The organism is Streptomyces sp. NPDC014676 (assembly GCF_043084105.1).
In the GTDB taxonomy this organism is placed as follows: domain Bacteria; phylum Actinomycetota; class Actinomycetes; order Streptomycetales; family Streptomycetaceae; genus Streptomyces.
In genome coordinates, this window is the sequence record NZ_JBIBZI010000006.1 from 171,315 (window position 1) to 226,867 (window position 55,553).

Genomic DNA, 55,553 nt, shown 5'->3' on the forward strand with positions numbered 1-55,553 from the left:
TCCCCCGGCGCCGCCCCGCGCCGGCTCGACGTGACGCTGAGCGGGCCGCGCTCCGGGCGGCGCCCCTACCAGGTGCCCGCCGCCCGCCACCTCGACGGCCTCTCGGTCGACGAGACCGGCCGGGCGAGCGCCGTCGTCGTACGCGGCAGCCTGTACTGGCTCACCCACCGCGACGGTCCCGCGCGCACCCTCACCGACACCCCGGGCGTACGGGTCCGGCTGCCGGAGATGCTCGGCGCGGGCGACCAGGTGGCGTACGTGACGGACGCCGAGGGCGAGGACGCCGTCGAGATCGCCTCCCTGCCCCGGGCCACCGGCCAGCGCGCCCCCCGGCGGCTGGCCGCCGGGAAGCTGGGCCGGGTGCTGGAGATGGTCGCCGACCCCGACGGGCAGCGGCTGGCCGTCGCCGCGCACGACGGACGGCTGCTGCTGGTCGACACCGGCGAGGAGAGCCAGGGCGAGGCCACCGAGCTGATCCACTCCGGCAACGGGCCGGTGCGCGACCTCGCCTTCTCCCCCGACGGGGCCTGGCTGGCCTGGTCCCACCCGGTGATCGGGCGGTCGCTGCGGCAGATCAAACTCGCCCGGATCAAGGACCGGCTGGTGCTCGACGTCACCAACGGCCGCTTCGAGGACGAGAACCCGGTCTTCACCCTCGACGGCCGCTATCTCGCCTTCCTGTCCTGGCGCGGTTTCGACCCGGTGTACGACGTGCACACCGGCGACCTGTCGTTCCCGCTGGGCTGCCGCCCGTATCTGGTGCCGCTGTCGTCGGCGACCCCCTCCCCGTTCGCGCTGAACCCCGAGGGCCGTCCGGCCGCCGGCGGGCTGGACCCGGTCGAGCGCGAGGAGGCCGAGGAGGGCGGCGAGGCCGGCACGGTGACCGTCGAGGCGGAGGGCCTGGAGAGCAGGGTCACCCCCTTCCCGGTCTCCGCCTCCAAGTACTCGGGGCTGTGCCCGGTCGCGGGCTGCGGTCTGGTCTGGCTGCGCTGGCCGATCTCCGGCGCGCTCGGCGAGACCTTCGCCAACCCCGGCGACACCAGCGGCCGGCCCACCCTCGAACGCTTCGACATCGGCAAGGCGAAGAGGACCGAACTCGTCGGCGACCTGGACTTCTTCGCGGTCAGCGGCGACGGCACCCGGCTGGTCGTGGCCGACGAGGGCGAACTGCGCGCGGTGCCCGCCACCGAGCCCGGCGACAGCGACTCCACGGTGTGGATCGACTCCCGCCGCATCCTGCACGAGGCCGACCCGGCCGCCGAGTGGCGCCAGGCGTACGCGGAGGCCGGACGGCTGATCCGCGCCTACTTCTGGGAACCCGGCATGGGCGGCATCGACTGGGACGCGATCCTGGAGCAGTACCGTCCGCTGGTCGAACGGGTCGCCTCCCCCGACGAGTTCGCGGACCTGCTGCGCGAGGTCCTCGGCGAACTCGGCACCTCCCACGCCTACGTCACCGCCGCCCGCCGCAACGAGGGTCCCCCGCACTACCAGCGCCGCCAGGGCCTGCTCGGCGCCAACCTCGTCCCCCGCGAGGAGGGCTGGACCGTCAAGCGGATCCTGCCCGGCGACTCCTCCGACTCCCGCGCCCGCTCCCCGCTGGCCGGCACCGGCATCCGCGAGGGCGCGGTCCTCACCCACGTCGACGGCCGCCCGGTGGACCCGGTCACGGGCCCCTACCCGCTGCTCGCGGGCGCGGGCGGTACGACCGTGGAGCTGACGTTTCTCCCGGCGGAGGGCGCGGGCCCGCCCCGCCGGGTCGCCGTCGTCCCGCTGATCGACGAGACGCCGCTGCGCTACCAGGACTGGGTCGCCAAACGCCGCGCCGTGGTGCGGGAGTTGAGCGGTGGCCGCTGCGGTTATCTGCACATCCCCGACATGGGGGGCTCCGGCTGGGCGCAGTTCAACCGCGACGTGCGCAGGGAGATGTCCCGCCCCGCGCTGATCGTGGACGTGCGCGGCAACGCCGGCGGCCACATCAGCGAACTCGTCGTGGAGAAGCTGACCCGCACCATCATCGGCTGGGATCTCACCCGCGACGCCCAGCCCGTGTCGTACGCCTCCAACGCCCCGCGCGGTCCGCTCGTGGCGCTCGCGGACGAGGCGACCAGCTCCGACGGTGACATGATCACCGCCGCGTTCAAACTGCTCGGTCTGGGGCCGGTGGTGGGCCAGCGCACCTGGGGCGGGGTGGTCGGCATGACCGGCCGGCACCGGCTCGGCGACGGCACGGTGATCACGGTGCCGATGAACGCGGCCTGGTTCGACGCGTACGGCTGGTCCGTGGAGAACAAGGGTGTCGAACCCGACCTGGAAACGCTGCGCACCCCGCTGGACTGGGCCGAGGGCCGGTACGCGGTGCTCGACGACGCGGTGCGGCTCGCCCTGGAACTGCTGGAGGCCAACCCCCCGGCGACGCCCCCGGCCTACCGCGACCTGCCCGACCGCTCCCGGCCGAAGCTGCCGCCCCGGTCGTGAGGAAGGGGTGCCCCTTTCGCCTTGGGGCACCCCTTCCGCTTCAACGCACGACGCGTTCAGACGTCTTCAGACTTCCTCGGACGTCTTCGCCGCTCGACGTCAGACGTCGTAGTCCTGGTCGAAGCGCTCCTCGGACTCCCGGGGCTCCCGCTGGCGCTGCGGGTCGTCCATGTCCTCGTTCCGCCGGCGGCCGCGGCCCTGGATCTGCTCCTTGCCCTGCTGGGCGCGCTGCTTGGCCTGCTGCTGGAACTGCTCGGACTTCTCCTGGAACTGATCCTTCATACCCATGTGGGTTCACTCCCGTTGTGGGGTGGGGGGAACTTGCCCGATCAGATTCACACGCCCCGTCACCCTGCGCATGTCGATCAGTCACGGAGCGTGTTCCGGTGCTGCTCATCGGCGTTGCCGCCCGCTCCGACCAACCCCGTGCGCACGCCCGCGAGCCGGTTCCCGAACCGCCGCATCTCCCGCTGTCCCACGGTCCCGATCACCGCGGGCAGATACCCGCGCACGCCCTGCATCCCGCGCAGCCACCACTGCCCGTACACATGGCTCGCCCGCCGCTCGATGCCGGCCACCAGCCGGTCCACCGCGGGCCCCAGCGGATAGGTCTTGTTCGACGGCCACGGCAGCCGCTGCCGCAACTCCCGCATCACGTCGTCCTGATCGGCCCCGCGCACCATGTCGGTGTCGGTCCACGACAGGTACCCGACGCCCACCTTCACGCCCCGGTGGGCGACTTCGGCGCGCAGACTGTGCGCGTACGCCTCCACACCGGACTTGGAGGCGCAGTACGCCGTCATCATCGGCGCGGGGGTGATCGCGGCGAGGGAGGCGATCTGGAGCAGATAGCCCCGGCTCTCGGCGAGCAGCGGCAGGAACGCCCGCGCGGTGACCGCCGATCCGATCAGGTTCACCTCGATCACCCGCCGCCAGGACTCCGGATCGGACTCGGCGAACGGACCGCCCGTCGCCACACCGGCGTTGGCGACCACGATGTCGACCCGGCCGAACCGCTCCCGGACCTCCTCGGCGACCCGGGCCATCGCCTCGTGGTCGGTGACGTCCGCGTACCAGTGGTCGCTGTCGCCGTGCAGCCGCGCGGAGACGTCCTTGAGCGCGTCCGGCTCCAGCCCGACCAGCGCCACCTTCACCCCGCGCGCGGAGAGCTTGCGGGCCAGCGACTCCCCGACCCCGCGCGCCGCTCCGGTGACGACGGCGACCCTTCCTTCGAGACCGGCCCTGCTCATGCGCTCTCCTCGACGGCGGGTACGGCGGGTATGTGGGCGGCGGCCAGGGCACGGATCTTCCCGGTGACCAGGTCGGGCGCCTCGACGGGGGTCATGTGGCCGATGCCGGGCAGCTCGGTGACGCCGAGGCAGTCCGGCAGCGCGGCGGCCAGCGACCGGGCGTGCACCGGCGGGGTGAGCCGGTCCGCGCCACCGGTGACGATCTCGACCGGTACGCGCAACTCGGCGAGTCCGTGGTCGAGATCGAGCCCGTCGAGCACGCGCGACCAGGCGTGGCGCACCGTGCGCGGGCAGGCGTGCACGATACGGGCGCACGCCTCGACCATGTCCGGGGCGGAGGCGGGGCCCATCGTCGCGTACCTGAGGATCCGGCGGGCGAGCGGGGTGACCGGTCCGAGCGGGGCCCGGGAGCCGAGGATGTGCCCGGTCAGCCAGGTCCGTACCCGGCCCGCCCGTATGGGCACCACCGTCGACTCGGCGACCAGCCGCGAACTGCCGGTGCTGCACAGCAGGACGGCGGCCACGTGCGCGCGGAACGCGGGTCTCGCGGCGGCGGCCATCACCGTCATCCCTCCCATGGAGTGCCCGGCGACCACGGCCTGTTCGCCGGGCGCGAGGGTGGCGGTGAGGACGGCTTCGAGGTCGTCGGCGAGCGCGTCGGTGCCGCACGCCGGGCTCGCGGGCGTACGTCCGTGGCCGCGCTGGTCGTAGGCGATGACCCGGTGGTCGGCGGCCAGTTCGCGGATCTGCGCCGCCCAGAACGCTGTCGAGCAGGTCCAGCCGTGGGCGAGGACGACCGCCGGCGCCTCCTCGGGGCCGTGCACCTCGACGTGCAGCCGGGCGCCGTCGGCGGAGCGGACGGCCGGTTCACGGGCGGCGGCGGGCGGGGCGTACGGCCCGGAGGTGACGTGGGTGAGGGGGTTCACGCGGTCACCTCGGTGTTCTCCTGGGCGACCGTGCTGTTGGGGTGCGCCCGCAGGACGGCGTACTCGGCGAGGTCGACCCGCCGGGTCTCGCGCCGGAACTCGCTCGTCGTACCGGGCCAGATGGTGGTGTTGCGCCCGCTCTCGTCGAGGTACCAGCTCGTGCAGCCGCCGGTGTTCCACACCGTGCGCTTCATCCGCTCCTGCACCCGGTGGTTCCAGGCCCGTACGGCGCTGGGGCGGGCGTCGAGGGCGACCCGCCCTCCGAGGACGTCCAACTGCCGCAGGTAGTCGGCGAGGTAGTTGAGCTGGGACTCGATCATCAGGATCATGGAGGAGTTCCCGAGGCCGGTGTTGGGCCCGATGATCGTCATCCAGTTGGGGAACCCGGCGGCGGTCGCGCCGCGCAGGGACTGCATCCCGCCGGTCCAGCTCTCGGCGAGGGTCTTCCCCTCGGCGCCGACGACCCGTTCCGCGATGGGCATGTCGGTGACGTGGAACCCGGTCCCGAACACGATCGCGTCGACCTCGGCCTCGCTCCCGTCGGCACCGACGACGGTGGACCCACGGATCTCGCTCAAACCGCTCGCGACGACATCGACATTGGGCTGGGCGAGCGCCGGATAGTACGTGCTCGACAGCAGGATCCGCTTGCAGCCGATGCGGTAGTCGGGGGTGAGCTTGGCGCGCAGGGCCGGGTCCTTGATGGCGCGGCCCATGTTCCGCTTGGCCAGCCGCTCGACGAAGCCGAGTTCGCCGGGGTGCTTGGTGAACGCCTGGACCTGCAACTCCCTGATGCCCCAGAGCAGTCCGCGGCGCAGCTTGGTGGTGACGGGCAGCGCCCGGTGCAGGGCGCGCTCGGCACCGCTGATGGGCCGGTCGACGCGGGGCAGGACCCAGGCGGGGGTGCGCTGGAAGAGGGTGAGCTGTGACACCAGGGGCTGGATCGACGGCACGATCTGGATCGCGGACGCCCCGGTGCCGACCATGGCGACCCGTTTGCCGCGCAGGTCGTAGTCGTGGTCCCACTGAGCGGAGTGGAACACCTTGCCGGGGAAGGTGTCGAGACCGGGGATGTCCGGCAGCTTGGGCTCGGACAGCGGCCCGGTGGCGGACACCACCACGTCCGCGCTGAGGTTCCCGCTGCTCGTCTCGATCTCCCACCGCATCCGCTCGCCGTCCCACACCATCCGCTTCACCTCCGAGTCGAGGCGGATGTGGGGCCGCAGCCCGAAGACGTCGGTGACGTGCTCCAGGTAGGCGCGGATGTGCCGCTGCCCGGAGAAGGAGCGGGGCCAGTCGGGATTGGGCGCGAAGGAGAACGAGTACAGGTGCGACGGCACGTCGCAGGCGCAGCCGGGGTAGCTGTTGTCGCGCCAGGTGCCGCCGACACCGCTCGCCCGTTCCAGGACGACGAAGTCGGTGATCCCCTCGCGCCGCAGCCGCACGGCGGCCCCGAGCCCGCCGAATCCCGACCCGACCACCGCCACCCGTACGTGCTCGTGCTCGTGCTCTTGCTCATGTCCGTGCTCGTGCTCGGCCATCCCGAAGCCTCCACGCATCGCTCAGAACTCCGCCAGTGAACACTGGCGCAATGGGGAGCGTAGAGCAGCTCCGTACTGATGGGTAGGGGGCGCACGAGGAAAGTTACCGCCGGTACGCCCTAGGCTTCAGGCGTGGCAGACGAGAGCGAAGGACCCGGTGAGCGACGCGAGTACCGCATGGACGAGCTGGCCCGGCTGGCCGGCATCACGGTGCGCACGCTGCGCTTCTACCGCGAGCGCAAGCTGATCCCGCCACCGCGCCGCGAGGGCCGTATCGCCTGGTACGACGACCACCACCTGGCCCGCCTGCGCACGATCACGGCGCTCCTGGAACGCGGCCACACCCTGAACGGCATAGCGGAACTCGCCGAGGCCTTCGACCACGGCCGCGACGTCGGCGAACTCCTCGGCATGGACACCCCCACCGACGAGGTCCCCGTCCGCCTCACCCCCGAGGAACTCGCCGACCACTTCGCCGGCGAGGTCACCCCGGAGAACCTGGCCGCCGCGCTGGACCTCGGCTACCTCGGCGTCGACGGCGAGGAGATCGTCCACATCAGCCGGCGCCTGCTGGACGTGTCGTCGGCCCTGGTCCGCGAGGGCATCCCGCTCGCGGAGGTGCTCCGCGCCGGCGCGGAGGTCCGCACCCACGCCGACACCCTGGCCGACCTCTTCGCCGGCCTGATCCTCCGCCACGCCCCGGAGGAGTCCCTCCACCGCCTGCGCCCACTGGCCCGCAGCGTGGTGGACGCGGAACTGTCCCTGGCGCTGGACCGCAGGCTGCGCAAGCGGGACTGACCGCCGGCGGTCGGGGAGCCACGCCCGCACCGCTCGTCGACGCGCCCTGCCGAGGGCGCGGACGGGTCCGGCCCGCGGACGGGTCCGGCCCGCGGACGGGTCCGGCCCGCGGCCGGTCAGCCCTCGGCGAGCTCCGCCTGCCAGAGGGGGCTGGCGCAGTAGTGGTTGTCGTACCGCTCGGAACTGGCCTTGATGTCCTCGACGGTGGCCTCCCCCCGGTACACGCGCTCCAGCAGACGGTAGTAGTCGAAGCGGTCCATACCGGGGGTGAAGGCGACCAGGACGTCGGCCTCCTCACCCCGGGCCGGGGCGAAGGCGTGCGGCAGTCGCGGCGGCACCGTCACGAAGTCGCCCTGCTCCAGGGTGACGATCCGGTCGCCGAGCAGCACCCGCAGGCTGCCGCCAAGCACGAAGAACATCTCGGTCGCCCTGGTGTGGAAGTGGGCGGGGGCGCCCGGGGAGCCCTTGTGCAGGGTGGCCCGGTTGGCCGTCAGCGCCCCCTGGGTCCGATCGGAGTCGGCGAGCAGGGTGATGAGGCTGGTGGCCCCGTCCTGCAACGTCTCGGCGGAATCGGCACGGACGAGAACGGGGTGGGTGGACGCGTTCACGGGGTTCTCCTCGGGCGTGGTCGGGTCGGTACGGCGACGAGGAGCGGACCCGCACGGGTTGCCCCGGGCCGTCTCCGGCCCCGGCCCCGTGCCGGTCCCCGTTCCTCGTGACCACCACGCTACGTACGTGAAAGACCCGGCGTAGGGTGCATTCCCGTGGCTGATTCATGGGTCAATCCGGCCGAACGCATCGGCAGCGACCTCCACTTGGACCTGGACCCGGCCAAGGGCGGAAGCCGCCGCGCCGTACTCGGCCGCGCGCTGCGCGAGGCGATAGCGGAGGGGCGGCTGGCACCGGGCACCCGGCTCCCTCCTTACCGGTCGCTCGCCGCCGACCTCGGCCTTGCCCGCAACACCGTCGCCGAGACCTACGCCGAACTCGTCGCCGAGGGCTGGCTGATCGCCCGCCAGGGGTCGGGGACCCGGGTGGCGCCCAGGGCGAGGCCGGCCGCTTCCCCGCGCGTGCCCAAGCCGGTGCCGGCCCGCCCGGAGCCGCCCGCCCACAACCTGCGGCAAGGCCTGCCGGACGCCTCCTCCTTCCCCCGTACCGCCTGGCTGGCCGCCGCGCGACGGGCACTGAACGCGGCGCCCAGCGAGGCGTTCGGGCCCGGTGATCCCCGCGGACGGCCCGAGCTGCGGCGTGCCCTCGCCGCTTACCTCTCCCGCGTGCGGGGCGTACGCACCGGCCCGGAGACGATCGTCGTGTGCTCCGGTGTCGCGCACGCCCTGAGGCTGCTCTTCGGCGGGAAGGTACTGCGCGGCCCCCTGGCCGTGGAGTCCTACGGGCTGCCGTTCCACCGGTCGGTCCTGGAGGCCGCGCGGGTGCGGACCGTGCCCCTGGCACTGGACGGGCAGGGGGCGCGCACCACGGAGCTGTTCGCGCTGAAGGGCGTACGGGCGGCGCTGCTCACCCCCGCCCACCAGTTCCCCACCGGAGGGCCGCTCCACCCCGAGCGGCGGGCCGCCGCGGTGGACTGGGCGCGCGGGAGCGGGGGCGTGCTGCTGGAGGACGACTACGACGGGGAGTTCCGCTACGACCGGGAACCGGTGGGTGCCGTCCAGGGACTCGATCCGCAGCGCGTCGTGTACCTCGGCTCGCTCAGCAAGAGCCTCTCCCCCGCGCTGCGGCTGGGGTGGATGGTGCTGCCGGACCACCTGGTGGAGCCCGTGCTGCGCGCCAAGGGCGAACGCGAGGCGTGGGCCGGTGTCACGGACCAGCTGACCTTCGCCGATCTCATCGAGTCGGGCCACTACGACCGGCACGTCCGCCGGACCCGGCAACGCCACCGGGACCGCAGGGACCGTCTGGTCGCCCTTCTCGCCCGCCGGGCACCACACGTCGTGCCCACCGGCATCGCCGCCGGACTGCACGCGGTGCTGCGCCTTCCGCCCGGCAGCGAACGGTCGGTGACCAAGGCCGCGGCCTGGCAGCGCGTCGCCGTGGACGGGCTCGCCGACTTCCGGCACCCGGCCGCCACCATGCCCGCGCACGACGGCCTGGTCGTCGGCTACGCCGCACCCCCCGACCACGCTTTCGGAGCGGCGCTCGACGCCCTCTGCCGCATCCTGCCCCCACCGCCCGACGAGGACTGACGGCCGCGTGGACGGGAAGGACGGGCGGACCCGTGATCCGCCTCCCCGGAGCGGACGCGGCCGTCTCCGGGGGCGGCCGGTCGCGTACCGGAACTCACCGGCGGGCTCCCCGCTGGCCGGTGCCCGGCACCTTGGCCGTGCTCAGGGCGATGCGGTTCCAGGTGTTGATGGTGAGGATCAGGGCGAGCAGGCGGGCCAGTTCGTCATCGGCGAACCGGGCGGCCGCGCGACGGTAGACCGCGTCGGGCACCCCGCCGTCGGAGACGAGGGTGACCGCTTCGGCGAGTTCGAGCGCGGCCTGCTCGCGCTCCGTGAAGAAGTTCCTCGCCTCCCGCCACACCGAGATCATGTGCAGCCGCTCCTCGCTCTCCCCCGCCTTGCGGGCGTCGGAGGTGTGCATGTGCAGGCAGTAAGCGCAGCCGTTGAGCTGCGAGGAGCGGATCTGGACCAGTTCGACGAGCGCCGGGTCCAGGCCCTCGCGGGCCGCCGCGTCGAAGGAGATGAGCGCCTTGAACGCCTTGGGCGCCGCCTTGGCGAAGTCGACGCGGACGCTGTCGGTGGTGGTGCTCTCGTTCGTCATGACCACGACGCTACGGTCGTGAAGGACCCCCGGCAGAGTTCATTCCGGTGCCCGGTTCACGGGTCAATTCGCAGGCCGTTCCGGCCCTGCCCCCGCCGCACGCACCGGCGCCCCCGGCACGCCGGCATCAGCCCGCCCCGGCGGGAACCCCCTCGAAGACCACCGTCACCGGCGCGTGGTCCGACCAGCGCTCGGCGTGCGTGGCGGCGCGCTCCACGTACGCCTCGACCGCACGGCCCGCGAGCCCGGGCGTCGCCACGGCGAGGTCGATCCGCCACCCCGTGTCGTTGTCGAAGGCCCGCCCCCGGTACGACCACCACGAATACGGCCCGTCCACGTCCGGATGCAGCGCCCGCACCACGTCGACGTACCCGCCGTCCGCCGGATCGAGCACCCGGGACAGCCACTCCCGCTCCTCCGGCAGGAACCCGGAACTCCTGGTGTTCCCGCGCCAGTTCTTCAGGTCGGTCTTCTCGTGGGCGATGTTCCAGTCCCCGCAGACCACGACCTCCCGCCCGCCTGCGGCGGCCCGCTCCCGCAGCCCCTTGAGGTAGACCAGGAACTGGTCCATGAACCGGGCCTTCTCCTCCTGCCGCTCGGTCCCGACCTCCCCGGACGGCAGATAGAGCGAGGCGACGGTCACACCGGGCAGATCGACCTCCACGTACCGCCCGCTGTCATCGAACTCGTCCGACCCGAACCCCACCTGAACGCGCTCGGGCTCACGCCGGGAGTACAGGGACACCCCCGCACGCCCCTTGGCGGCGGCGGGCGCGTGCACGACGTGCCATCCCTCGGGCTCCCGCACCTGCTCCGGCAACTGCTTCGCCTCCGCCCGCACCTCCTGCAGGCACAGCACATCGGCGGAGGTCCCGGCCAGCCACTCCACGAAGCCCTTCTTCGCGGCGGCCCGCAGTCCATTGACGTTGACGGAGGTCACAGTGAGCATCAGGGCACGATACGACACTCCAGGTCCGGGCATGTTTTACGGTATTCGGCATGGAAATCCGCCCGGTCCCCTACGACCACCCCGACGCCGTGAAACTGGACGCCGAGGTCCAGGCCGAGTACCACGTCCGCTACGGCGACGGCGGCGACGCCACCCCCATGGACCCGGCGGACTTCAGGCCCCCGAACGGCACCTACCTGATCGCGTACGACGAGTCCGGCGCCCCCGTGGCCTCCGGCGGCTGGCGCGCCCAGGACGCCAACGGCGAGGGCAACCGGGACGGTGACGCCGAGCTGAAGCGCATGTACGTGATCGAGCAGATGCGCGGCCGGGGCCTGGCCCGCCGCGTCCTGGCCGCCCTGGAGGAGGACGCCCGCGCGGCCGGCCGCGTCCGCATGGTCCTGGAGACCGGCACGAAGCAGCCGGAGGCCATCGCCCTGTACACCTCCAGCGGCTACGAGCCCTGCGAGAAGTTCGGCTACTACCGCTTCCACGAGGAGAGCCGCTGCTACGCCAAGGCGCTCTGAGACCGGCGCCGGGTCATTGCCAAAGGAAATACGGATCTTCTGCGGTGACCAGCTCGGCACGGGCTTCGTCCGCCATCTTCTGCGTGAGCTCTGGCAGGCCGTCGCGGTCGGCCAGGGCGTCCAGCCGCCAATCCATCTGCCAAGGCGGTCCCATGAACTCGTCGGTCACTGACCGGGCTCCATGTCCCGCACGCGGTAGCGAATCCTCGACGCCTCTTCGAAAAGGGCCATGGACTCGGCAATGTCGGTGGACTCTGTCGCGCGGTGATGAAGATCGGCCATATGGGCATCGAGGTCCGGGTCACGGGCAATCGCGTACTCACCCCACCAGCGGGCCATGAACGCGGGCAGAGGGCCGATGTCGAAGGTGTCGGCGATCTCCCGCTTCCAGTGCTCGTCGAAGTCCGGAAGAAGCTGGGGAGCGTGCTGAGCAATGGCAGCACGCAGCCCCTTCGGGTTCCGCTCGGGCATGGGCGGGACGGCCGGCGTGGATCCTGCTGCGTGTGCGGTCATGACCGGGTGTACTCCTTCGTGCTCCTTCGGTGCACCGTGCCTACGACGACAGCCCGCCCCGACGACCCGGGTGAGGCGTTCAATACCGGCCCACCGCACAGCCCGGGGACTCATGAGCACGCCCCCGGGGCGCAGTCACCGGTCCCGCTGCTGACGGCGTCCTCAGTCCCTCCGCGTGACCGGGCCAGGTACACGGTCCCCCGAGAAGCGTTCAGCCGACCCCTTGGACGGGACCATCCCACTCCACGGATACGCAGAAGGCCTGCCGACTTGGATCACCGTCGGCCGTCCCCCTCCGCCCGCTTAAGCCGTCCTTAAACGCTCATTAAGCGATCAGCCGCAGACCTTATGGCGTCAAATAACCCCAGCTCAGAGCAAGTTGAAACACAAACCGGGCAGTTGGTTGCGCCGTCAACCGTCCGTAGCATCGGGGCTCCCCCACGACCCACCCCCACCCTCTCCCCCACGCAACTTCCCCACAGACAAGGTGTGTTCAGCCATGGCCGCTCACCGCGCACGCCGGTGGTCGCTCGGCGGGTTCGTCCTGCTGGTCTCCACGGCGGTCGCCGCCGCCTTCACCTTCCTCACCACAGGACCGTCCGCCGACCGGGCCGACGCCGCCACCACCGCGCTGACCTGGTCCGACGAGTTCAACGGCCCGGCCGGCAGCGCCCCGGACCCCGGCAAGTGGACCCTGGAGACCGGTGGCGGCGGCAACGGAAACCACGAGCTGCAGTACTACCGGAACAGCAGGGACAACGCCGCCCTCGACGGCAACGGCAACCTCGTCATCACCGCCCGCAAGAACACCGACACCGGGCTCCAGTGCTGGTACGGCGCCTGCCAGTACACCTCCGCCCGCCTCAACACCGCCACGACCTTCACCCAGGCCTACGGCCACTTCGAGGCACGGATCAAGGTGCCCCGCGGTCAGGGCATGTGGCCCGCGTTCTGGATGCTCGGCGACGACCTGGGCACGGCCGGATGGCCCAACAGCGGTGAGATCGACATCATGGAGAACGTCGGTTACGAACCCGGCGTCGTCCACGGCACCGTCCACGGCCCCGGCTACTCCGGTGGCGGCGGCATCGGCGCCGCGTACACGCTCCCGGGCGGCGCGTCCTTCGCCGACGGCTTCCACGTCTTCGCGGTCGACTGGAGCCCCGAGAAGATCACCTGGTCCGTCGACGGCACCACCTACCAGACCCGCACCCCCGCCGACCTCGGCGGCAAGAAGTGGGTCTACGGCCACCCGTTCTTCCTCATCCTCAACCTCGCCGTCGGCGGCGACTGGCCCGGCAGCCCGAACGCCGGCACCGCGTTCCCGCAGACGATGACCATCGACTACGTACGCGTCTCCGCCTCCGGCGGCTCCTCCGGGAACGGCGGCACCACCAGGACCGGCGCCGTCAAGGGCATCGGCGACATGTGCGTCGACGTCGCCGGCGCCTCGGCCGCGGACGGGACCCCGATCCAGCTGCACGACTGCACCGGCGTCGACGCGCAGAAGTGGACCCTGGGCGCCGACGGCACCGTACGCGCCCTCGGCAAGTGCCTCGACGTACGCGGCGGCTCCACCGCGGACGGGGCGCCCGTGCAGCTCTACACCTGCAACGGCACCAAGGCCCAGCAGTGGACCTACACCTCCGCCCGCGACCTGACCAACGTCGGCGCGGACAAGTGCCTGGACGTCAAGGGCGGTTCCTCCGCCGACGGCACGCCCCTGCAGATCTGGACGTGCACCGGCGCCGCCAACCAGAAGTGGACGGTCGGCTGATCCCACGGTCCGCCCGGACCACGCCCCCGGCCCGATCCCGGGCCGGGGGCGTTCGGCAGGACCCCGTGGAGGTTCACCCCGGTCCGGGGCCACCGGACCCCGGCGGCAGCCGCTCGTACACCGCCACCCGGCGTCCGCGGACCTGCTCGTCGGCCACCAGGGTGAAGTGCTCCCGCAGAACGGAGACCTTTGTCCTGTCGCGTGCCGAACGCGTCGGCCTCGCGATCCGTGCCGCGTCCGTGATGAGGACGACGCGTTGGTGGGCGAGGATCGACGACCGTATCCGCGCGGGGCTCGCCTCCACGCCCTTCAGGGTTCCGGAGCGCTGCGGGCTCTCCGCCAGGCTATGTCGTGCAGGCCGGTGAACGCGTCCGGGGAGACCATCCGGGTGTCCCGGCGGGCCGCGGGGAGGAACAGGACGGCGTCCCCGGTCTCCTTCAGCCGTTCGACCCGTGCCGCCGCCGACAGGACGTCGTCCATGCGGCTGTCCGGGGACCGTTTGGCCAGTGATTGCGGCAGCAGGGCGATCGAGGAGACGACGACCAGAGCGGGAAGGACCCACCGTGACGTGCTCGCCGACCGCCGGGACACCGCCCGTACGGCGGCGCCGAGGATCACCCCGGTCATGAGCGCCAGGCCGGCCAGGCTGAACAGGACGTACCGGTCCACGAACAGCGGCTGGAACAAGGAGAGTCCGGCCAGGCCGAGTTGCGGGACCGCCAGCAGCGGCAGTCCGACGGCCGCCGCCGACAACCGCCCCGTCCGGGGCCGGTCGAGGAGGGTGCCGAGGCCGGCGATGGCCAGCAGGACCATCGGGCCGATCAGCATGTGCCAGGTCAGCGGCGGTATCCAGGAGACCTGGGCGGACTGGCCGCGGCTGAAGAGGATCAGCGGTGACACGCCCGCCGTCGCGACCGCGGAGGTCACGGCCCAGCGCGCCCGGACGCCGGAGGCGACGCGCGCCCACATCAGGGTCGCCAGGTGTGCCGGGAGGATCAGCAGCGAGAGCCAGTTCAGCAGGCCGCAGACGAGGACGGCGCAACTGTAGGCGGCCCAGAGCCTCTTGCGGTCGCGTCCCTGGAGCAGGGTCACGAGTAACAGCGTGGAGAGTCCGGCCCCGGCCGCCACCAGCGCGTACGGCCGGCCCTCCTGGAGGTAGAACTGCACGGACGGGAGCAGCCCCAACGCCAGCCCGCCCCCCAGTCCCACCGTGTTCCCGGCCAGTCGCCGGCCGATCTCCCCCACGCACGCGGCCCCCACCGCGACGGCCAGGACGGAGGGCATCCGCAGCACCGCGGTCGAGGGGCCGAAGAGTTCGAAGAGTCCGTGCATGAACAGGTAGTAGAGCCCGTGCACCACGTCGACGTGCTCCAGCATGCGCAGGATCTCGCCGGTGGGGCGGAGGGCGACCTGCCAGGTGGCGGCCTCGTCGCGCCAGACTCTGTGCTGCCGGGACAGTCCCCACAGACCGAGCGAGACGGTCCACAGGAACGGGACCAGCCATATATGAAGAGAGCGCGGCAAAGCCGTCGCGGATTTTATGATCGTCGCCCCCCGGACAATCGCTTTCACGCCGTGGAACGCGGTACGTGATACTCGACGAGAATCCAGGTCACGGGCGTGCCGACATCGCAGATCGCGAATTTACCCGGCCGCCTCCCTCCGCGGGCTTCCTGTGAGGCGCGTCACTTCCACCTCATCACCGGCCGGCCGGGGGCCGGGCGCTTTCGCGCCGATAACCGGCCGAAGGCCGGGAGAGCCTTGCCCGGCAGGCCCGGAAGGGCACCTACGGCGCCTGGATCACCGTGCGCACCGCGCCCCGGCCGCCCCCCTCTGGAGACATCCCGGCACCACCGGCTCAAGGGGCCTGGCGTACGCACCGGCAGACCCGCGGGCAGTGGCGGACCGAGGCCGCCCGTGGCGGGCGTGCCCGGTACTTCCTGGACACCGCACGGGCTACCCGCCGGATCACCTTTTCCGGCCCAGGGCATCCGCGAGCCACGGATCACCGTCGAGGCGTGAGCGCACAACGCGAAGAAGCCCCCGCCGATTTCTCGGCGGGGGCTTCCAACTGTGCGGTGGGATGTTCACGAGTCCGCGTGACGTGCGGCGACAAGAGGCTCCGAAGAGCGTTTCCCGTACGCGTAGTGATCGTTTCCCGTGGACAGGGATCGGTCCCCGCTCTCAGGAGTGGCGGTGATACGCCTTGTTGGCGATGCGCCAGCTTCCGTCGGCGTGGGTCAGCAGGAAGACGTCGGTGAACGTGTCCGCGCCGTGCGAGAGCGTCATGGTGGCGGTCGCGACGGTGCCGTGGACGTCGACGGCGTCGATGCGGCGGGTGCGGGTCGGTTCGTCCGGGGCGGGCCGGCCCTGGAAGAGGGTGCAGTACTCGTCCAGCCGCCAGGAGACGAATGCGCCGTCTCGGATCCCTTCGATGTGGGCGGTGGGAAGGAAAGCGTCGCGGAAGTGGGCGGGGTCGCCGGTGGCGTGTCCGCGGATGTAGGCACGGAGCGGTTCGAGTACGGCGTCCTCCGCGGCGGGGACCGTGGCGGCAACGGCGATGTCGGCGTCGGCCCCGGGGGCGGCAGAGGTGCCGGTCAGGCCGGCCGCGCTACGCAGAGGGGTGTCCGACGCGGCGGCCAGCAGTGCCATGTCCTTGGCCAGCGCGTCGATCGTGAATTCGGCCGTGGCAGCGGTTGGCTCATCGAGGAGGAAGTGTCGTTTGCGGGCCACGAGTGCGCCGAGCTGGCCGAGTTCGAGGATGTCCAGCGTCTGGGTACGGGGCAGGCCGAGGGCGTCGGCCTGCCGCAGTGAGTCGCGCAGGGCGAGGACGGCGCCGGTGAGGCTGTTGTTGGCGATCAGCTTGAGGGCGGCGGCGGTGGAGGCGTCGTCCGCGCGCCGGACGGTGCCCAGCGTTTCCAGAACCGGTCGGGCTCGGTCGAGTGCGTCCTGGTCGGCGGCGGCGAGGATCCGCAGGGCGCCGGCGGCGGCGGCCGGCACCGAGCCGAGCAGGGGCGCGTGGACGTAGGACGGGCCGAGTCGCCGGGCCAGCGTCGTTGCTTCGGCGGGGGCGATGGTGCTGGTGTTGAGCACGATCGTGTCCGTTCGCAGTGAGTCACGGACGTCGTCGAGGACCTGCCGGCAGGCCGGGCCGTCGAACAGCGCCAGGAGGACGAGGTCTGCCTGGGCCACTGCCTCGTTCGGGTCGCCGGTCGTCTTGACCGTGCCTGATGTGCGCCCTGAGCGGGTCCAGCCGACGACGTCCCAGTCCTGGGCAGCCAGGCGTGTCGCGATGGCGCCGCCCATGCGCCCCAGACCGAGGACGGCGATCGTGTGCGGTGTGGTCATGCGCGCCACAGTGGTGCACCTCGATGGGTGCGACAAGCGCAGATTTCGCATGCCCGCCCTGCGGGGCCCGCATACCGGCTGGGCATACTGCCGCCATGGATCTGACCGTGTGGCGGGCCTTCGTGACGGTGTGCCGGGTCGGATCGCTGTCGGCGGCGGCAGCCGAGCTCCATCACACGCAGTCGGCGGTCTCCCGGCAGATCGCCGGGCTGGAACGGCGGCTCGGCGTGCCTCTGGTGGAGCGCCATGCGCGTGGTGTGCGTCCGACGGCGGCCGGCGAGGTGTTCCGGCGCCATGCCCTGGCCACGCTCCATGAGGCAGACCGCGCCGTTCGCGCGGTACGAGATGTTCGCGATGGGGTGTGTGATCGTCCCCTGGCGATCGGCGCGACGCCGTCTCTCGCCGCGGGGATCGTCCCTGAAGCCGTCCGGGGCCTGCTCAAGCAGGCCGGATCCATCCGGTGGAGCCTGCTCCCCGGCCTGAGCGCACAGCTGCACGGCCGAGTGATCGCGGGCGATCTCGACATCGCCGTCGTCACCGACGCTCCACCGGGGCTGACCGTCGACCCGCGGGTCGGACACCGGTTCCTCGGGCTGGACGAGATGGTCGTCGTCCTGCCCGTCGGCCATCCGCGGGCCGGGCACGGGCCGGTGCCCCTTCAGAGTCTGGCCGACCAGACCTGGGTCGAGGACAACGACGGCTCGGCGGCGCTCCTTCGCCGGCACGCCGCCCGCGCCGGAATCAGCGCCAGTATCGACCTCACCGCGGCCGATCTGCCCGGCAAGCTGGCCCTGGTCGCCACCGGTCATGCCATCGCGTTGATCCCCGGAGTGCTGACGAGCGCGCTGCGGGCCGATGTCACCACGGTCGGCCTTGTGGATCCCCCGACCCGCGGTATCTACACGATCACACCGCGGCACGATGCCCACCCCTGCGCAGCGTCACTCCATGACCGGCTCGCCGCTGTCTTCGCCTCGGACCGTCCAGCTCACACCGCCCACCAGCCGGACGGGACGGGCATCCACCACCTGCACGCGCCCGCTGGCCAACCTCCCACGGAATAGAATCCCGCGCCGCCCCGGTATCAGCGCCCGGACCTCCCGACCAGCCCGGAAGCGCGGGCATCACCAGCCCGGAAAGCATCAACTGATGTCATTTCAAGGCGACTTGGCCCTGAAGTATCGAGGTTGCGTGGAGATCGCGGCTGTTGGGGGTTCCGGTCCGATGCGATCAGGGCCCTTGCGGCTCAAGTGGCACCGGTGGTCGAAGCGTCAGGGCGCCCAGGACTGAAACCCCCAGCCGACCGTTCCAACCCTTCCCTCGCTTGTGACATCAAGGGCCGTGAGATGGAAGGGAGTCGTCCTTTGCGATCACTGACGGGCAGCTCGCCGTGCGGGCCGACAGCCGCGGGCTGCCGCGCGATCCAGGACTGTGGCTGCGGACGGAGACGATCGACGCGTTCGTGCTGTCCGGCTGCCCGGGCCTGGAGGGATCGACCGTGCAGACCTGCCGGACCTGGCTGCGCCGCACCCGGGAAGCACTTGTGTGGATCGACCTCGGCCGGCCCCGGCACCCCGGGGATGGCCGTGATGCGCGCGACACGGAAAAGCGGGGCAATGACACGGCCGCGCCGCATGCCCGCCGCCACCCACACCCCGAACAGGCTCGAACAGACCCCGAAAACGACGAAGATCCCGCGCGATCATCATGATCGCCGGGATCTCGTCAACCGACCTTGAGCGAACTCAAGAACGGCTGTGCAGTGGACCTGAGGGGATTTGAACCCCTGGCCCCCTCGATGCGAACGAGGTGCGCTACCGGACTGCGCCACAGGCCCTTGCAACGAGTGAAACTTTAGCATCCCGATCGGGGTGCTCGGAAATCCGTTGGCCCGGCGCTACTCGTTGGCGGCCTTCGGGCGGTCGCCGTCCTCGTACTGGTCGAAGAGGGGGGTGCGGCCGCGTTCGCGGGAGCGGCGGGCCGAGGCGGCCCGGCGGGCGTCGCTGCGGTCGCCGGCGGGGGCGGCCGGGTCCGGGTCCGCCTCGTCGGACGGGTCCTGCGCCTCGTCCGCCGGTACGGCGCTGGAGCGGGCCGAGCTCCAGGTGTCCGGGGCGCCCAGATCCACGTCGCCCGTGGCGCGGGGGGCGACCGGGGCGGTCACGTACGTCGGGAGCGGTACCGGGACCGGGTCCCAGCTGTCGCCGCCCTGGCCAGGCCGTCGCTGCCGCTCGCGCTGCTGGTCGACCCACTCGGCGTGGTCGGTCTGCTCGACGAGCGCGCGCCGGTCCGCGGCGAGCGCGGTCATGCCCGGGTCGACGTCGACTCCCGCTTCCGGTCCCTCCGGTTCGTCGGGGTCGGTGTCCTCGGCGGACGGGCGGCGGCGCGGCTGGCGCTCCCGCTCGCGCAGCCGCTGCGCGGCGGCCTCGGCCTGACGGCGGTCCATCTGGTAGGCGAAGCGGCGGCGCTCCTGGGAACGGAGGTAGGCGATGTACGCGCTCAGCAGTACGGCCGGCACGCCGGGTGCCCAGAGGAAGGCCAGTCCGCCGACCGCCGCGACGATCGCGCCGAGCGTGAAGGCGGCGAAGAGCATCGTGGTGGTGCGCCGGCGGCGGGCGAGCGCCTTGGAGCGCTGGGCGCGCGCGGCGGCGGCCTGCGCCGCCCGGGCCCGCTGGGCGTCCGGTCCGCGGCGGGCGGCCGGGACGCGTCCCCGCGCGGCGGCCGGTCCGGGTGTGCGCCCGTCCGCGTGCTCGCGCGGAGGCCGGGCAGGTGCCGGTTCCGGCCGCTCCCCGGAGAGCGGCGGTACGGGCGCCTGGGTCTGCGGACGGGTCTGGGACACGGCGAAGGCCCGGACGTCCACCGTGTCGGTGACCGCGTCCGGGTCGTGGACGTCGTACTCCCCCTCGTCGGCGGAGCGCGCCCGCAGGTCCTTGGCGTACCGGCGCTCCATGCCCGCCCGTCCGGACAGCAATCGGATGGCGGTGCTGAAGCGTTCCGTCGGACGGGCCTCGTTCAGCTCGTCCTGCCTACGGAGCCACATCGGCACCAAGTAGGCGGCCCAGGCCCCGACGATGACTGCGTAGATCAGGCCGCTGCTGCTCACATCTCACACGGTAGAGGGGTTTGCACGGGGCCATCCGCCAATTGGGCCGGTGTGTCGCACGATCTGGCTGATATTTCGAACTTTTCTTGTGACCGGTGCGATCAGGGACCCCCTCAAAGCGGGAATTCCACGCCTGAAGGCGGTCACCTTCCGCTCAAATTCGAACGTTTATTCAATTTCCGGGGCCGTGCGGGATTCCCGGATTACGCCGCTCGTGGCCGGACCGCCCCCCGGAGCGTGCCCGGCGCCACCGGGCGAGCAAACCGTCGGGGACCTCCTCCGCCGTGAGCGCGAAGACGAGGTGGTCGCGCCAGGCGCCGTCGATGTGCAGATAGCGCGGGCGCAGGCCCTCCTCGCGGAATCCGAGTTTCTCCACGACCCTGCGGCTCGGCCCGTTCTCGGGGCGAATGCAGACCTCGACGCGGTGCAGTCCGACGGAGCGGAAACAGTGGTCCACGACCATCGCCACGGCCGTCGGCATCACTCCGCGGCCGGCCACCGCCTCGTCCACCCAGTAGCCGACGTGGCCCGAGCACATCGAGCCCCAGGTGATCCCGGCGACCGTCAACTGGCCGACGAGACGGCCCTGGTACTCGATGACGAACGGCAGCATCCGGCCCGCGTTGGCCTCGGAACGCAGATGGCGGACCATCTGACGGTAGGTCGGCCGGTGGGTGACCGGGCCGCTGGGCGTGGGCGGCGGGATCGTCGCCTCCCAGGGCCGCAGCCAGTCGCGGTTGCGGCGGTTGACCTCGCGCCAGGCCTTCTGGTCGCGCAGCCTTATCGGCCGGAGGACGATGTCGCCGTCCACCAGCTCGACCGGCCAGTGTGGGCTGTTCAGCTCGCACCCCCGCCCGTGACGTCCGGTCTCGGGTGGTCCCCGCCGCGCAGCTGGTCCACGGCGTGCTTCAGCAGCGGCTCCAGGACGGCAAGACCGTCCTTCACCCCGCCGCTGGATCCCGGCAGGTTGACGATCAGCGTCCGGCCGCCCGCGACTCCCGCGAGGCCCCGGGAGAGGGCGGCCGTGGGCACCTTGTCGCGGCCGTACGCGCGGATGGCCTCCGCGATGCCGGGGATCTCGTGGTCGATGACCCGGCGGGTCGCCTCGGGGGTGCGGTCGGTGGGTGAGACGCCGGTGCCGCCGGTGGTCACGATCACGTCGTACCCGGCGTCGGCGCCCGCGCGCAGGGCGGCCTCCACGGGGTCGCCGTCGGGGACGACCTGAGGGCCGTCGACCGCGAACCCGAAGCGCCGCAGCCCCTCCGCGATCAGCGGGCCGCCCTTGTCCTCGTAGACGCCGGCGGCGGCCCGGTTGGAGGCGGTGACCACCAGCGCGCTGTACGGAGCGGGCAGCGCGCCGCCGGTCGAGGCGTCGAGAGTCATGCCCGGCTCCAGTCGCCCGACTTTCCGCCCGTCTTCTCCTCGACCCGCACGTCCGTGATGACCGCCTCCTTGTCGACCGCCTTGACCATGTCGATCACGGTGAGCGCGGCGACGGAGACCGCGGTGAGCGCCTCCATCTCGACGCCCGTACGGTCCGTCGTCCTCACGGTCGCCGCGATCTCCACGGCGTCGTCCGCGACCGACAGGTCCAGTTTCACACCGGAGACCGACAACGGGTGACAGAGCGGGATCAGATCGGGGGTGCGCTTGGCGCCCATGATGCCCGCGATGCGCGCGGTGGCCAGCGCGTCGCCCTTGGGGACGCCCTCGCCGCGCAGCAGCTCGATCACGCGCGGGGAGACGAGAACGCGGCCGGTGGCCCGCGCGGTGCGCGCGGTGACGTCCTTGCCGGACACGTCGACCATGCGGGCGGCGCCCGCCTCGTCGATATGGGTCAGGCGGGACTGGTCGGAGGGTCCGGGGGTCTCCCCCCGGGAAGGCACGGTCATGATCGTGTGGCGCTCCCGGTCCTGGCCCGTGGCGGTGCGGCGCACGGGCCTGCTGTGCGCGACACGGTACCGCCAACCGGTCGTGCTCAGCCGAGCAGGACCACCTCGACCTCGGTGCCGGGCGCGACGGACTCGGCGTCCTCGGGGACGACGATCAGCGCGTTCGCCCGCGCGAGGGCCGCCACGAGGTGGGAGCCGGCGCCGCCGACCGGGGTCACCGTGCCGTCCGCGTACCGGCCGCGCAGGAACTGGCGGCGGCCCTGCGGCGAGGTCAGCGCCCGGTCCGCGGTGAGCTTCGCGCGGACCCTCGGCCGGTGGACGTCCGTCAGGCCCATCAGGGTGCGGATGGCGGGACGGACGAACAGCTCGAAGGAGACGTAACTGGAGACCGGGTTGCCGGGCAGGGCGAGGAGCGGGGTGTGGTCGGGGCCGACGGAACCGAAGCCCTGGGGCTTGCCCGGCTGCATGGCGAGCCTGCGGAACTCGACGCCGCTGCCGGGCTCGTCCTCGTCCCCGGCGTACGACAGCGCCTCCTTGACGACGTCGTACGCCCCGACGCTCACCCCGCCGGTGGTGACCATCAGGTCGGCACGCACCAGCTGGTCCTCGATGGTGTCCCGCAGGGTCGTGGCGTCGTCGGCGACGGCGCCCACGCGGTAGGCGATCGCGCCGGCGTCCCGCGCGGCGGCGGTGAGGGCGAAGCTGTTGGAGTCGTAGATCTGACCGGGGCGCAGTTCCTCGTCGGGCTGGACGAGTTCGCTGCCGGTGGAGAGGACCACCACGCGCGGGCGCGGGCGCACGCGGACCGTGCCGCGGCCGATCGCGGCCAGCAGGGAGATCTGCGGCGGGCCGAGGACGGTGCCGGCCGCCAGGGCGCGGTCGCCGGCCCTGACGTCGCTGCCCTTCGCGCGCACGTGCGCGCGTGCCTCGGCCGGGCGGTACACGTTCACCTGCCCGGTGGCGCCCTCGGGGGCGAGGCTGCGGGCGCGCATCCCGGTGACCGGGCCCTCGCCGAGTCCGCCGTCGGTCCACTCGACGGGGACGACGGTCTCGGCGCCGGGCGGGAGCGGGGCGCCGGTCATGATGCGGGCGGCCTGGCCGGGGCCGACGTGGAGGAGACCGGCCGCGCCGGCGGCGACGTCCCCGACGACCTCGAGGGCCGCCGGGTACCGCTCGCTGGCGCCCGCGACGTCCGCGACCCGCACCGCGTACCCGTCCATGGAGCTGTTGTCGAACGGGGGCAGGGAGACCGGCACCGTGACGTCCTCGACCAGGACGCAGCCCTGGGCGTCGAGGAGGTGCAGCTCGATGGGTTCGAGGGGCCGGACGGTCGCGAGGATGTCGTCCAGGTGCTCGTCCACCGACCAGAGGTGGTCAGGACCTGCGGTGCGGGGCGCGGCGGTGCTCAACGTTGCTGCATCTCCTCGGTGACGTATCGCTGGAGCCAGGTCCGGAAGTCCGGGCCCAGGTCCTCACGTTCGCACGCGAGCCGGACGATGGCACGCAGGTAGTCGCCGCGGTCGCCGGTGTCATAGCGGCGACCCTTGAAGACGACGCCGTGCACCGGACCGCCGGCCTTCTCGTCCGTGGCGAGCTGCTGGAGGGCGTCGGTGAGCTGGATCTCGCCGCCGCGGCCGGGCTCGGTCGTGCGCAGTATGCCGAACACGGCCGGGTCGAGGACGTAGCGGCCGATGATGGCGTAGCGGGACGGCGCGTCCTCGGCGGCGGGCTTCTCGACCAGGCCGGTGACCTTGACGACGTCGGAGTCCGCGGTGGCCTCGACGGCGGCGGAGCCGTAGAGGTGGATCTGCTCGGGGGCCACCTCCATGAGCGCGACGACGCTGCCGCCGTGCTGCTGCTGGACGTCGATCATGCGCTGGAGCAGGGGGTCGCGCGGGTCGATCAGGTCGTCGCCGAGGAGGACGGCGAAGGGCTCGTCGCCGACGTGCGGGGCGGCGCACAGCACGGCGTGGCCGAGGCCCTTGGGGTCGCCCTGGCGGACGTAGTGCATGGTGGCCAGGTCGCTGGACTCCTGGACCTTGGCGAGGCGGTCGGCGTCGCCCTTCTTCTGGAGGGCGGACTCCAGCTCGTAGTTGCGGTCGAAGTGGTCCTCCAGGGGGCGCTTGTTGCGGCCCGTCACCATGAGGACGTCGTCGAGGCCGGCGGAGACGGCCTCTTCGACCACGTACTGGATCGCCGGCTTGTCGACGACCGGCAGCATCTCCTTGGGAGTGGCCTTGGTGGCCGGCAGGAACCGGGTGCCGAGGCCGGCTGCGGGGATGACAGCCTTGCTGATCCGAGGGTGTGACTGAGACATGTCCGCCACCATATCGGGCCCCTTTGCAGTGAATCTGAGGCTCCGGTTAATTACTGCTTATATGAGCATATTGGAACGGTACGGGTACGGATTTGAGACACGCAGAAGGCTCAAGCGATCTTGACAAGCGGGCATGGCGCCGGGAAATCCTCACGGTGAGGAACGGGTTGACGGCGGATGACGTGCGGGAATCCGCGGCCGTGCTGGCCGGGCAGGCGCTCGGACTGCCCGAACTGGCGCACGCGCGCACGGTGGCGGCGTACGTCTCCGTGGGGAGCGAACCCGGCACGCTCGCGCTGCTCGACGCGCTGCGCGCGCGGGGCGCACGCGTACTGCTGCCCGCGCTGCTGCCCGACAACGACCTGGACTGGGGGGCGTACGAGGGCGAGGACTCGCTCACGCGGGTGCGGCACGGCGCGAAGATGGCGCTTTTCGAGCCTTCGGGGCCGCTTCTCGGGCCGGACGCCGTCACGGAGGCGGACGTCGTCCTGCTGCCGGGCCTCGCCGTCGACGCGCGCGGGATGCGCCTGGGACGCGGCGGCGGCTCCTACGACCGTGTCCTCGCCCGGCTGGACCGCGCGGGCGCGCATCCGGCGCTGGTGGTGCTGTTGTACGACACGGAGGTCGTCGCGCGCGTCCCCGCCGAGCCGCACGACCGGCCGGTGCACGCGGTGGTGACACCGTCCGGGGTACGCCGGTTCGGCTGAACACCGTCCGGGGTACGCCGGTTCGGCTGACCCCCCGCACACGCGGAAGCGGCCGCACGCGTGCGCGTGGCGGCCGCTTCCGACGGCGGGGACCAGGGGGTCAGGGCTTCAGCAGCAGGGTGTCGCTGGTGCTGTCCGCGACCGCCTTCTCCGAGTACGACCACTCCAGCAGCTCGCCCTCGGCCCACTTGTCCGTCTGGTCGACGTAGTGGGCGCTGTAGGCGTGCCCGGAGGCGCCGGTGAGGTTGATCCACCGGGACTTGTCGAGGTCGCCGAGGTTGACCACCATCCGCATGGACGGCACCCACACGACGTCGTAGCCGCCGGCGGCGTTCCAGCCGGTCGCGTTGACGGTGGCCTCGCCGCCGCCGAGCTTCCACGGGCCGCGGTTGAGCATGTACTGCAGGAAGTCCGGGCCCTCGGTGCCGAGGGTCTGGTTGTCCAGGAACAGGCGGTGCAGCCGGCCCCAGCTCCAGGAGTCGATGTCCTTGCCGAGCTTGGCGGTCAGCTCCCAGCGGGCGTCGATCAGGGCGCGCTTGAACAGCTCGTCACGGTTGTCCGCGTCAGGACGGGTGCCCGACTTGGGGGTCTTCCACCAGGAGCTGTCCTCCTGGTCCATCAGCTTGCGGACCACCTCGAACCAGCGGTCGCCGCCGTCGGGCTGCGCCTGGTCGGCGTCGCGCTGACCGCACTCGCGGACCTTGTCCGCCTCGTCGGCGGGCCCGGTGGTGTTGACCGGGTCGACCCATACGCACTGGCCCTTGACCCGCAGCTCCTTGGGCAGCTTGTGGCCGAAGGCGAGCTTGAGGATGTTGCGCCACACGGAGTTGAAGTAGGCGGCGGCGGCCGAGTCGGCGTCCTGGGTGTAGTCCCAGCCCTCCAGCAGCTTCTGCGCCTCGCGGACGTCCGCGTCCTCGGTGTCGATCTTGAGCAGGTGCGGCACCAGCAGCTTGGCGATGGTGCTGGAGTTGTCGAGCTGCATCTGCCGCATGTCGTCGGTGGAGATCTTGCCGCCGTCCTTGATCTTCGACTTGATCAGTTCGGTGATCCGCTGGCTGCGGGCGCCGTACCCCCAGTCGGTGGTCAGCGTGTACGGGTAGTCCTCGTCGACGACGGCCTGGTTGGCGGTGACGATGTAGCCGCGGTCCGGGTCGTACTCGTAGGGCAGCGCGTCCTGCTCGATCCAGCCGGTCCACTCGTAGGCGGGGTCCCAGCCGGGGGCGGGAATGGAGCCGTCGTGCTTCTCCGCGCGGGTGGGGATCTTCCCGGGGAGGGTGTAGCCGATGTGGTCCTCGGTGTCCGCGTAGATCAGGTTCTGCGAGGGCACCTCGAACAGGGTGGCGGCCTCACGGAAGTCGTCCCAGTCCTTCGCGCGGTTCATCGCGAAGATCGAGTCCATGGTGCGGCCGGCGTCCAGGGCGGTCCAGCGCAGCGCGACGCCGTAGCCGTCGCCCCGGTCGGGGGCTGCGCTGTCGACGGTGGCCTTCCTGCCGGTCTTCACCAGGTCGTCGGAACGGTCGGAGAGCAGGGGGCCGTTGTTGGTCTCGCGGACGACGATCTTCTGCGCCTTGCCGCCGGCGACCTTGATGGTCTCCTCGCGGGTCTTGAACGGCACCACCTTGCCGTCGTACTGGTAGCCGTCGCCGGTGATCTTCTCCAGGTAGAGGTCGGTGACGTCGACGCCGGAGTTGGTCAGGCCCCAGGCGATGTCCTGGTTGTGGCCGATTATCACGCCCGGCATGCCCGCGAAGGTGTAGCCGGAGACGTCGTACCGGCACTCGGCGGAGACGCTGCGGCAGTGCAGGCCCATCTGGTACCAGACGGACGGCAGCGAGGCCGACAGGTGCGGGTCGTTGGCGAGCAGCGGCTTGCCGGTGATGGTGTGTTCACCGGAGACCACCCAGGAGTTGGAGCCGATGCCGTCGCCGTTGACGCCGACGGCGGTGGGCAGGTCCTGCAGGACCTCCTGGAGGCCGGTGAGCTGGCTCTCCAGGGAGGAACCACTGGTGCCGGTGCCTGTACCGGTCCCCGTGCCCGTGCCTGTACCGGTGCCGGTCCCCGTGCCGGTGCCGGCCCCCGTGCTCTCACCCTGCTCGTAGGCCCCGGTGAGCTGGTTGTACTGGCCCTCCTGGACCACCGGCTTGTTCCGGCTGTACGGGTACGCCGGGTACAGGTCGGCGATCTGCTTCGGGCCGAGGCGGCTGGTCATCAGCGCGCGGTCGATCTCGTCCTGCATGTTGCCGCGCAGGTCCCAGGCCATCGCCTTCAGCCAGGCCACGGAGTCGACCGGGGTCCACTTCCCGGGCCTGTAGTCGTTCTCGAAGCCCAGCGCCGCGTACTCGAGGGAGATCTCCTTGCCCTCCTTGCCCTCCAGATAGGCGTTGACGCCCTCGGCGTACGCCTGGAGGTACTTCTTGGTGGCGGGGGAGAGCTTCTTCTCGTACTCCTCCTCGGCGATCCGGTCCCAGCCCAGGGTGCGCAGGAACTCGTCGTTGTCGATCTGGCTCTCGCCGAACATCTCCGACAGGCGCCCGGCGGTCATGTGCCGGCGCACGTCCATCTCGTAGAACCGGTCCTGCGCCTGGACGTAGCCCTGCGCCATGAACAGGTCCTCGTCGGAGGAGGCATAGATCTGCGGGATGCCGTAGCCGTCCCGCTTGACGTCGACGGTCCCCGTCAGGCCCTTGAGCGTGATCGAACCCTTGGTCTGCGGGAAGGAGGCGCGCACGGTGCTGACCGACCAGTACCCGCCGTAGGCGACAGCGCCGATCAGGACCAGCACCAGGACGAACACGATCAGTCGTCCTCTGCGTCCCTTCTTCCTGCCGGACTTGCCGGGCTGCTGCCCCGTGGAGGCGCCGGCCTGCTGACCCGTGGAGGCGGTGGTGTCGGTGGGCATCGCTGTCCTTGCTGTCCTAACGCGAGCGGCAGGTCGGGCTGTGCTTTTAACTGAGCGCTGGAGCAACGATAGGCGCAGGGCCCCGCGCCCCTTGACGCGGAGTCGGGAACCAGCCCGGACGGACGTTCGATCTTGCCGTCTCACGCGTCAAGAAAGCGTCAAGAGTTAGGTAAGGTAACGAAGTAGTTTGCCGCGGAAGCGGCGGCTCGTAGGCGATGTACGTGAGCTCACGCGCGGATGCGCCTGGGTCGGGGAAGGGAACGGCCGCTGACTGTCCACCACCTCAACCAGCTCCTGCTCGTCTGCTCGATCGTCCTGCTCGTCGCCGTCGCAGCGGTCCGGATCTCCTCGCGCAGCGGGCTCCCCAGTCTGCTCGTCTACCTGGGCATCGGCATCGCCCTGGGCCAGGACGGCTTCGGCGACATCCACTTCGACAACGCCGAGCTGACCCAGGTCATCGGATACGCGGCCCTGGTCGTGATCCTGGCCGAGGGCGGCCTGGGCACGAAGTGGACGGAGGTCAGACCGATCCTGCCCGCCGCCGCCGCGCTCGCCCTGACCGGCGTCGCGGTGAGCGTCGGCGTCACGGCGTCGGCCGCGCACTTCCTGGTCGGGCTGGAGTGGAGGCAGGCGCTGATCATCGGCGCGGTGGTGTCGTCGACCGACGCGGCGGCCGTCTTCTCGGTGCTGCGGAAAATACCGCTCCCCGCGCGGGTGACGGGCACACTGGAGGCGGAGTCCGGCTTCAACGATGCGCCCGTCGTCATCCTGGTCGTCGCCTTCTCCTCGGCCGGACCGGTCGAGCACTGGTACGTCCTGGTCGGCGAGATAGTGCTGGAGCTGGCCATCGGCGCCGCCATCGGGTTCGCGGTGGGCTGGCTGGGCGCCTGGGGACTGCGGCACGTGGCGCTGCCCGCCTCCGGCCTCTACCCGATCGCCGTCATGGCCATCGCGGTCGCCGCCTACGCGTTCGGCGCCATCGCCCACGGCAGCGGCTTCCTCGCCGTCTACCTCGCCTCGATGCTGCTGGGCAACGCCAAGCTGCCGCACTGGCCCGCCACCCGCGGCTTCGCCGAGGGGCTCGGCTGGATAGCCCAGATCGGCATGTTCGTCCTGCTCGGCCTGCTCGTCACCCCGCACGAGCTGGGCGACGACATCGTGCCCGCACTGCTCATCGGACTGGCGCTCACCATGGTGGCCCGCCCGCTGAGCGTCGTCCTCTGCCTGCTGCCGTTCCGGGTGCCCTGGCAGGAGCAGACGCTGATGTCCTGGGCGGGACTGCGCGGCGCCGTGCCCATCATCCTGGCGACGATCCCGATGGTGCAGGGCGTCGCCGGGAGCGAGCGGATCTTCAACATCGTCTTCGTCCTGGTCGTCGTCTACACCCTCGTCCAGGGGCCGACCCTGCCCTGGCTGGCCCGCACACTGCGCCTGGGCGCGGACTCCGCCGCCGACCTCGGCATCGAGTCGGCGCCCCTGGAGCGGCTGCGCGGACACCTGCTGTCGGTCGCCATCCCGGCCGGGTCGAGGATGCACGGCGTGGAGGTCGCCGAGCTGCGGCTGCCGAGCGGGTCCGCCGTCACCCTCGTCGTGCGCGGGGGGAGGTCGTTCGTGCCGCTGCCGTCGACGGTGCTGCGCCGCGGGGACGAGCTGCTCGTCGTCGCCACGGACCCGGTACGGGACGCCGCCGAACGGCGCCTGCGCGCGGTCGGCCGGGGCGGCAAGCTGGCCGGCTGGCTGGGCACCGACGGACCGCAGGCGGGACGCTGACGGACCGCGGACGGTACGCCACCGGACCACGGACGGGACACCGACGGGATACCGACGGACCGCAGGCGGGAGACCGACGGACCACGGACGGGACACCGACGGCGTGCCCGGCCTCACAGCGGACGACAGGTGATCCCTGTACGATGCAGGCGACCCCCAGATCGAACCAACTCTGCCTGACGCAGAGCTGGCGCGACCGTATGGCGGCCGGAACGCCCTGAGCTGTGGCACCGGTATCTACCGCAGTCAGCGCAAGAGGACAGCTCTCGGCGCCCCCGCACGACCCGCGCGGGCCGCTACCAGGTGGCGGAAAGGCACGGGCCGTGGCATCCACGGTCACCACGTCGAAGGACTCGGCGGCCACCTCCCGACCGGGATACGGCCGGCTGCTGCGCACGCGCGGCGCGTGGACGTTCCTGCTCCCCGGCTTCGCGGCCCGCCAGCCGTTCGCGATGCTCACCCTCTCCATCGTGCTGCTGGTGCAGCACACCACCGGCTCGTACGGCGCGGCCGGCGCCGTCGCGGCCGTCACCGGCGTCTCCATGGCGCTGTTCGCCCCCTACAGCGGCCGTCTCGCCGACCGCCACGGGCAGCGCGCCGTCCTCGTGCCCGGCGTCCTCGTCCACACGGTGGCGGGACTGGCCCTCACCGCGCTGGCGCTGACCGACGCGCCCTTGTGGGCGCTGTTCGCCGCCGCCGTGCCCACGGGTGCCTCGGTGCCGCAGATCGGGCCCATGGTGCGGGCACGCTGGGGCGTGCGGCTCAAGGGCTCCCCGCTGCTGACCACCGCGGCGGCCTTCGAGTCCGTCACCGACGAGTTCACCTTCGTCGTCGGACCGCTGCTGGCCACAGCCCTGTGCACGGCCGTCGACCCGGCCGCGGGCCTGCTCACCGAGGCCGCGCTGACGCTGGTCGGCGGTCTGCTGTTCGCCGCGCAGAAGGGCACGCAGCCCGAGACGGGCCGCGACGGGCACGCGCGCGTGGAGCACGTCTCCGCGCTGCGCGTCCCCGGTGTGCGCGTGCTGATCGTGACGTTCCTGGGCATCGGTTCCGTCTTCGGCGGCATGCAGGTCTCGCTGGCCGCGTTCACCGAGTCGATCGGCGAGCCCGGACTGAACGGCGTCCTCTACGGCGTCTTCGCCGCGGGCAACATGCTCTCCGGCATCGCCTGCGGCGCGATCGCCTGGAAGACCGCCCCGCAGCGGCGCCTGGTGATCGGCTACACGGCGCTCGCGCTGACCGCGTCCGCCCTGTGGACCGCCCACTCGGCCCTGCTGCTGGCCGGGCTCGGCCTGCTGGTCGGCATGTGCATCGCACCGGCCCTGATCACCGGCTACACGCTGGTGGAGAACCTGGTCCCGGCGGGCGCCCGCACCGAGGCCTTCACCTGGCTGACCGGCGCCGTCGCGCTCGGCCAGGCGGCGGCCGTCACGGTCGCGGGACAGCTGGAGGACCGCCTGTGGGGCGGCGCCGGCTTCCTGGTCCCGATGGCCGGTACGGTGCTGGCCCTCGCGACGCTGCTGGCGCTGCGGTCGCGGCTGGCCACGCCCCCGCGCGGGCGCACCGTCGCACGTGGCGTCGGTCACCGCGAGTCCGTCGCAGTGGACTGATCCCGCGGAATACGTCAAGATGGACCGTCGTTAGCACTCATCGAGTGAGAGTGCCAGGAGGAAGACAGTGCCGACCTACCAGTACCAGTGCACCGAGTGCGGCGAGGGCCTCGAGGCGGTGCAGAAGTTCACTGACGACGCCCTGACCGAGTGCCCCGAGTGCCAGGGACGCCTGAAGAAGGTGTTCTCCGCGGTCGGCATCGTCTTCAAGGGCTCCGGCTTCTACCGCAACGACAGCCGCGGCTCCTCGTCGAGCAGCTCGCCGGCGTCGTCGAAGCCGTCGAGCACCTCGTCGACGACGTCGTCGTCCTCCTCCTCCTCGGACTCGGGTTCGAGCTCGTCGGCCGGATCCTCCGGTTCGGGCAGCACCGCCGGCACCACCGCCGCGTAGGGCCGTTTCCTTACGGGACCCTGTCGTCGTCCGACGACGGGGTCCTCGGCGTTTCCGGGTGCGGTTAGGGTGCGGGGCATGGCGAACATGGCGAAGGCCGGGATCGGTGTGATCGGCGGCTCCGGTTTCTACTCCTTCCTCGACGACGTGACCGAGGTCCAGGTGGACACCCCGTACGGGGCGCCCAGCGACTCCCTCTTCCTCGGCGAGGTGGCCGGCCGGCGGGTCGCCTTCCTGCCCCGGCACGGACGCGGCCACCATCTGCCGCCGCACCGCATCAACTACCGGGCCAACCTGTGGGCGCTGAGGTCGGTCGGCGTGCGCCAGGTCCTCGGGCCGTGCGCGGTCGGCGGCCTGCGCCCCGAGTACGGGCCGGGCACGCTGCTGGTGCCGGACCAGCTCGTGGACCGTACGAAGTCCCGGGCGGGCACCTACTTCGACGGGCTGCCGCTGTCCGACGGCACGGTGCCGAACGTGGTCCATGTGTCGCTGGCCGACCCCTACTGCCCCACCGGGCGGGCCGCCGCGCTGAAGGCGGCACGGGGCCGGGACTGGGAGCCGGTGGACGGCGGCACGCTGGTCGTGGTCGAGGGGCCGCGCTTCTCCACCCGCGCCGAGTCGCTGTGGCACCGGGCGCAGGGCTGGTCGGTGGTGGGCATGACCGGCCACCCCGAGGCGGCGCTCGCCCGTGAGATGGAGCTCTGCTACACCTCCCTGACCCTGGTCACCGACCTGGACGCCGGCGCCGAGACTGGTGAGGGCGTCTCCCACGACGAGGTGCTGCGGGTGTTCGCCGCCAACGTGGACCGGCTTCGGAACGTGCTCTTCGACGCGGTGGCCGCGCTGCCGGCGACGGAGGAGCGGGACTGTCCGTGCACGTCGGCGCTGGGCGGGATGGACCCGGGGTTCGCGCTGCCGTAGCCGGTGGCGGGGCGGAACGTCCCGTTCGGGTGGGGAAGTTCTCCACAGGGTCGTGGCACGTCCACAGGGCCCGGCGGGACGCGGCGCGAGGCCTCATCGTGGGAGTCGCAAGCCGGTCCCTCGTCGCAGGTGGTGGTATCCGTGTCCCGTCCTCCCTCCTCGCTCCGCTCCCCCTCTCCCCTCCGCCCGCCCGGCCCCGAGGTCCCTCCCCCGTGCGAGGTGCCGCACTTCGCCCCGGTGCGGGTGCGCGGCGGCCTGCCGCTCCCGGGCGGGCTCGTACGGCACCGGAGGCGGGCCATGGCGCTCGGTCTCGCGGTCACGGCGGCGGCGCTGGTGGCGGCGGGGCCGCGGGACGCGGACCGGTCCCGCGGCCGTCCCGACGGGTCCCCGGCGGCCCGTGCCGCCTCGGTGTCACCCGGAGACCGTGCCGTACGGGCGCGGGACGCGGGCGCGGCGGTCACGGCGGCGGTGCGGATCGCCGACGCGGCCACGGTACGGCTGCTGCGGCCGGGCGACCGGGTGGACGTGATCGCCGCCGAGGAGACGGTGTCCGGGGGCGAGGCCCGCGTGGTAGCGCGCGGGGCGCGGGTGACCGAGGTGCCGGAACCGGCGGACGGAGCGGGCGGACCGGGCGACGGCGGGGCGCTGGTCGTGCTGTCGGTGCCGCGTTCCACGGCGGCCGGCCTGGCCGGCGCGAGCGCCACGGCACGGCTGGCGGTGACGGTGTGCTGACCGGTGCTCCCCCGGTCCCCGTCCGCTCGTGGGGCCCTCGCGCCGGGCGGCCCGACTGGACAGGCCGGCACCGGAGTGACGTAGGTTGCGGAGCGCTTTCCTCCGCACCCTGCGCACGAGAAACGAGGCCCCGAAGTGAGCGACCAGGACAGGACCGGCATTCTGCAGGGCTTCAAGGCCTTCCTGATGCGGGGCAACGTCGTCGATCTGGCCGTGGCGGTGGTCATCGGCGCCGCCTTCACGAACATCGTCAACTCGGTCGTGAAGGGCGTCATCAACCCGTTGGTGGGCGCGTTCGGCACGAAGAACCTGGACAGCTACAGCTCGTGCCTGAAGGGCCCCTGCGAGGGCGCCGGGGACGCCGCGACCGGTGTCAGGATCCTGTGGGGCTCGGTCCTCGGGGCGACGCTGCAGTTCGTGATCACCGCGGCGGTCGTCTACTTCCTGATGGTGCTGCCCATGGCGAAGTACCTGGCCCGGGTGGAGGCCCGCCGGAAGGCGAAGGAGGGCACGCGCGAGGTCGTCGAGATCACCGAGCTGGAGGTGCTCAAGGAGATCCGCGACACCCTCGTCGCGCAGCGCGGCACGGGGCACGGCGAGCGGTAGGGGCGGCCCGCCCGCGGGCGGGTCAGATGTGGTGGGGCGGCTTCTCGTCGAGGAAGCGCTTCAGATCGGCCGTGCTGTCACCGGACGGGCGCTCGCCCCAGCCGCGGTCCGTGTCGTCCGGGGACTGCTGGTCCAGCGGGTCGTCGAAGACCAGTGCCGGCTCGGGCCCGCTCGGGCGGGGATCGGGGGCGGTGCTCATACGTCCAGGGTACGGCCGCCCCCGACCGGGCAGTACTGCCCCCATGACAGCTGACGCTCTGACGGATGTGGCCGGCCTGCGCGTGGGGCACGCGACGCGTACCGGCGACGGATGGCTCACGGGCACCACGGTCGTGCTCGCGCCCGAGGGCGGGGCCGTGGCCGCGGTGGACGTGCGCGGCGGCGGGCCCGGCACGAAGGAGACCGACGCGCTCGATCCGCGCAACCTGGTGCGGACGGTCGAGGCGGTCGTACTGACCGGGGGCAGCGCGTACGGGCTGGACTCGGCGTCCGGCGTGATGGCCTGGCTGGAGGAACGGGGACGCGGGGTGCGCGTCGGGCCGGATCCCGCGCAGGTGGTGCCGGTGGTGCCGGCCGCCTGTGTCTTCGACCTGGGCCGGGGCGGCGACTTCCGGGCCCGGCCGGACGCGGCCACCGGCCGGGCCGCGGTCGAGGCCGCGGCGGCGACCGCTTCGGGCGCGCCGGTGCCGCAGGGGTGTGTGGGCGCCGGTACGGGCGCGGTGGTCGGGCAGGTGAAGGGCGGGATCGGCACCGCGAGCGCGGTGCTGGAGTCGGGCATCACGGTGGCCGCCCTGGTGGTGGCCAACGCGGCGGGGTCGGCGGTGGATCCGGTGACGGGGGTGCTGTACGGGGAGTTGTTCCAGAGCCGGGTGCGGTACCCGGAGCCGCGGGTGCACCAGGCCGCGCTGCGGCGGCTCGCGGAGGTGGCCGAGCGGAACGCGGCTCCGCCGCTGAACACCACGCTCGCGGTGGTCGCCACCGACGCCGGCCTGTCCAAGGCGCAGGCGCAGAAGCTGGCCGGCACCGCGCACGACGGCATCGCGCGGGCCGTGCGGCCGGTGCATCTGCTCAGCGACGGCGACACCGTCTTCACCCTGGCCACGGGCGCCCGCCCGCTGGACGCGGCGGACCCGCTGTCCCTGAACGAGGTGCTCGCGGCGGGCGCGGACCTGGTGACCCGCGCGATCGTACGAGCGGTCCGGGCCGCCGGTCCGGTGGACGGTCCGGGCGGTTCGTGGCCGTCGTACGGGGAGTTGTACGGCGAGCGATAAGGAGGTGCCGGTGATCGGCTACGGAAGTACCGTTCGACCAGGAGCAATTGATGTCCGTACCGGCCTCGTCGGGAACTCCTCTTGCGCTCCGCCCGTTTTTCGGTCATACGTTTTCTCAGTTCCCGGACACGATGTCCGACCGAGGGGCTACGGTATGCACCCACAAGGTGACATGCAGCAACGCCGGGAGAAACCTTGAGCGTTCCGTACGAGACGGCAGCGTACGAACCACCCGACTCGCCCGAGTCTCCGGAGGAGCACCTCGCGCGCCTCCTCGGCCGCGCCCTGAACTCCTTCGAACTGCCGGACGAGACGATCCGGCGGCTGGACTGCGCGCTGGCGCACGACGGTTCGCTGCACTCCGCGCACCACAGCGCGGGGCTGCACCGGGAGACGTACCGGCACACCTGGCTGCTCGCCGACGGTTCGGCGCTGACGCTCTGGGAGCTCGTGCACAACACGGCGCCGGGGGACGAGCCACAGCACGAGGTGTACGTGGACGAGGAGGAGGTGCGGACGGCCACGGCCCGGCTGCCGTTGCCGCCGGACACATCGGACGTCGAGCTGCCGGTGACGGTCCAGTTGCTGCCGCCTCCCACGCTGCGACAGGTGTACGTTCCGGACGGTTCCGCGGATCACGCGCGGCGTTTACTGCGCCGGGCGGAGAACCCGGACCGGCCGGGCGCGGAGACGGCCGCGCTGCTGGCCACGGCGTGCGCGCACCGGATCACGCAGGCCTTCGGCCGCCCGTCCCGCGCGGGGCGCGGGCTGTCCTTCTCGCTCTACGAGCACGCGTTCCTGCTGGGGGACGGCGCGGAGATGTCCGTGTGGGAGGTCGAGCACACGGTCACGCCGGACGGACGGCACATGTGCGAGGTGTACGTCAGCGAGGACGCGGCGCGGGACGCGATGGAGCGCCGGGCGGCGCAGGTCTCCTGACCCGGCGGCCAGGACCGCGGTCCGGTCCCGCTCAGTCCCCTTCGCCGAAGCGCCGTACCAGCCCGGCGAAGGCGTCGCGCTCCGCCGGGGTGAGCCGTACGGCTTCCGCGTGGGGGCCGGTCCGCCGCTGGCGCGGGATCACCGGGACGCCGTGAGGGGCGTGGGGGGTGTGCTGCCGGCGGGCCGCCTCGGCGAGGGGTTCGCGTACGCGCGTCCGTCCGCGTCGGCGCCGCAGGGCGTCGGCCAGACCCGCCGCACAGGCCACGGCCACCAGGGTGAGGACGGTGGCGCCCGTCGTCCGCGAGAGTGTCGTGTACTCAGGCATGCGGCCCAGTACACACCAAGATCCGGGGCCTTGACCCCGGATCGTGATGATCGTGATCTATATCGCAGTAGGCATGAACCGCCCACACCTACCCAAACGGACGCATCGTCGCCGCTCTACGCGGCCACCGCCTGCTTGGTCTCCGCCGACGGCACCGGGGTGCCCTCGCCCGCGCCCGTGGTGGCCGGGGCCGGCTTGCGCAGGCCCTTGAGGACGATCACCAGGGCCGTCGTGACGCACACGCCCGCGGCGATGGCGACCAGGTAGAGGAACGGGTTGCCGATCAGCGGGACGACGAAGACGCCGCCGTGCGGGGCGCGCAGGGTGGCGCCGAAGGTCATCGACAGGGCGCCGGTGACCGCGCCGCCCACCATGGAGGCGGGGATCACCCGCAGCGGGTCGGCGGCGGCGAACGGGATCGCGCCCTCGGAGATGAAAGAGGCGCCCAGGACCCAGGCGGCCTTGCCGTTCTCGCGTTCGGTGCGGTCGAAGAGCTTGCCGCGGACCGTGGTGGCCAGGGCCATCGCCAGCGGCGGCACCATGCCGGCGGCCATCACCGCGGCCATGATCTTCATCGCGGAGTCGCTGGGGCTCGCGACGGCGATCCCGGCGGTGGCGAAGGTGTAGGCGACCTTGTTGACCGGGCCGCCCAGGTCGAAGCACATCATCAGGCCGAGGAGGGCGCCGAGCAGGACGGCGTTGGTGCCGGTGAGGCCGTTCAGCCAGTCCGTCATGCCCTTCTGGGCCTCGGCGATGGGCTTGCCGATGACGACGAACATCAGGAAGCCGACGACCGCCGCGGAGATCAGCGGGATCACCACCACCGGCATGATGCCGCGCAGCGCGGCCGGTATCCGCACCCTCTGGATCGCGATCACCACGCCACCGGCGATCAGACCGGCCGTGAGACCGCCGAGGAATCCGGCGTTGACGGTGAGCGAGATCGCGCCGCCGACGAAGCCGGGCACCAGGCCGGGCCGGTCGGCCATGCCGTAGGCGATGTAACCGGCCAGGACCGGGACGAGGAAGCCGAAGGCGACGCCGCCGATCTGGAAGAGCAGCGCGCCCCAGCTGTCGGCCTGGGTCCACACGAAGTGGTCCATCACCGAGGGCGCCTCGTTGATCTCGTAACCGCCGATGGCGAAGCCGAGGGCGATGAGCAGACCGCCCGCCGCGACGAACGGCACCATGTAGCTGACGCCCGACATCAGCCAGGTGCGCAGCTTGGTGCCGTAGCCCTCGCCGCTGTCGCCGGCCCGCTCGACGGGCGTGTCACCGGACACGGCAGCGGTGACCTCGCCGCGTTCCGCCTTGTCTCTCACCTCGGTGATCAGCTCGGCGGGCCGGTTGATGGCCGCCTTGACGCCGGTGTCGACGGTCGGCTTGCCCGCGAAGCGGTCCTTCTCCCGTACGGGAACGTCGTGGGCGAAGATCACGCCGTCGGCCGCCGCGATCACGGCCGGGTCGAGCCGGGTGAAGCCGGCGGAGCCCTGGGTCTCGACGACGACCTCGACGCCGGCGTCCCGGCCGGCGTTCTCCAGCGACTCGGCGGCCATGTAGGTGTGGGCGATGCCGGTGGGGCAGGAGGTGACGGCGACGACCCGGAACGGGCGGTCCCCCTCGGAGGCGGTGGTGTCCGTGGCGGCACCGGCGGAGGCCGCCCCCGGTGCCGCCACGGAGTCCTCGGAGCTCTCGGAGTCCTCGGAGCTCTCGGAGCTCTCGGAGCTCTCGGAGCCCGAGGAGCCGGCTTCTTCACCCCGGATGAGCGCGGCCGCCGCCCTCGCGTCGCCCACCGACCGCAGCGCGCCGGTGAACTCGGTGTTCATCAGCTGCCGGGCCAGCGACGACAGGATCGTCAGATGGGCGTCGTCGGCGCCGGCCGGGGCGGCGATCAGGAAGACCAGGTCGGCGGGCCCGTCCGCCGCGCCGAAGTCGATCCCGGCGGTGCTGCGCCCGAAGGCGAGCGTGGGCTCGGTGACGTGCTCACTGCGGCAGTGCGGGATGCCGATGCCGCCGTCGAGGCCGGTCGGCATCTGCGCCTCGCGGGCGGCGACGTCGGCGAGGAAGCCGTCCAGGTCGGTCACCCGGCCCAGGGCCACCATGCGCTCGGCGAGGGCGCGCGCCGCCGCCGCCTTGGTGTCGGCGGACAGGTCGAGATCGACCAGTTCCGCAGTGATCATGTCGCTCATCGCGGGCTCCTTCGCACGCGTATCGCCCGTGCAGCGGGGTGGGCGGAAGGGGGGACGGGGGTGAGGAGGGGGTGGTTCACGACACCGGCTCCCGCAGTGCGCGGTCGGCGGGTACGTCGGCCGTGACGGTCACCGCGGCCGGGTCCAGGTCGGCCGGGGCCGGCATCACGCTGCCGGGAAGCCGGACGGCCGCCGCGCCGTGGGCGACGGCGGAGGCGAGCGCCTCGGGGCCGCGTCCGCCGGTGACGAGGAACCCGGCGAGCGAGGAGTCGCCGGCGCCCACGTTGCTGCGGACGGTGTCCACCGCGGCGGTGCCGAACCAGGCGCCGTCGTCGTCCACGAGGAGCTGCCCGTCGGCGCCGAGGCTCGCCAGGACGGCCCGGGCGCCCCTCCCCCGCAGCTCCTCGGCCGCCTTCAGCGCGTCGCCCACGGTGACCAGGGGCCTCCCCACGGCCTCGGCGAGCTCCTCCGCGTTCGGCTTCACCACGTCGGGCCGCTCGCGCAGGGCCGCGAGCAGCGCGGGCCCGGAGGTGTCCAGCGCGACGCGTACGCTGGCGGCGTGGGCCCGGGCGACCAGTTCGGCGTACCAGGAGGGGGCGAGTCCGCGTGGCAGGCTGCCGCAGCAGGCGATCCAGTCGGCGCCCGGGGACTGCCGGCGCACGGTCTCCAGGAGCAGTTCCCGTTCGGCCGCGGTCAGTTCCGGACCCGGCGCGTTGATCTTCGTCAGTACGCCGTCGGCCTCGGCGAGCGCGATGTTGGAGCGGGTGGCGCCGGCGACCGGGACCGGAGCGACCTCGATGCCCTGTGCGTCGAGCAGGTCGGCGACCAGGGCGCCCGGTGCGCCGCCCAGGGGCAGTACGGCGACCGTGCGCCGGCCGGCCGCGGTGACGGCGCGGGAGACGTTGACGCCCTTGCCGCCGGGGTCGACGCGTTCGCCGGTGGCCCGGACGACCTCGCCGCGGTCCAGCGAGGGGATCTCGTAGGTGCGGTCCAGGGACGGGTTGGGGGTGACGGTGAGGATCATGCGCGCACTACTTCCGTGCCGCCGCGCTCGATCGCGGCGGCGTCGTCCGGGCCGAGCCCGCTGTCGGTGATCAGCAGGTCCACGTCGCCCAGGTCGCCGAAGCGGGCGAAGTGCTCCTGGCCGTGCTTGGAGGAGTCGGCGAGCAGCACCACGCGCCGGGCGGCGGCCATGGCGGCGCGCTTCACGGCGGCCTCGGCGAGGTCGGGCGTGGTCAGCCCGTGTTCGGCGGAGAACCCGTTGGCGGCCACGAAGAGCACGTCCGCGCGGATCTCGGCGTACGCGCGCAGCGCCCAGGCGTCCACGGCGGCGCGCGTACGGTGCCGTACGCGCCCTCCGACGAGATGGAGCTGGATGCCGGGGTGGTCGGCGAGGCGGGCCGCGATGGGCAGGCTGTGGGTGACGACGGTGAGGGAGGCCTCCGCCGGCAGGATCCCGGCGAGCCGCGCGGCCGTCGAACCGGCGTCCACGATCAGCGTGCCGTCGGCCGGGAGTTCGGCGAGGGCGGCCCTGGCGATGCGGTCCTTCTCGTCGGCCGCGGTCGTCTCCCGCTCGGCGAGGTCCGGCTCGAAGTCGAGGCGTCCGGCCGGGATGGCCCCGCCGTGCACCCTGCGGACCAGGCCGGCGCGGTCGAGGGCCTTGAGGTCCCGGCGGATGGTCTCGGCGGTCACCTGGAACTCCTCGGCCAGCGAGACCACGTCCACCCGGCCGCCGTCGCGGGCGAGCCGCAGGATCTCCTGCTGGCGTTCCGGTGCGTACATGGTGGCGTGCCTCCGAGTCCGTTCATGCCCGAACGTGTGGTTTCGCTCGCAGAGTACGTCCGAATGTCCGGGAAGTAAACAGAGATGGGCACATGTGGGCACGAACGGGCTTCCGTTCATGCCCGGACGTCCGCGCGGGCTTCCCGTTGTGTCCGTACGCCCACACGTCAACACGTCCACGCACCAAGGGCCCGGCGCCCCAGGAGTCCCCTGGGGCGCCGGGCCCTTCCCGTCGGCCCGCTCAGGCCACGAGCTCCCGCTCCTTCTCCACCGCCACCGGGGTCTCCCCCGCTCCCTCCACATGCTGGGCGGGGCGCTTGGGCAGGGCGAACATCAGCAGAAAGATCACGCCCAGCACCGCGGCCACGTAGCCCAGCGCGTGCTGGAAGCCGTCCGCGAAGGCCGGGCCCACCTCGGCCGGGGCGAGCCGCTCGTCGATCACCCCGAAGAACACCACCGACACCAGGCCGAGCCCCAGCGCGTTCCCCATCTGCTGCACGGTGTTGATCAGCCCCGACGCCGACCCGGCGTGCTCACGCGGCACCTCGGACAGCACCGCGTCCGTCAGCGGCGCCACGATCAGCCCCATGCCGACGCCCATGACCACCAGCGGGAGCGCCATCTGCCAGGAGGCGATGTCCATGCCGTAGCGCTCGGACTCCCAGATGTAGAGCAGGACGCCCGCCGCCATCACCAGCGCGCCCGCCTGGAGCACCTTGCGCCCGTAGCGCGGGACCAGCAGCTGCACCGACATCCCGGCCGCCGCGGAGACCGCGACGGAGAACGGCACCCCGGTCAGCCCGGCCCGCAGCGCGCTCCAGCCCAGGCCCATCTGCATGTACAGGGTCCAGACCAGGAAGAAGACGCCGAGACCGACCCCGAACACCGTCTGCACCGCGATGCCCGCCGCGAAGCTCTTCACCCGGAACAGCGACAGCTCGATCAGCGGGGAGCCGTCCCGCGCGCCCTTGACCCGCTCGTACGCCACCAGCGCCCCGAAGACCACCAGCGCGCCGGCCATCGACACGTACCCCCACAGCGGCCAGCCCAGCTCACGCCCGCGGGTCAGCGGGTAGAGCAGCATCAGCAGACCCAGCGTCACCAGCGCGACGCCCACCAGGTCCAGCTTCAGGGCACGCGGCGCCTTCGACTCGCTGATGAAGCGGCTGCCGAGGATCAGGCCCGCGATGCCGACCGGCAGGTTGATCAGGAAGATCGGCCGCCATTCCAGGCCGAACAGGTTCCACTCGGTCAGCAGCGCGCCCAGCAGCGGCCCGGACACCGCACCCAGCCCGACGATCGCGCCGAACAGCCCGAACACCTTGCCGCGCTCGTGCGGCGGGAAGGTCGCGTGCACGATCGACAGCACCTGCGGCACCATCAGCGCCGCCATGGCGCCCTGGAGGATGCGGGAGGCGACCAGCATCTCGGGGTTCACGGCGAGCCCGCACAACGCGGAGGCGAGGGTGAAGCCGCCGATGCCGACGAGGAAGATCCGCTTGCGGCCGTGGATGTCGCCGAGCCGGCCGCCGGTGACGAGCCCGGCGGCGAAGGCCAGCGCGTAACCGGCGGTGATCCACTGGATCTGGCTGAAGGTGGCGCCCTCGTCGCGCTGGATCGACGGGATCGCGATGTTGACGATCGTGACGTCGACGAGGTCCATGAAGGCCGCGGTCATCACGATCGCCAGCGCGAACCAGCGGCGGCGGTCGCCCGCGGCGGGCTGTGGTGCGTGCGGGGTGTCGGTGGAGTTCATGTCCCCGAAGCTATGACCCAAGTAGGTCGGATCAGGTCCTACTTCTGCGGCATCCTCGTTCCCATGACGACGGACACCCCGGCCCGGCTCCTTCAGCTCCTCTCCCTCCTCCAGACGCCCCGCGAATGGCCCGGCGGCGAGCTCGCCGACCGGCTCGGGGTCTCCCGGCGCACGGTCCGGCGGGACATCGACCGGCTGCGCGAGCTCGGCTATCCCGTACAGGCGACGATGGGCGCGGACGGCGGTTACCGGCTCGTCGCGGGGAAGGCGATGCCGCCGCTGGTGCTCGACGACGAGGAAGCGGTGGCCATCGCGGTCGGACTGCGGGCCGGTGCCGGGCACGCGCTGGAGGGGGTGGACGAGGCGTCGGTGCGGGCGCTGGCGAAACTGGAGCAGGTGCTGCCCGGCAGGCTGCGCCACCGCGTCAATACGCTCCAGGCCGCTACCACCCCGCTGACCAGCGGCGACGGTGCGACGATCGCGCCGGAGACGCTCACCGTCATGGCCTCCACGGTGGCCGGGCACGAGCGGCTGCGGTTCGCCTACCGGGCCGCCGACGGCACGGAATCCCGGCGGGTGACCGAGCCGTACCGGCTGGTGTCGACCGGGCGGCGCTGGTACCTCGTGGCGTACGACCTCGACCGCGCGGACTGGCGGACGTTCCGGGTCGACCGGGTGAGCGACCCCTTCGCGACCGGGGCGCGGTTCGCGCCGAGGGAGCTGCCGACGGGGAGCGCGGCGGAGTTCCTGCGCCGGTCCATGCACCGCGTGCGGGAGTCGTACGAGATGGTCGTCACCTTCGCCGCACCGGCCGGGGCGGTCGCGGCCCGCCTGCCGGGCTGGCTGGGCCCGCCCGAGCCGCTCGACGAGGACAGCTGCCGGCTGCGCGCGACGGTGAGCGACGCCAAGGACTGGATGGCGGTACGGCTGGCGATGCTGGGACACGAGTTCACGGTGCAGGAGCCCGCGGAGCTGGTGGAGGCGGTACGGGAGCTGGGGGCACGGATGAGCCGGGCGGCACCCGCCACCCCGGCGCCGGCTCCTCACGAGGCCGACAAGACGGGCGATGCGTCGGACGGCGCCCGGCCCTCCGGCCCCTCGTGAGGCCGACGACGGGCGATGCCCCGGCGTCACGCTCTTCATGACGCCCGCACGGCAGCAGATGACCTGACGTCAAGCTCCTCGCGACGGCCCCGGCTCGTGAGGGCGGCGAGACGGGAGGCAACCCGGCGTCAAACCCCTCGCGGCGACCGCTCGGCGCCCACCGGCCGGGCGGCGGCGCGCTGGAGACGGCGTGCGGGGCCCGCGCGGCGCCCCGGCGTCGGGTCCCGCGTGAGGGCGGCGCGGCGTGACCCCGGCGTCAGGCCCTTCGTGACCGGCCGTGCGGCGGTTCCAAGTCGCCCCACGGGAAGTCCCGTAGCGCCGTGAGGTTGGTGAGCGCCAGTTCGGCCGGGCCCTCGGGACCCTCGGAGGGGGCCTCGCCCGCCGCCCAGTTCTCCATGGCCGTGCGTACTGCCGCGCTCGCGACGGCGGCGGCGAAGGTCAGCCGGGCACGGACGGCAACGTTGTCGCCCTCGCACGGGACGTGAGCCGCCGTCAGCCGTTCCGTCAGCGCTTCCGTCAGGTTCCGTTCCGACGCCTGGCACGCCTCCGCCCACACCCGGCGCAGGGCGGGATTCGCCTCGGCCAGCCGGATCAGGGTGCGGACCCAGTTCCAGGAGGCCGCCGACACTCCGAGGCCGGGAGTGAGCGTGTGGCGCACGGCCTCCTCCAGCGCCCGGGGCAGGGGCACGCCGACGGGAGCGGTGCGCACCGCCTCCACCCACCGCTGCGCGCCCATCGCGTAGAGCGGGCCGACGGCCTCTTCCTTGCTGGCGAAGTACCGGTAGAAGGTGCGCGGGGCGATGCCGGCCGCCTGGGCGATGTCCTCGGCACGGGTGGCCCGCAGGCCCTGCCGGACGAAGAGACCGGCCGCCGCGCGGGCGATCTCCATACGGGTCTCGGCCTTGCGCCGTTCGGTCAGCGAGACCGCCGGAGGCGGAGGAGGGGGCGGCGTAGGGGTGGTGCTGCTCACGCCCGGCAGGCTATGCCCATGTGGCACAATCTGCCATCTGGCGGGCCACCCCGGGGTTCAGGTCCGGGGTGACCCGTCGGCCGGCGGCACGCACGAGGAAGCCGGGCCCGGCGCCCGGGGGGAGGGCGCCGAACCCGGCTTCAGGAGGTCCCGGCGCCGGGGGGGGTTGTGCGTCGGGACGTGGCTCGGTGGGTCCAGGATCTCAGGGGCCCGTCGTACGAACTCCCGGTCCTTGCATTCTTGTTCCCGGGGTCCAGCGGGTTGAAGCGGCGGGGAACGGCCATGTTTTGCGCGGTCTTTCGCCACCCGGCGTACGCGGCCAGGGTCCAGCACGGCCCCCGTCACTCCCCCGGATTCCGCACGGCGGCATCAACACCACCCCGTTCACCTCCGACAGCCCACCCGTCACGCTACCGCGCCCTGCGAGCCCTCACGCCACCGCGTCCGGCCCCGGCGGTCACACCCCACGCCGGCCCCGGTCCTCACGCTGCCGCGCCGGGCACCCGGAACCGGCTGCCGCGCCGCCGTTCCGGCCGTCACGCCCCCGCGTCCGGCCCGGCGGTCGCCCCGCCGCGCCGGACCCGGTCCGTCCTCACGCCGCCGCGTCGAACCCGGTGTCGCGGGCCAGCTTCTTCAGCTCCAGCAGTGCGTGCTTCTCGATCTGGCGGATGCGCTCGCGGGTCAGGCCGTGCTCCTTGCCGACCTCGGTCAGCGTGCGCTCGCGGCCGTCCTCGATGCCGTACCGCATCTTGATGATGGAGGCCGTGCGCTGGTCGAGGCGGCCGATCAGGTCGTCCAGCTCCTCGCTGCGCAGCAGCGTCAGCACCGACTGCTCCGGCGACACCGCCGAGGTGTCCTCCAGCAGGTCGCCGAACTGGGTCTCGCCCTCGTCGTCCACCGACATGTTCAGCGAGACCGGGTCACGGGCCCAGTCGAGCACGTCGACGACGCGCTCCGGCGTGGAGCCGAGCTCGGCGGCGACCTCCGCGGGCTCCGGCTCACGGCCGTGCTCACGGTTGAACTCGCGCTGCACGCGCCGTATCCGGCCCAGCTCCTCCACCAGGTGGACGGGCAGGCGGATGGTGCGCGACTGGTCGGCTATCGACCGGGTGATGGCCTGACGGATCCACCAGGTCGCGTACGTCGAGAACTTGAAGCCCTTGCGGTAGTCGAACTTCTCGACCGCGCGGACCAGGCCGGCGTTGCCCTCCTGGATCAGGTCGAGCAGCGGCAGACCACTGCGGGGGTAGCGGCGGGCCACGGCGACGACCAGACGCAGGTTGGAACGGATGAAGACGTCCTTGGCCCGCTCACTGGCGTCGTACAGGGCTTCGAGCTCCTCGGTGGTGGCCCCTGCCTTGTTCTCCTCGAGGCCGTCGAGGATCTGTCGCGCGAACACACCCGCTTCGATGATCTGGGACAGCTCGACCTCCTTGGCGGCGTCGAGCAGCGGCGTGCGCGCGATCTCGTCCAAGTACATGCCGACCAGGTCGCGGTCGGCGATCTCGCCGCCATGGGCGCGGACATTGCGTGCCGAGTCGGCCGTCTCGCCGGTGGCGGACTGACGACGGGCGACGGCGCGGGTTGCCATGCGTGCTCCCTTGCGATGATGAGGTCAGCGGGCGGTCCTGTGGACGCCTGACACGTCTCTCAGGTCCCTCCGGACTCTGGTCGAGTGCCCTGCATCCAATGGAAACAACGACTGGAATCCGGACAGAATTCCCAACCCGTCCCCCGATTTTTCTGATCATGCAGTACCCTGTCGGGCCACGCGAGGAGGCGCGATGCCGTCGGAGCACGAAGAGGTCCAGGTCAGACCGGGCACGGAGGGTGATCTGACGGCCCTCACCGACCTGTACAACCACTACGTACGTGAGACGGCGATCACATTCGACACGGCGCCTTTCACTCCGGAGGAGCGCCGCCCCTGGCTGCTCTCCCACCCTGTAGACGGCCCGTACCGCCTGATGGTTGCCACGAGCGCCGGCTCGCGGCGGATCCTGGGGTACGCCACCTCCAGCCCCTTCCGCCCCAAGCCCGCCTACACGACCTCGGTGGAGACGACGGTCTACGTCGCCCCCGGCGCCGGCCGGCGCGGCATCGGCACCCTCCTCTACCAGGCCCTCTTCGAGGCCCTGGCGGGCGAGGACCTGCACCGCGCCTACGCCGGCGTCGCCCAGCCGAACGACGCCTCGGCACGGCTGCACGGGCGTTTCGGCTTCCGGCACGTCGGCACGTACCGGGAGGTGGGGCGCAAGTTCGGCCGCTGGTGGGACGTGGCCTGGTACGAGAAGCCCCTGTAACCCCGCCGTGCCTGCCTCAGCCGAACTGCACCGACCGCTTGGCCAGCCCCAGCCAGAACCCGTCGATCACGGACTTCTGTTCCCCGAGCTCCCCGGCGGCGTCCGCGGCGCCCATGGTCACGAAGAGCGGGGCGAAGTGCTCGGTGCGCGGGTGGGCCAGCAGGCCGGCCGGGGACTTGCGGGTGAAGTCGAGCAGCGCGTCCACGTCACCCGCCTCCAGGGCCTCCCGCCCCCAGGCGTCGAACTCCGCCGACCAGGCGGGGATGCCGCCCTGCCGCAGCGCGGCGAGGTTGTGGGTGAAGAACCCGGAGCCGACGATCAGCACGCCCTCGTCGCGCAGCGGCGCGAGCCTGCGCCCGATCTCCATCAGCCGTACCGGGTCCAGTGTCGGCATGGAGACCTGGAGCACCGGGATGTCGGCCTCGGGGTACATCTCGACCAGCGGGACGTAGGCGCCGTGGTCCAGGCCCCGGTCGGGGACGTCCTGGACGGGCGTGCCGGGGGCGCGCAGCAGCTTGCGCACGGACTCGGCGAGCGCGGGGGCGCCGGGGGCGCCGTAGGTGACCTGGTAGTAGTGCTCGGGGAAGCCCCAGAAGTCGTAGACCAGGGGGACGGCCTCGGTGGCGCCGAGGGCGAGCGGGGCCTCCTCCCAGTGGGCGGAGACGACCAGGATCGCCTTCGGGCGGGGCAGTCCGGCCGACCAGGCGGCCAGTTCGCCGGGCCAGACGGGGTCGTCGGCCAGGGGCGGGGCTCCGTGGCTGAGGTAGAGAGCGGGCATGCGTTCCTGGGTGGCGGCGGTCATGACGGCGGCTCCCTTCCGATGCGGCGAACTTGCTTGAAGTCTCAACTTCTGTCACCGACTGTACGGCGATTTTGTTTAATCTTCAAGAAGGGCGGCCGTACAGTGGAGTACATGAACATGGCACCCGCAGCATCACCGGCGCCCGCCGACGAGCCCCGCTGGCTCACCGACGAGGAGCAGCGCGTCTGGCGCTCGTACATCGAGGCCGCCACCCTCCTGGAGGACCACCTCGACCGTCAGCTCCAGCGTGACGCGGGAATGCCGCACGTCTACTACGGCCTGCTGGTCAAGCTCGCCGAGTCCCCGCGCCGCCGGCTGCGGATGACGGAACTGGCGATGTCCGCGAAGATCACCCGCTCCCGCCTCTCGCACGCCGTCGCGCGCCTGGAGAAGAACGGCTGGGTACGCCGTGAGGACTGCCCCTCCGACAAGCGGGGCCAGTTCGCCGTACTGACGGACGAGGGCCAGGAGGTGCTGCGCCGGCACGCGCCCGGCCACGTGGACGCCGTGCGCCAGGCGGTCTTCGACCGGCTCACCCCCGAGCAGCAGAAGTCCCTCGGCGAGATCATGCGGATCGTCGCCGAGGGACTCCAGCCGAGCGGAACGGGCGCGGACCTGCCCTGGCTCCGCTGACAAGGCGGGAGCCGGGGCAGGTCCCGGAAGCCGTACGGAGGAGGCGTCCCCTCCTCTTCCGTACGGGCGGTGAGGGATCGGCGGATCGCCGTCAGTGCATGGCCACCGGCACCGCCATCTCGTCCCCGACGGTCTCGTCGGCGGACCCGGCGACCGCGGTGCCGCCCGGCTTGCCGGCGTTGATCAGGACCAGGGCGATGGCCGCGGCCGCCACCAGGATCCCGACGGCGAACCAGATCGCGCTGGTGTAGCCCTGCACCTGCCCCTGGAGCTGGACCAGCTGCTGCTGGGACCGGCTCGTGGCGCCGCCGATGTGGTCGGCGACGTAGGACGTGGTGGCCGAGGCCGCGATCGTGTTCAACAGCGCCGTACCGATGGCGCCGCCCACCTGCTGCGAGGTGTTGACCATCGCGGAGGCGACACCGGAGTCACGCGGCTCGACGCCCAGCGTGGCCAGCGACATGGCCGGCATGAACGCCGTACCCATGCCGAGACCGAGCAGCAGCATGCCGGGCAGCAGGACGCCCGCGTACGAGGTGTCGATCTCCAGCTGGGTCAGGAAGAGCATGCCGAGCGCGGCGACCAGGAAGCCGGGGCCCATCAGCAGCCGGGGCGCGACCCGGGTCATCAGCCGGGTGCCGATCTGGGTGGAGCCCGTGATCATGCCCGCGATCATCGGCAGGAAGGCGAACCCGGTCTTGACCGGCGAGTACCCCTTCACGACCTGCAGGTAGTACGTCAGGAAGAGGAACAGGCCGAACATCGCGATGATCGCCAGACCCAGCGAGAGGTACACCCCGCCGCGGTTGCGCTCGGTGACCACGCGCAGCGGCAGCAGCGGCGCCTTGACCTTGGCCTCGACCGCCACGAAGGCGGCGAGCAGCACGGCGGAGGCGACGAACATGCCGATGGTCAGCGAGTCGCTCCAGCCCTCGGACTCCGCGCGGGTGAAGCCGTAGACCAGCGCGACCAGACCCACCGTGGACAGCAGCACACCGGGGACGTCGAGCGGCGAGCGGTTGAGGCCGCCGGCCGGCTCACGGATGACGAAGTACGCGCCGGCCGCGGCGACCACCGCGAACGGGATGTTCACGAAGAACGTCCAGCGCCAGTCCAGGTACTCGGTGAGGAACCCGCCGAGGATCAGGCCCACGGCACCGCCGCCACCGGCGATCGCGCCGTAGATGCCGAACGCCTTGGCGCGCTCCTTGCCGTCGGTGAACATCACCGCGAGCAGGGACAGCGCAGCGGGCGCGAGCAGCGCGCCGAACACGCCCTGGAGGGCGCGGGCGCCGAACATCATGGCCTCGTTGGTGGCCGCGCCGCCGAGCGCGGAGGCCAGCGCGAAGCCGCCCAGACCGAGCACGAAGGCCCGCTTGCGCCCCCACAGGTCGGCTATCCGGCCGCCGAACAGCAGCAGTCCGCCGAAGGCGAGGGCGTAGGCGGTGACCACCCACTGGCGGTTGCCGTCCGAGATGCCCAGGTCCTGCTGGGCGGAGGGCAGGGCGATGTTCACGATGGTGGCGTCCAGGACGACCATCAGCTGGGCGAGCGCGATGAAGACGAGCGCTTTCCAGCGGTTGGCGTCCGGGCCACCCGGAGCGCTCCGGGCCTTTCCGGCCGCCGAGGCTGTTTCAGACATGGGAGTACCCACTTCGGAAGTTCGTGACGGAAATCTTGAAAAATGAGATGAAAAAACGGTGTCGCCAGGGGAACGACTCGCCCAAGGGACGGCCGCTGGTGCGGGAAACCTGCTCTGGTACGGGATTCCTGTTCCGGTACGAAAATCCTGTTCCGGTACGGAAATTCCGCTCTGGTACGGAAATCCTGCTCGCGTCAGAGATCGCTCAGCGGCGCAGATCCTCCACGGTCACGGCCGAACCCGGCAGGACGGTCGGGGCCGGGGCCCGCATCCCGTCCAGGAACAGCTGCAGATGGCGGTGGACGAAACGGTCGGCGTTGTCGCAGCCGGTACCGGCCGGGGGCCGGCTCAGCTGGGCGACGCCCACCATCAGATCGCCGTACTCCACGTCGGTACGGAGCTGACCGGCCGCCTTGGCTCGGTCCATCAGTTGCGCGACGAGGCTCTCGGCGCGCCGGCGTGCGTCCTCCAGGTCGGGGTGGTGCTGGTCGAAGGTGCTGGAGACCATCGGGCACAGCGCGCTGATCCGCTCGTCGGCGGCCGTGTGCGCGAAGTGCTCCAGTGCCTCGAAGGCGTCCCCGCTCTCGCTGAGCGCCTGCTCGGCCGCCCGCACCGTACGGTCCATCACGGAGCAGACGACCTCGCGCACCAGCGCGTCGCGGTCGGGGAAGTTGCGGTACACCGTGGCGTTGCCGACGCCGGCCCGGCGGGCGACGTCGTCGAGCGGCACCTCGGGCCCGAACTCGACGAACATCTCCCGGGCGGCGGTGACGATCCGCTCCCGGTTGCGCAGGGCGTCGGCGCGGGGCCGGGGCGCCTTGCGCGCTACGGGGGTGGCGGTCTGCACGGTGCACTCCTGGTCGTAGTGGCGTGATCCTTGTGTCATGTCCGCGATCCGGGGAGCGAGTCCCCGTTTCGCTCGGACACAGGTCTAAACGGGGAAACGATCCCCGCTTATTTCCCGCCCCCGCCCTCTTCTTCTGTGACCTGCATCACATTACACCGGCCGCACGGCCCCACGATCGGACCTCCCAGCAGGCGCCCGCCCATCCGGCGACGGAGGGTGATCGAGAGGGTGCAGTCGGAGACCGGCGGCTGCCGTGTGGAGCGGAGGTTCCCGCATGCAGCCGCAGCCGAGTCGCCGCCGGATATCCCCGCGCCGGCTGGCCGCCCTGGCATCGGTGACCGCCCTGACCCTCGCCGTCAGCACCTCGGCCGGCAACAGCGACCTCTCTCCCGGCACCTCCACCGCCGGCGCCGGACCCAGCGCCCTCTCCCGCACCTCCGCGCACGGCCCCTGCATGATCAGCGCGGAGGGCGAGGTCCAGATGTCCGAGGGCATCCCCACGGCTCCCGGCTACACCCGCTCCACCGGTACGGTCCGCGCCCTCACCCTGATGATCGACTTCTCCGACGCGCCCGGCGAGGGCGATGCCCTCGACCGCTACCGCGAGTTCTTCCCCGAGACCAGCGAGTGGTTCGCCACCAGTTCCTACGGCCGCCTCGACTACCGCCCCGAACTCCCCGTCCCCGACTGGCTCCGGATGCCCAAATCGTTCCGCGCGTACGGCATAGAGCGCGGCGCCCCCTTCGACCCCGGCTACCGCGAACTGGTCCGCGACATCGTGGCCGAGGCCGACCCCGAGGTGGACTTCCAGGCGTACGACCTGCTGAACGTCCTGGTGACCCCCAACGCGGGCCCCGCCGCCCTCGACACGGTCCTGTCCGTCACCTTCGCCGGCAACAAGGAGGCCCCGAACGCGGACGGCGTCGCCGTCTCCAACGCGTCCTTCGTCTACTCCCGCCAGGACGACGGCTCCGGCTCCTACGACCGCACCGGCTACCGCGTGCTGCCGCACGAGAACGGCCACGTCTTCGGCCTGCCCGACCTGTACACCGCCGAGGGCGGCGGCGCGGTCGGCCACTGGGACATCATGAGCGAGGACTGGGGCGCCAACAACGACCTCCTCGCCTGGCACAAGTGGAAGCTGGGCTGGCTGGACGCGTCCCAGGTCGACTGCGCGGCGGACCCGGGCACGAGGGAGTACACACTCACCCCCCTCGCACGGACGGGCGGCCCGAAACTCGTCTTCATCCCCCTGGACGACCACTCCGGCTACGCCGTCGAACTGCGCACCCGCGCCGGCAACGACGAGGCCGTGTGCCGCCCCGGCGTCCTCGTCTACCGCGTCGACGCCGACGTCGACACGGGCATGGGCCCGATCACCGTCCACGACTCCCACCGCGACAGCGGCGGCTGCACCCGCTCCCCCAACGTCCACGCGGAACTCTCGGACGCGACGTTCGCACCGGGCGAGACCTTCGTGGACCGCCGGGCGGGCGTCCGGGTGACGGTGACGGCGGCGGAAGCGGAGGAGTACCGGGTACGGGTGACCCGTACGGCACCGGGCTGACCTCCGACGACGAAGACGGTGCGATACGGCACGATCGACGACAATCACTGGACCGGGCCCTCGATCCGGTGTCAACTGAAACGCTCTGCACGGCAGTTACGAATCGACGGGTGAGCTCATGACAGAGACACAGCGGGCAGCGGTGAACGCCGGGGCGGCGGAGGCACCCCGGGGGCATACCCGGTGGGGGGGGGTGGTCGCCGCGATCTTCGGCCTCCCGGCACTGGCGGTGACCGGATTCCTGGCCCTGATGGCACTCTGGGTACTGTTCGGCGAATCCTGACGGAAAACCGCGCGGCTGCCGGATGCGGGAGGGCGCCCTCGCGACAGGCGAGGCGATAACACCGGCCGGTGCTCCACCCCCACCCGCCGCAGCACCGATCCGGTACCCTGTGGATCGAGCGCCCTGGCAGGCACCACAGCCACCGGTCCAGGACGCTCAGGGCTTGACGGAGACACCCGCCCAGGACCGTCCACGACCAAGCCCCGCCTTCGTAGCTCAGGGGATAGAGCACCGCTCTCCTAAAGCGGGTGTCGCAGGTTCGAATCCTGCCGGGGGCACAGAGAAAAAGCAGGTCGGAGGTTCTGCCGTCCGAGGGGGCAGCAGGGCCTCCGACCTCGCAGCACATATACGTGAGGGGCCCCTCGACCTACAGTCGTTGCTCCCACGGATTGACCACCAGAGCCCCGGTTCGAGCCATGTGCTTGATGTTGCGGGTGGCTACCGTCCAGCCGTTGGCCAGGGCGGTGGCGGCGATCAGTGCGTCCGGCGGGTCAATGCCGGTACCGGCGGCCTTGAGTGTCTTGTGGATCATGAGGTAGGCAGCCGCTTCCGGTTCGCCGATCGATGCGGTCGCGGTACTCGTGCCGTACTGCAGCGAGCGCTCGGGCGTAACGGGCCTGTCGTACGGGATCCGGGGTGGCGGCCACCCCCGCCTCGATCTCAGCAACGGTGATCACGCTCAGGAAGCGGTCGGGCCTGGCCGTGGGCCGGAACCAGGCCATGACGCGCGGGTCCGGTTCCGTCCGGGTGGTGAGTTCGGCGACAACGTTGGTGTCGAGCAGGTAGATCACTTGGCGTCCGGCTGCTCATCATAGGAACGGGCACCGAACTCCAAACCCTCGAAGGGAGCGGAGAGCAGAAACTCCTCGAAGCCGTCGTTGCTCAGCGTCACCCAGCGGTGGAGCATCATGGGTAGCGCCTCGATCTCCGTGTCGGCGAGTTCCGTGTCGAAGTGCCGACGCTGGTCCTCGGGCAGGGACTCCCGGATGTCGCGGATGGTCCGCAGCGGATGCGGCGACTGAGACTGCGGGTGAGGCACACCGCTGGGAGCTGTGGTCATCGGCATCCCCTCCGCACTGATCAGGTTGCGTAGCACTATCGATCCCAGGCTACGGGTTCCTGCCCACCCGCTCACACCTTTGTGACCAGAGCGGACATCCATCCAGTCCCGGACTCGTCATCGGCCCGACAGCCACCCGGAACGGATTCAGCACACATGAGGCCGGGAGGGAAACCCTGCGAACGCATGAGAAGCACCAAGGTGTGTTTCCGTGGACCAGACGCACCATGGATGGCGTTTCCACAGTTCAGCGCCCTGATCAGGGAAAACCCCTAAAGCGGGTGTCGCAGGTTCGAATCCTGCCGGGGGCACAGAGAGAAGGGCCAGCTCAGGAGAGGTTTCCTCCCGGGCCGGCCCTTCGTCGTGTCTGGGGGCGTGCCACACGCGTGCCACTAATGCCACGCGGATGCCACATCCTCTAGCCGGAGGCCCCTCCCCCACCGTCGCGGATCATGGCCCCAAGACGATCGGCGATGGCCCGGTCCCGGTCGCTGGTCATGTGCTGGTAGATCAGCGCGGCCCGGGAGCTGCTGTGCCCCATCCTCGTCATCAGTTCCCGCGTGCTGGCCCCGGCCGTGGAGGCCAGCGTGTTGCCCGTGTGCCGGAGATCGTGGAAGTGCAGCTCGGCCGTGACGCCCGCGGCCTTCCGGGCCTTGACCCAGTCGTCCCGGAAGTTGCTCCGCCGGAGCTGCCCGCTCTGCGGACCGACGAAGACGTGCCCGTCGCGGCCGGGAGCGGCGAAGTGCTCCAGGTGGTGCGTGACCGCGTCGAGCAGTTCGGCCGGGAAGGAGACGGAGCGCACGGCGGCCGCGGATTTCGGTGCCTTGTCGAAGAGCCGGACGTCCTGCAGCTCGGCCTGAGCGCGGCGCGATGGCGCCGGCGACGGCGAAGACCTCCGCCACCGTGAGGACCGGCCGCTCGGGCACGTCGTAGCGGTCCGCGCCCTTGATCCGGCACGGGTTGCGCCGTATCAGCTCGTCGTCCACGGCCGTGTTCATCAGGGCGCGCAGCAGCTGGTACGCCTTGACCACCGACGGCTCGCCGACGCCGGCCGCGATGAGCTTTCCGCGCCGGCTTCGCACTCGGGCCGTCGTCACGTCGGCCACGCTCCCGGCCCCGAAGGCGGGCAGGATGTGCAGCCGCATCACCGACTCGCTCCACCGTTCTCCGAAGGGCGGACGAGGTCAGAGGGAGTGAAGCAGGGCGAGAGTCTGTTCGAGCTCGTCCCGCAGCGCGCGTCCGGCTGCCTCGGCATCCCCCTGCACGACAGCGTTGATCAGTACGGTGTGCCCCTCGTCGCCGTGGTTCGGGTTGTCGGAGCGCAGGCTGAGCAGTTCGACCAGATCGAGAAGCCGTCGTTGCAGCACGGGTACGAACTCGGTGAACAATCCCGCGAGCACCGGGTTGTGCGCTGCGGCGACCACGGCCTCGTGCAAGGCGATGTCGGCCTCGACGAATTCGGCGTTGCCTGCGTTCGCAGCGTCCCTGCGCCTGGTCAGGGCACCGTGCAGGGCGGCGACATCGTCGTCGGTGCGGCGCCGCGCGGCCAACTGCGCGGCTTCCACTTCTACGAGCATCCGGACCTCGTAGACATCAGTGATGGCCGCCTGGCGGAGCCGGGTGGCCCAGTCGTCCTTGGGCTTGGTCGCGATGACGAAGACACCGGCTCCCTGGCGTGCCTGCACCAGCCCGGCGCCGGCCAGTGCCCGCAGAGCTTCACGCACGGTCGAGCGCCCCACACCAAGGGACTTGGCCAGGGCGGTCTCGCCGGGGAGCTTCGTCCCCACGGCCCATTCACCCCCGGTGATCTGTTCGCGCAGGTGTTCAGTGGCCTGTTCGACCAAGGGGGACGGCCGCAAGGCACCTAGTGACATGTGAGGTTCACCTTCCCGCACCTCTCAGGTTGTCTGAGGAGCTGAGTTGTCGTTACTGTACCCCCATGCTGTTGCACGAGCTTCTTCTTCTCGGCTGCCGCTGCGGGGCCTGACACGACCGGCACCCCGCAGCGGGGTGCCGGGCTGCGCCGGTCAACGTATGGCCGACCGAAAGAAGTTCCGCACGATGGCTTCCTCCTTGCAGAGCGCGGCGTTCCCCACCCTGCGCACTCCTTCCGGTGACATCCCGGCGGACGCGCCCCACTGGAATCCCCAGCGCCCGAGCGCGATGCCCCATCACCGCTACCGGCCCGCGGACCAGCGGGTCGCACTGCCCCTGACGGACAGGACCTGGCCGTCGCACCGGCTCGAG

54 protein-coding genes, 2 tRNA genes and 1 pseudogene (2 of these 57 cut by a window edge) are annotated in these 55,553 nt (G+C 71.9%); 23 read left to right on the top strand and 34 right to left on the bottom strand.

Annotated elements, in window-relative coordinates:
• Positions 1–2,478, top strand: partial view of a S41 family peptidase gene (locus ACF1DX_RS18820; RefSeq protein ID WP_391792285.1) — the 3' portion only. 777 nt of this gene lie to the left of the window's left edge; the window shows 2,478 of its 3,255 coding nt (coding positions 778–3,255); the start codon falls outside the window, past its left edge; it ends in the stop codon at positions 2,476–2,478.
• 99 nt (positions 2,479–2,577) lie between these two features.
• Here ACF1DX_RS18820 and ACF1DX_RS18825 read toward each other — a convergent pair whose 3' ends face one another.
• From ACF1DX_RS18825 to ACF1DX_RS18840, 4 genes are all read right to left on the bottom strand, one after another.
• Positions 2,578–2,766 carry a hypothetical protein gene (locus ACF1DX_RS18825; RefSeq protein ID WP_391792286.1) on the bottom strand — a complete coding sequence of 63 codons (189 nt, stop codon included), beginning with the start codon at positions 2,764–2,766 and terminating at the stop codon, positions 2,578–2,580.
• Positions 2,767–2,843: 77 nt separating this feature from the next.
• Positions 2,844–3,728: an SDR family oxidoreductase gene (locus ACF1DX_RS18830; protein WP_391792287.1), complete on the bottom strand. Its 885-nt coding sequence runs from the start codon at positions 3,726–3,728 to the stop codon at positions 2,844–2,846.
• Entirely contained in the window at positions 3,725–4,654 is a 930-nt protein-coding gene (locus ACF1DX_RS18835) for an alpha/beta fold hydrolase (RefSeq protein WP_391792288.1), read from the bottom strand. The genes ACF1DX_RS18830 and ACF1DX_RS18835 overlap by 4 nt, the downstream gene beginning before the upstream one ends.
• A complete protein-coding gene (locus ACF1DX_RS18840) occupies positions 4,651–6,195 on the bottom strand; it encodes a flavin-containing monooxygenase (RefSeq protein WP_391792289.1) in 1,545 nt (514 codons plus the stop codon). Before ACF1DX_RS18840 ends, ACF1DX_RS18835 begins: the two co-directional genes overlap by 4 nt.
• Before the next feature lie 177 nt (positions 6,196–6,372).
• On the opposite strand from ACF1DX_RS18840, the gene ACF1DX_RS18845 reads away from it, so the two are divergent.
• Complete coding sequence (locus ACF1DX_RS18845) at positions 6,373–6,993, top strand: MerR family transcriptional regulator (protein WP_391792585.1); 621 nt, start codon at positions 6,373–6,375, stop codon at positions 6,991–6,993.
• Positions 6,994–7,109: 116 nt separating this feature from the next.
• Here the strand turns inward: ACF1DX_RS18845 and ACF1DX_RS18850 are convergent, their stop codons facing one another.
• Entirely contained in the window at positions 7,110–7,601 is a 492-nt protein-coding gene (locus ACF1DX_RS18850; RefSeq protein WP_391792290.1) for a cupin domain-containing protein, read from the bottom strand.
• Positions 7,602–7,757: 156 nt separating this feature from the next.
• Between ACF1DX_RS18850 and ACF1DX_RS18855 the strand changes: the two genes are divergently transcribed.
• Positions 7,758–9,194, top strand: a complete 1,437-nt coding sequence (locus tag ACF1DX_RS18855) for a PLP-dependent aminotransferase family protein (RefSeq protein WP_391792291.1) — start codon at positions 7,758–7,760, stop codon at positions 9,192–9,194.
• Between the two features lie 94 nt (positions 9,195–9,288).
• Here the strand turns inward: ACF1DX_RS18855 and ACF1DX_RS18860 are convergent, their stop codons facing one another.
• Entirely contained in the window at positions 9,289–9,774 is a 486-nt protein-coding gene (locus ACF1DX_RS18860) for a carboxymuconolactone decarboxylase family protein (RefSeq protein WP_391792292.1), read from the bottom strand.
• Between the two features lie 127 nt (positions 9,775–9,901).
• A complete protein-coding gene (locus tag ACF1DX_RS18865) occupies positions 9,902–10,723 on the bottom strand; it encodes an exodeoxyribonuclease III (protein WP_391792293.1) in 822 nt (273 codons plus the stop codon).
• Between the two features lie 50 nt (positions 10,724–10,773).
• Here ACF1DX_RS18865 and ACF1DX_RS18870 point away from each other — a divergent pair, with 50 nt between their 5' ends.
• On the top strand, positions 10,774–11,250 hold the full coding sequence (locus tag ACF1DX_RS18870) for a GNAT family N-acetyltransferase (protein WP_391792294.1): 477 nt from the start codon (positions 10,774–10,776) through the stop codon (positions 11,248–11,250).
• A gap of 13 nt (positions 11,251–11,263) precedes the next feature.
• On the opposite strand, the gene ACF1DX_RS18875 is transcribed toward ACF1DX_RS18870, so the two are convergent.
• Together ACF1DX_RS18875 and ACF1DX_RS18880 are read right to left on the bottom strand one after the other, a co-directional pair.
• Positions 11,264–11,419, bottom strand: coding sequence for a hypothetical protein (locus tag ACF1DX_RS18875; RefSeq protein ID WP_391792295.1), 156 nt, complete (start codon positions 11,417–11,419; stop codon positions 11,264–11,266).
• Positions 11,416–11,763 carry a DUF6247 family protein gene (locus ACF1DX_RS18880; RefSeq protein WP_391792296.1) on the bottom strand — a complete coding sequence of 116 codons (348 nt, stop codon included), beginning with the start codon at positions 11,761–11,763 and terminating at the stop codon, positions 11,416–11,418. The genes ACF1DX_RS18875 and ACF1DX_RS18880 overlap by 4 nt, the downstream gene beginning before the upstream one ends.
• Positions 11,764–12,262: 499 nt before the next feature.
• Between ACF1DX_RS18880 and ACF1DX_RS18885 the strand changes: the two genes are divergently transcribed.
• Positions 12,263–13,540, top strand: coding sequence for a lectin (locus tag ACF1DX_RS18885; protein WP_391792297.1), 1,278 nt, complete (start codon positions 12,263–12,265; stop codon positions 13,538–13,540).
• 73 nt (positions 13,541–13,613) lie between these two features.
• Here the strand turns inward: ACF1DX_RS18885 and ACF1DX_RS18890 are convergent.
• Both ACF1DX_RS18890 and ACF1DX_RS18895 read right to left on the bottom strand, forming a co-directional pair.
• Positions 13,614–15,082 (bottom strand): annotated as a pseudogene (locus tag ACF1DX_RS18890) (hypothetical protein).
• Positions 15,083–15,724: 642 nt separating this feature from the next.
• Positions 15,725–16,888 (bottom strand): nuclear transport factor 2 family protein, encoded by a 1,164-nt coding sequence (locus ACF1DX_RS18895; protein ID WP_391792298.1) that lies wholly within the window; start codon positions 16,886–16,888, stop codon positions 15,725–15,727.
• A 95-nt stretch (positions 16,889–16,983) separates the two neighbouring features.
• Between ACF1DX_RS18895 and ACF1DX_RS18900 the strand changes: the two genes are divergently transcribed.
• Together ACF1DX_RS18900 and ACF1DX_RS18905 are read left to right on the top strand one after the other, a co-directional pair.
• A complete protein-coding gene (locus tag ACF1DX_RS18900; RefSeq protein ID WP_391792299.1) occupies positions 16,984–17,952 on the top strand; it encodes a LysR family transcriptional regulator in 969 nt (322 codons plus the stop codon).
• A 326-nt stretch (positions 17,953–18,278) separates the two neighbouring features.
• Positions 18,279–18,599 (top strand): hypothetical protein, encoded by a 321-nt coding sequence (locus ACF1DX_RS18905; protein ID WP_391792300.1) that lies wholly within the window; start codon positions 18,279–18,281, stop codon positions 18,597–18,599.
• Positions 18,600–18,651: 52 nt separating this feature from the next.
• On the opposite strand, the gene ACF1DX_RS18910 is transcribed toward ACF1DX_RS18905, so the two are convergent.
• The 7 genes from ACF1DX_RS18910 to galU form a co-directional block, all read right to left on the bottom strand.
• Positions 18,652–18,725, bottom strand: a tRNA-Ala gene (locus ACF1DX_RS18910).
• A 60-nt stretch (positions 18,726–18,785) separates the two neighbouring features.
• Entirely contained in the window at positions 18,786–19,988 is a 1,203-nt protein-coding gene (glpR, locus tag ACF1DX_RS18915; protein WP_391792301.1) for a gephyrin-like molybdotransferase receptor GlpR, read from the bottom strand.
• A 172-nt stretch (positions 19,989–20,160) separates the two neighbouring features.
• Positions 20,161–20,799, bottom strand: a complete 639-nt coding sequence (locus tag ACF1DX_RS18920; protein WP_391792302.1) for a GNAT family N-acetyltransferase — start codon at positions 20,797–20,799, stop codon at positions 20,161–20,163.
• Between the two features lie 26 nt (positions 20,800–20,825).
• Positions 20,826–21,371 carry a molybdenum cofactor biosynthesis protein B gene (locus tag ACF1DX_RS18925; protein WP_391792303.1) on the bottom strand — a complete coding sequence of 182 codons (546 nt, stop codon included), beginning with the start codon at positions 21,369–21,371 and terminating at the stop codon, positions 20,826–20,828.
• Positions 21,368–21,880 carry a cyclic pyranopterin monophosphate synthase MoaC gene (gene moaC, locus ACF1DX_RS18930; protein ID WP_391792304.1) on the bottom strand — a complete coding sequence of 171 codons (513 nt, stop codon included), beginning with the start codon at positions 21,878–21,880 and terminating at the stop codon, positions 21,368–21,370. Before moaC ends, ACF1DX_RS18925 begins: the two co-directional genes overlap by 4 nt.
• An 86-nt stretch (positions 21,881–21,966) precedes the next feature.
• Positions 21,967–23,289, bottom strand: a complete 1,323-nt coding sequence (gene glp / locus ACF1DX_RS18935; protein ID WP_391792305.1) for a gephyrin-like molybdotransferase Glp — start codon at positions 23,287–23,289, stop codon at positions 21,967–21,969.
• Positions 23,286–24,197: a UTP--glucose-1-phosphate uridylyltransferase GalU gene (gene galU / locus ACF1DX_RS18940; protein WP_391792306.1), complete on the bottom strand. Its 912-nt coding sequence runs from the start codon at positions 24,195–24,197 to the stop codon at positions 23,286–23,288. The genes glp and galU overlap by 4 nt, the downstream gene beginning before the upstream one ends.
• A gap of 167 nt (positions 24,198–24,364) precedes the next feature.
• On the opposite strand from galU, the gene ACF1DX_RS18945 reads away from it, so the two are divergent.
• A complete protein-coding gene (locus ACF1DX_RS18945; protein ID WP_391792307.1) occupies positions 24,365–24,904 on the top strand; it encodes a 5-formyltetrahydrofolate cyclo-ligase in 540 nt (179 codons plus the stop codon).
• Positions 24,905–25,004: 100 nt separating this feature from the next.
• Here the strand turns inward: ACF1DX_RS18945 and ACF1DX_RS18950 are convergent, their stop codons facing one another.
• Complete coding sequence (locus ACF1DX_RS18950; RefSeq protein ID WP_391792308.1) at positions 25,005–27,803, bottom strand: penicillin acylase family protein; 2,799 nt, start codon at positions 27,801–27,803, stop codon at positions 25,005–25,007.
• A gap of 237 nt (positions 27,804–28,040) precedes the next feature.
• Between ACF1DX_RS18950 and ACF1DX_RS18955 the strand changes: the two genes are divergently transcribed.
• The 6 genes from ACF1DX_RS18955 to mscL all read left to right on the top strand — a co-directional run bounded on the left by ACF1DX_RS18955 (position 28,041) and on the right by mscL (position 33,833).
• On the top strand, positions 28,041–29,573 hold the full coding sequence (locus ACF1DX_RS18955; protein ID WP_391792309.1) for a potassium/proton antiporter: 1,533 nt from the start codon (positions 28,041–28,043) through the stop codon (positions 29,571–29,573).
• Positions 29,574–29,896: 323 nt separating this feature from the next.
• Entirely contained in the window at positions 29,897–31,183 is a 1,287-nt protein-coding gene (locus ACF1DX_RS18960) for an MFS transporter (RefSeq protein WP_391792310.1), read from the top strand.
• Positions 31,184–31,250: 67 nt separating this feature from the next.
• Positions 31,251–31,574 carry an FmdB family zinc ribbon protein gene (locus ACF1DX_RS18965; RefSeq protein ID WP_391792311.1) on the top strand — a complete coding sequence of 108 codons (324 nt, stop codon included), beginning with the start codon at positions 31,251–31,253 and terminating at the stop codon, positions 31,572–31,574.
• A 78-nt stretch (positions 31,575–31,652) separates the two neighbouring features.
• A complete protein-coding gene (locus tag ACF1DX_RS18970) occupies positions 31,653–32,495 on the top strand; it encodes an S-methyl-5'-thioadenosine phosphorylase (RefSeq protein ID WP_391792312.1) in 843 nt (280 codons plus the stop codon).
• 141 nt (positions 32,496–32,636) lie between these two features.
• Positions 32,637–33,227: a hypothetical protein gene (locus ACF1DX_RS18975; protein ID WP_391792313.1), complete on the top strand. Its 591-nt coding sequence runs from the start codon at positions 32,637–32,639 to the stop codon at positions 33,225–33,227.
• Between the two features lie 135 nt (positions 33,228–33,362).
• Positions 33,363–33,833, top strand: a complete 471-nt coding sequence (gene mscL / locus ACF1DX_RS18980; RefSeq protein ID WP_391792314.1) for a large conductance mechanosensitive channel protein MscL — start codon at positions 33,363–33,365, stop codon at positions 33,831–33,833.
• Positions 33,834–33,855: 22 nt separating this feature from the next.
• Here mscL and ACF1DX_RS18985 read toward each other — a convergent pair whose 3' ends face one another.
• Positions 33,856–34,032, bottom strand: coding sequence for a hypothetical protein (locus tag ACF1DX_RS18985; RefSeq protein ID WP_391792315.1), 177 nt, complete (start codon positions 34,030–34,032; stop codon positions 33,856–33,858).
• A 43-nt stretch (positions 34,033–34,075) separates the two neighbouring features.
• Here ACF1DX_RS18985 and ACF1DX_RS18990 point away from each other — a divergent pair, with 43 nt between their 5' ends.
• A complete protein-coding gene (locus ACF1DX_RS18990; RefSeq protein WP_391792316.1) occupies positions 34,076–35,104 on the top strand; it encodes a P1 family peptidase in 1,029 nt (342 codons plus the stop codon).
• Between the two features lie 195 nt (positions 35,105–35,299).
• On the top strand, positions 35,300–36,043 hold the full coding sequence (locus ACF1DX_RS18995) for a DUF6227 family protein (protein ID WP_391792317.1): 744 nt from the start codon (positions 35,300–35,302) through the stop codon (positions 36,041–36,043).
• Between the two features lie 31 nt (positions 36,044–36,074).
• On the opposite strand, the gene ACF1DX_RS19000 is transcribed toward ACF1DX_RS18995, so the two are convergent.
• The 5 genes from ACF1DX_RS19000 to ACF1DX_RS19020 form a co-directional block, all read right to left on the bottom strand.
• Positions 36,075–36,368 carry a hypothetical protein gene (locus tag ACF1DX_RS19000; RefSeq protein ID WP_391792318.1) on the bottom strand — a complete coding sequence of 98 codons (294 nt, stop codon included), beginning with the start codon at positions 36,366–36,368 and terminating at the stop codon, positions 36,075–36,077.
• Between the two features lie 116 nt (positions 36,369–36,484).
• Positions 36,485–38,557: a fructose-specific PTS transporter subunit EIIC gene (locus tag ACF1DX_RS19005; RefSeq protein WP_391792319.1), complete on the bottom strand. Its 2,073-nt coding sequence runs from the start codon at positions 38,555–38,557 to the stop codon at positions 36,485–36,487.
• Positions 38,558–38,633: 76 nt separating this feature from the next.
• Positions 38,634–39,581 (bottom strand): 1-phosphofructokinase, encoded by a 948-nt coding sequence (gene pfkB, locus ACF1DX_RS19010; protein WP_391792320.1) that lies wholly within the window; start codon positions 39,579–39,581, stop codon positions 38,634–38,636.
• On the bottom strand, positions 39,578–40,339 hold the full coding sequence (locus ACF1DX_RS19015; RefSeq protein ID WP_391792321.1) for a DeoR/GlpR family DNA-binding transcription regulator: 762 nt from the start codon (positions 40,337–40,339) through the stop codon (positions 39,578–39,580). The genes pfkB and ACF1DX_RS19015 overlap by 4 nt, the downstream gene beginning before the upstream one ends.
• A gap of 241 nt (positions 40,340–40,580) precedes the next feature.
• The gene (locus ACF1DX_RS19020) at positions 40,581–42,095 is read right to left on the bottom strand and encodes an MFS transporter (RefSeq protein ID WP_391792322.1); all 1,515 of its coding nucleotides are present in this window, start codon (positions 42,093–42,095) and stop codon (positions 40,581–40,583) included.
• A 63-nt stretch (positions 42,096–42,158) separates the two neighbouring features.
• Between ACF1DX_RS19020 and ACF1DX_RS19025 the strand changes: the two genes are divergently transcribed.
• Positions 42,159–43,199, top strand: coding sequence for a helix-turn-helix transcriptional regulator (locus ACF1DX_RS19025; RefSeq protein ID WP_391792323.1), 1,041 nt, complete (start codon positions 42,159–42,161; stop codon positions 43,197–43,199).
• A gap of 256 nt (positions 43,200–43,455) precedes the next feature.
• On the opposite strand, the gene ACF1DX_RS19030 is transcribed toward ACF1DX_RS19025, so the two are convergent.
• Positions 43,456–44,169, bottom strand: a complete 714-nt coding sequence (locus ACF1DX_RS19030; protein ID WP_391792324.1) for a TetR/AcrR family transcriptional regulator — start codon at positions 44,167–44,169, stop codon at positions 43,456–43,458.
• Positions 44,170–44,761: 592 nt separating this feature from the next.
• Positions 44,762–45,760 (bottom strand): RNA polymerase sigma factor RpoD/SigA, encoded by a 999-nt coding sequence (locus tag ACF1DX_RS19035; RefSeq protein WP_391792325.1) that lies wholly within the window; start codon positions 45,758–45,760, stop codon positions 44,762–44,764.
• A 193-nt stretch (positions 45,761–45,953) separates the two neighbouring features.
• Here ACF1DX_RS19035 and ACF1DX_RS19040 point away from each other — a divergent pair, with 193 nt between their 5' ends.
• Complete coding sequence (locus ACF1DX_RS19040) at positions 45,954–46,472, top strand: GNAT family N-acetyltransferase (protein ID WP_391792326.1); 519 nt, start codon at positions 45,954–45,956, stop codon at positions 46,470–46,472.
• Between the two features lie 16 nt (positions 46,473–46,488).
• On the opposite strand, the gene ACF1DX_RS19045 is transcribed toward ACF1DX_RS19040, so the two are convergent.
• Complete coding sequence (locus tag ACF1DX_RS19045; protein WP_391792586.1) at positions 46,489–47,250, bottom strand: dioxygenase; 762 nt, start codon at positions 47,248–47,250, stop codon at positions 46,489–46,491.
• 135 nt (positions 47,251–47,385) lie between these two features.
• Here ACF1DX_RS19045 and ACF1DX_RS19050 point away from each other — a divergent pair, with 135 nt between their 5' ends.
• Positions 47,386–47,907, top strand: a complete 522-nt coding sequence (locus ACF1DX_RS19050) for a MarR family winged helix-turn-helix transcriptional regulator (RefSeq protein WP_391792327.1) — start codon at positions 47,386–47,388, stop codon at positions 47,905–47,907.
• 91 nt (positions 47,908–47,998) lie between these two features.
• Here the strand turns inward: ACF1DX_RS19050 and ACF1DX_RS19055 are convergent, their stop codons facing one another.
• Together ACF1DX_RS19055 and ACF1DX_RS19060 are read right to left on the bottom strand one after the other, a co-directional pair.
• Positions 47,999–49,549: an MFS transporter gene (locus tag ACF1DX_RS19055; RefSeq protein WP_391792328.1), complete on the bottom strand. Its 1,551-nt coding sequence runs from the start codon at positions 49,547–49,549 to the stop codon at positions 47,999–48,001.
• Positions 49,550–49,754: 205 nt separating this feature from the next.
• On the bottom strand, positions 49,755–50,435 hold the full coding sequence (locus tag ACF1DX_RS19060) for a TetR/AcrR family transcriptional regulator (RefSeq protein ID WP_391792329.1): 681 nt from the start codon (positions 50,433–50,435) through the stop codon (positions 49,755–49,757).
• Between the two features lie 235 nt (positions 50,436–50,670).
• Between ACF1DX_RS19060 and ACF1DX_RS19065 the strand changes: the two genes are divergently transcribed.
• From ACF1DX_RS19065 to ACF1DX_RS19075, 3 genes are all read left to right on the top strand, one after another.
• Positions 50,671–51,963 (top strand): M6 family metalloprotease domain-containing protein, encoded by a 1,293-nt coding sequence (locus ACF1DX_RS19065; RefSeq protein WP_391792330.1) that lies wholly within the window; start codon positions 50,671–50,673, stop codon positions 51,961–51,963.
• Between the two features lie 118 nt (positions 51,964–52,081).
• On the top strand, positions 52,082–52,246 hold the full coding sequence (locus tag ACF1DX_RS19070; protein ID WP_391792331.1) for a hypothetical protein: 165 nt from the start codon (positions 52,082–52,084) through the stop codon (positions 52,244–52,246).
• A 205-nt stretch (positions 52,247–52,451) separates the two neighbouring features.
• A tRNA-Arg gene (locus tag ACF1DX_RS19075) sits at positions 52,452–52,524 on the top strand.
• Positions 52,525–52,613: 89 nt separating this feature from the next.
• Here ACF1DX_RS19075 and ACF1DX_RS19080 read toward each other — a convergent pair.
• The 4 genes from ACF1DX_RS19080 to ACF1DX_RS19095 all read right to left on the bottom strand — a co-directional run bounded on the left by ACF1DX_RS19080 (position 52,614) and on the right by ACF1DX_RS19095 (position 55,180).
• Positions 52,614–52,778: a hypothetical protein gene (locus tag ACF1DX_RS19080; RefSeq protein ID WP_391792332.1), complete on the bottom strand. Its 165-nt coding sequence runs from the start codon at positions 52,776–52,778 to the stop codon at positions 52,614–52,616.
• Between the two features lie 255 nt (positions 52,779–53,033).
• Positions 53,034–53,306 (bottom strand): hypothetical protein, encoded by a 273-nt coding sequence (locus tag ACF1DX_RS19085; RefSeq protein ID WP_391792333.1) that lies wholly within the window; start codon positions 53,304–53,306, stop codon positions 53,034–53,036.
• Between the two features lie 418 nt (positions 53,307–53,724).
• Positions 53,725–54,108, bottom strand: a complete 384-nt coding sequence (locus ACF1DX_RS19090) for a tyrosine-type recombinase/integrase (protein ID WP_391792334.1) — start codon at positions 54,106–54,108, stop codon at positions 53,725–53,727.
• Between the two features lie 382 nt (positions 54,109–54,490).
• On the bottom strand, positions 54,491–55,180 hold the full coding sequence (locus ACF1DX_RS19095) for a FadR/GntR family transcriptional regulator (protein ID WP_391792335.1): 690 nt from the start codon (positions 55,178–55,180) through the stop codon (positions 54,491–54,493).
• 187 nt (positions 55,181–55,367) lie between these two features.
• On the opposite strand from ACF1DX_RS19095, the gene leuA reads away from it, so the two are divergent.
• Positions 55,368–55,553: the beginning of a 2-isopropylmalate synthase gene (gene leuA, locus ACF1DX_RS19100; protein WP_391792336.1), read on the top strand. The gene runs 1,614 nt beyond the window's last position; the window shows 186 of its 1,800 coding nt (coding positions 1–186); it begins with the start codon at positions 55,368–55,370; the stop codon falls past the right edge of the window.

Excerpts from the sequence above, each read along its gene's own strand:
- ACF1DX_RS19055 (WP_391792328.1), bottom strand. The coding sequence starts at position 49,549 with ATGTCTGAAACAGCCTCGGCGGCCGGAAAGGCCCGGAGCGCTCCGGGT.
- ACF1DX_RS19045 (WP_391792586.1), bottom strand. The coding sequence starts at position 47,250 with ATGCCCGCTCTCTACCTCAGCCACGGAGCCCCGCCCCTGGCCGACGAC.
- ACF1DX_RS19025 (WP_391792323.1), top strand. The coding sequence starts at position 42,159 with ATGACGACGGACACCCCGGCCCGGCTCCTTCAGCTCCTCTCCCTCCTC.
- pfkB (WP_391792320.1), bottom strand. The coding sequence starts at position 39,581 with ATGATCCTCACCGTCACCCCCAACCCGTCCCTGGACCGCACCTACGAG.
- ACF1DX_RS18970 (WP_391792312.1), top strand. The coding sequence starts at position 31,653 with ATGGCGAACATGGCGAAGGCCGGGATCGGTGTGATCGGCGGCTCCGGT.
- ACF1DX_RS18950 (WP_391792308.1), bottom strand. The coding sequence starts at position 27,803 with ATGCCCACCGACACCACCGCCTCCACGGGTCAGCAGGCCGGCGCCTCC.
- ACF1DX_RS18990 (WP_391792316.1), top strand. The coding sequence starts at position 34,076 with ATGACAGCTGACGCTCTGACGGATGTGGCCGGCCTGCGCGTGGGGCAC.
- ACF1DX_RS18955 (WP_391792309.1), top strand. The coding sequence starts at position 28,041 with ATGCGCCTGGGTCGGGGAAGGGAACGGCCGCTGACTGTCCACCACCTC.
- ACF1DX_RS19050 (WP_391792327.1), top strand. The coding sequence starts at position 47,386 with ATGAACATGGCACCCGCAGCATCACCGGCGCCCGCCGACGAGCCCCGC.
- ACF1DX_RS18840 (WP_391792289.1), bottom strand. The coding sequence starts at position 6,195 with ATGGCCGAGCACGAGCACGGACATGAGCAAGAGCACGAGCACGAGCAC.
- ACF1DX_RS19060 (WP_391792329.1), bottom strand. The coding sequence starts at position 50,435 with ATGACACAAGGATCACGCCACTACGACCAGGAGTGCACCGTGCAGACC.
- ACF1DX_RS19065 (WP_391792330.1), top strand. The coding sequence starts at position 50,671 with ATGCAGCCGCAGCCGAGTCGCCGCCGGATATCCCCGCGCCGGCTGGCC.
- ACF1DX_RS19040 (WP_391792326.1), top strand. The coding sequence starts at position 45,954 with ATGCCGTCGGAGCACGAAGAGGTCCAGGTCAGACCGGGCACGGAGGGT.
- ACF1DX_RS19035 (WP_391792325.1), bottom strand. The coding sequence starts at position 45,760 with ATGGCAACCCGCGCCGTCGCCCGTCGTCAGTCCGCCACCGGCGAGACG.
- ACF1DX_RS18880 (WP_391792296.1), bottom strand. The coding sequence starts at position 11,763 with ATGACCGCACACGCAGCAGGATCCACGCCGGCCGTCCCGCCCATGCCC.
- ACF1DX_RS18825 (WP_391792286.1), bottom strand. The coding sequence starts at position 2,766 with ATGGGTATGAAGGATCAGTTCCAGGAGAAGTCCGAGCAGTTCCAGCAG.
- ACF1DX_RS19070 (WP_391792331.1), top strand. The coding sequence starts at position 52,082 with ATGACAGAGACACAGCGGGCAGCGGTGAACGCCGGGGCGGCGGAGGCA.
- ACF1DX_RS19085 (WP_391792333.1), bottom strand. The coding sequence starts at position 53,306 with ATGACCACAGCTCCCAGCGGTGTGCCTCACCCGCAGTCTCAGTCGCCG.
- ACF1DX_RS19005 (WP_391792319.1), bottom strand. The coding sequence starts at position 38,557 with ATGAGCGACATGATCACTGCGGAACTGGTCGATCTCGACCTGTCCGCC.
- ACF1DX_RS18860 (WP_391792292.1), bottom strand. The coding sequence starts at position 9,774 with ATGACGAACGAGAGCACCACCACCGACAGCGTCCGCGTCGACTTCGCC.
- ACF1DX_RS18985 (WP_391792315.1), bottom strand. The coding sequence starts at position 34,032 with ATGAGCACCGCCCCCGATCCCCGCCCGAGCGGGCCCGAGCCGGCACTG.
- ACF1DX_RS19095 (WP_391792335.1), bottom strand. The coding sequence starts at position 55,180 with ATGTCACTAGGTGCCTTGCGGCCGTCCCCCTTGGTCGAACAGGCCACT.
- ACF1DX_RS18895 (WP_391792298.1), bottom strand. The coding sequence starts at position 16,888 with ATGACCACACCGCACACGATCGCCGTCCTCGGTCTGGGGCGCATGGGC.
- ACF1DX_RS18845 (WP_391792585.1), top strand. The coding sequence starts at position 6,373 with ATGGACGAGCTGGCCCGGCTGGCCGGCATCACGGTGCGCACGCTGCGC.
- ACF1DX_RS19015 (WP_391792321.1), bottom strand. The coding sequence starts at position 40,339 with ATGTACGCACCGGAACGCCAGCAGGAGATCCTGCGGCTCGCCCGCGAC.
- ACF1DX_RS18830 (WP_391792287.1), bottom strand. The coding sequence starts at position 3,728 with ATGAGCAGGGCCGGTCTCGAAGGAAGGGTCGCCGTCGTCACCGGAGCG.
- ACF1DX_RS19080 (WP_391792332.1), bottom strand. The coding sequence starts at position 52,778 with ATGATCCACAAGACACTCAAGGCCGCCGGTACCGGCATTGACCCGCCG.
- moaC (WP_391792304.1), bottom strand. The coding sequence starts at position 21,880 with ATGACCGTGCCTTCCCGGGGGGAGACCCCCGGACCCTCCGACCAGTCC.
- ACF1DX_RS18865 (WP_391792293.1), bottom strand. The coding sequence starts at position 10,723 with ATGCTCACTGTGACCTCCGTCAACGTCAATGGACTGCGGGCCGCCGCG.
- ACF1DX_RS18925 (WP_391792303.1), bottom strand. The coding sequence starts at position 21,371 with ATGACTCTCGACGCCTCGACCGGCGGCGCGCTGCCCGCTCCGTACAGC.
- galU (WP_391792306.1), bottom strand. The coding sequence starts at position 24,197 with ATGTCTCAGTCACACCCTCGGATCAGCAAGGCTGTCATCCCCGCAGCC.
- ACF1DX_RS19000 (WP_391792318.1), bottom strand. The coding sequence starts at position 36,368 with ATGCCTGAGTACACGACACTCTCGCGGACGACGGGCGCCACCGTCCTC.
- ACF1DX_RS18900 (WP_391792299.1), top strand. The coding sequence starts at position 16,984 with ATGGATCTGACCGTGTGGCGGGCCTTCGTGACGGTGTGCCGGGTCGGA.
- ACF1DX_RS18885 (WP_391792297.1), top strand. The coding sequence starts at position 12,263 with ATGGCCGCTCACCGCGCACGCCGGTGGTCGCTCGGCGGGTTCGTCCTG.
- ACF1DX_RS19020 (WP_391792322.1), bottom strand. The coding sequence starts at position 42,095 with ATGAACTCCACCGACACCCCGCACGCACCACAGCCCGCCGCGGGCGAC.
- ACF1DX_RS18870 (WP_391792294.1), top strand. The coding sequence starts at position 10,774 with ATGGAAATCCGCCCGGTCCCCTACGACCACCCCGACGCCGTGAAACTG.